This is a genomic window from Streptomyces sp. M2CJ-2 (genome assembly GCF_016757295.1).
GTDB lineage: Bacteria > Actinomycetota > Actinomycetes > Streptomycetales > Streptomycetaceae > Streptomyces.
Genome location: NZ_JAESIF010000022.1, coordinates 1 through 57,671, shown reverse-complemented (window position 1 = coordinate 57,671; position 57,671 = coordinate 1). Strand labels below are relative to the sequence as shown.

Genomic DNA, 57,671 nt, shown 5'->3' with positions numbered 1-57,671 from the left:
GGTGGAGATGGAGCGCCGCTCCCGCGAGCTCCTCGACACCCTGTCGATCCGCATCCCCAGCGTCCGGATCCCGATCGCCTCGCTCTCCGGCGGTCAGCGCCAGGTCGTGGCCATCGCCCGGTCCATGCTCGGTGAGCCCAAGCTGGTGATCCTCGACGAGCCCACCGCGGCCCTCGGCGTCGAGCAGACCGCGCAGGTCCTCGACCTGGTCGAGCGGCTGCGCGAGCGGGGCCACGCGGTCATCCTCATCAGCCACAACATGGCCGACGTCAAGGCCGTCGCGGACAAGGTCGCCGTGCTGCGCCTCGGGCGCAACAACGGCACCTTCGAGGTCAAGTCGACCTCTCAGGAAGAGATCATCTCCGCCATCACCGGAGCCACGGAGAACGCCGTGACCCGCCGTGCGGCGCGCACCAATGGGGAGGTCAGCAAGTGAGCACCGAAAAGACCTCGACGCCCACCGCCGACACGGTCGAGAACACCGAGGCGGCCGCCGCGGCGGTCACCGCCGTCGACCCCCGGCTGCTGGTCCGCGAACAGGGCTTCGCCGGCTACATCGGCGAGTTCAAGCGGAAGATGAAGGCCGGTGACCTCGGGTCCGTTCCCGTCATCATCGGCCTGGTGATCATCTGGGCCATCTTCACCGGCCTGAACTCCAACTTCCTCACCGCCGGCAACTTCTCCGACATGTCCGTCGCCATGGTCGGCACGGGCATGATCGCCGTCGGTATCGTCTTCGTCCTGCTGCTCGGCGAGATCGATCTGTCGGTCGGCTCGGTCAGCGGTGTCGCGGGCGCAGCCTTCGCGGTGCTGAGCGTCACCCACGGGATGAACGAGTGGCTGGCCCTGGTGCTGGCCATCCTCACCGGCACGGCGGCCGGCGCCATCCACGGCTTCGTCTTCGCCCGCATCGGCGTCCCCGCCTTCGCCGTGACGCTGGCCGGTCTGCTGTTCTGGCAGGGCTTCATGCTGCAGATACTCGGCAGCAACGGCACCATCAACCTGGACAGCGAAGGCATCGTCGGCAAGTTCACCAGCTACTACTTCACCGATGTCGCGGCCGCCTACGGCCTCGCCCTCGTGGCCGTCGTCGGGTACTTCCTCACCGCGTTCCTGGGCAACCGCCGCCGCGAGGCCGCCGGTATCCCCTCGCGCCCGCTGAACGACATCGTCGTGCGCACGGTGCTGCTGGCCGTCGTCTCCTTCGCCGTGGCGATCGTCTACAACCAGCACAAGGGCCTGCCGCTCGCCGTGGTGATCTTCCTCGCGGTGCTGGTGTTCACCGACTTCCTGCTCCGCCGCACCGCCTACGGCCGCAAGGTCTTCGCGCTCGGCGGCAGCGTCGAGGCGTCCCGCCGTGCCGGTATCAACGTGGAGATGGTCCGGATCTCGGTCTTCGCGATCGCCGGCACCTTCGCCGCGATCGGCGGCCTCTTCGTCGCCTCGAAGATCGCCTCCGCCAACCAGGGCGCGGGCACCGGTGAGTTCCTGATGAACGTCATCGCCGCGGCCGTGATCGGCGGTACGTCCCTCTTCGGCGGCCGTGGCCGCACCTGGAACGCGCTCCTCGGTGTCCTGGTGATCGTCTCCATCCAGTACGGCCTCGCCCTCGAGGGCATCGCCTCGCCGGTGCAGTACATGATCACCGGTGGCGTGCTGCTGGCGACCGTCGTCATCGACGCGATCACCCGCAAGACGCAGAAGACCGCGGGCCGCGCCTAGCTCTCGGGCCCACGGTTTCCACAGCGCCGTGCCCGGTACCCCAGGGGTACCGGGCACGGCCGTGTCCCACGGCCTGGCGCGGGGCGGTCCGGGCTCGGTCGGAGCCGGACCGCGTGAGGCATGACGCACGGCCCGGACGCCGACCGCCGGAGGGGAACATTAGACTCGTCGAGCCCGGCAACAGCTCGATCAGCTCTACTGCAAGGAGGCACGGGTGCCGCTGCTGACCCGTATCAGGGGACCGCGCGATCTGGACCGGCTCACCGCGGAGGAGCTGAGCCAGCTGGCCGAGGAGATCCGGACCTTCCTGGTCGACGCGGTCTCCAAGACCGGTGGCCACCTCGGTCCCAACCTGGGTGTGGTGGAGCTCACCATCGCTCTGCACCGCGTCTTCGAATCCCCCAGGGACAAGGTGCTCTGGGACACCGGCCACCAGTCCTACGTGCACAAACTGCTGACCGGCCGACAGGACTTCTCCCGGCTGAAGATGAAGGGCGGCCTCTCCGGCTACCCCTCGCAGGCCGAGTCCGAGCACGACGTCATCGAGAACAGCCACGCCTCCACCGTCCTCGGCTGGGCCGACGGCCTGGCCAAGGCCAACCAGCTCAGGCGGACCGGCGACCACGTCGTCGCCGTCATCGGGGACGGCGCGCTCACCGGCGGCATGGCCTGGGAGGCGCTGAACAACATCGCCGACGCCAAGGACCGGCCGCTCGTCATCGTCGTCAACGACAACGAGCGCTCCTACGCGCCCACCATCGGCGGCCTCGCCAACCACCTGGCGACCCTGCGCACCACCGACGGCTACGAGCGCTTCCTGGCCCGCACCAAGGAGGTCCTGGAGCGCACCCCGGTCGTCGGTCAGGCCCTCTACGACACCCTGCACGGCGCCAAGAAGGGTCTGAAGGACTTCATCGCCCCCCAGGGCATGTTCGAGGACCTCGGGCTGAAGTACGTCGGCCCCATCGACGGCCACGACATCGAGGCCCTGGAGTCCGCCCTCACCCGCGCCAAGCGCTTCGGCGGCCCGGTGATCGTGCACTGCCTCACCGAGAAGGGCCGCGGCTACCAGCCCGCCCTGGCGGACGAGGCCGACCGCTTCCACGCCGTCGGCAAGATCCACCCCGACACGGGCCTGCCCATCGCCAGCTCCGGTGCCGACTGGACGTCCGTCTTCGGCGAGGAGATGGTCAAGCTCGGCGAGGAGCGCGAGGACGTCGTCGCCATCACCGCGGCCATGCTCCAGCCGGTGGGCCTCGACCGGTTCGCCAAGCGGTTCCCGGACCGGGTCTACGACGTCGGCATCGCCGAGCAGCACGGCGCGGTCTCCGCGGCGGGCCTGGCCCACGGCGGGGTGCACCCCGTCTTCGCCGTGTACGCCACCTTCCTCAACCGCGCCTTCGACCAGGTGCTGATGGACGTGGCCCTGCACAAGTGCGGCGTCACCTTCGTCCTGGACCGGGCCGGCGTCACCGGCACCGACGGCGCCTCCCACAACGGCATGTGGGACATGTCGATCCTCCAGGTCGTCCCCGGGCTGCGGCTGGCCGCCCCGCGCGACGCCGACCAGGTCCGCGCCCAGCTGCGCGAGGCCGTCGAGGTCACCGACGCGCCGACCGTGGTCCGCTTCTCCAAGGGCGCGGTCGGACCCGCCGTACCGGCCGTGGGACGCGTCGGCGGCATGGACGTCCTGCGCGAGCCCGGCACCGACACCCCGGACGTGCTGCTGGTCTCCGTGGGCGCCCTCGCCCCGATGTGCCTGGAGATCGCCGGTCTGCTCGAGAAGCAGGGCATCTCCACCACCGTCGTCGACCCGCGCTGGGTCAAGCCCGTCGACGAGGCCATGGCGCCGCTCGCCGAGAAGCACCGGGTCGTCGTCACCGTCGAGGACAACTCCCGTGTCGGCGGAGTCGGCTCGACGATCGCACAGGCCCTGCGCGACGCCGGCGTCGACGTACCGCTGCGCGACTTCGGCATCCCGCCGCGCTTCCTCGACCACGCCTCCCGCGCCGAGGTCCTGGCGGAGATCGGGCTCACCGCTCCCGACATCGCCCGTCAGGTCACCGGCCTGGTGGCGAAGCTGGACGGCGGCCTCCCGCCCTCCCGGATCCGCTCGAACGGCACGCACGACGCGCACGACGCGAACTCAGCCGTACGCGCCGCACATGCCGCCGCCGACTCGGTGGAACCGGCCCGCGACTGATCCCTCCGCCGATGCGCCCGAACGGGTCGCCCGTGCCACTGTGAAGAGTGGTGAGGACGACCCGTTCGCGTGACGGCGCCCGCGCCGGGGCATACGAGGTACGCCCCCTCTCGATCATGTCGAGGACGACGCAGCGTGGGAGGTACCTGTGAGCAACACCCTCTTCCGGACGAAGAAGGTCGAGCAGTCCATCCGTGACACCGAGGAACCGGAGCACGCGCTCAAGAAGTCCCTCTCCGCGCTGGACCTGACCGTCTTCGGCGTCGGCGTCATCATCGGCACCGGCATCTTCGTGCTCACCGGCACGGTGGCCAAGAACAACGCCGGGCCCGCCGTGGCGCTGGCCTTCGTGGTGGCCGGCGTCGTCTGCGCGCTCGCCGCGCTCTGCTACGCCGAATTCGCCTCCACCGTCCCGGTGGCGGGCTCCGCCTACACCTTCTCGTACGCCTCCCTCGGCGAGCTGCCCGCGTGGATCATCGGCTGGGACCTGGTCCTGGAGTTCGCGCTCGGCACGGCGGTGGTGGCCGTCGGCTGGTCCGGCTACATCCACTCGCTGCTGGACAACGCGGGCTGGCAGCTGCCGGCGGCGCTCGGCACCCGGGACGGCGCCGAGGGCTTCGGCTTCGACATCCTCGCCGCCGTACTGGTGCTGGTCCTCACCGGCGTCCTCGTCCTCGGCATGAAGCTGTCCGCACGGGTCACCTCGGTCGTCGTCGCCATCAAGGTGACCGTCGTCCTCGTCGTCATCATCGCCGGTGCCTTCTTCGTGACCGCCGGCAACTACGACCCGTTCGTCCCGAAGGCGCAGGCCGTCCCAGCCGGTGAAGGTCTCCGTGCGCCGCTCATCCAGCTGATGATCGGCTGGGCACCGTCCAACTTCGGCGTGATGGGCATCTTCACGGCGGCCTCGGTGGTCTTCTTCGCCTTCATCGGCTTCGACGTCGTCGCCACGGCCGCCGAGGAGACCAGGAACCCGCAGCGGGACATGCCGCGCGGCATCCTCGGCTCCCTGTTCATCTGCACCGCGCTGTACGTCGCGGTGTCGATCGTCGTCACCGGAATGCAGCGCTACACCGACCTGTCCGTGGACGCCCCGCTCGCGGACGCGTTCAAGGCCACCGGCCATCCCTGGTTCGCGGGCTTCATCAGCTTCGGTGCCGCCATCGGCCTGACCACGGTCTGCCTGATCCTGCTGCTCGGCCAGACCCGGGTGTTCTTCGCGATGAGCAGGGACGGATTGCTGCCCCGCTTCTTCTCCCGCGTCCACCCCCGCTTCAAGACCCCGTACCGGCCGACCATCCTGCTCGGTGTGATCATCGCGATCGTCGCGGGCTTCACCCCGTTGTCGGAGCTCGCCGAGCTGGTGAACATCGGCACGCTGTTCGCCTTCGTGGTCGTCGCGCTCGGCGTGATCATCCTGCGCCGTACCCGCCCCGACCTGCCCCGGGCCTTCCGCACCCCGTGGGTGCCGTTCCTGCCGATCCTGTCGGTCGCCGCCTCGCTGTGGCTGATGCTGAACCTGCCCGCCGAGACCTGGCTCCGGTTCGGCCTCTGGATGGTGCTCGGCTTCATCTTCTACTTCCTCTACAGCCGGAGCCACAGCCGTCTGGGCCGGGAAGAGGAGGTCGGCAGCCGGCCCGGCAAGCCTCAGGGCCCGGCCTTCCGGTAACCCGCACGGCCCCCGGCCTCCGCTCCCGCCCCCTCCTGGCGGTGGCGGTCAGGGGTGGACGGCCCGGGGGCCGGTCACGGTGGCGCCCAGGGCGGTCACCCGGCGGCGCAGTTCGCGGTCGGCGGTGACGACCAGGACCGGGCGCTCACCCGCCTCGGCCACCAGGTCGACCATGCGGTCGTCGCCGCTGCCCGGTGCCGACTCCACCCGCACCCCGGGCACCGACTCCACACCCCGCGCCGCGCCCTCCACCACCAGGACGATCTCCACCGGCCCCGGACGGTCGGGCAGCCCCCGTGAGGCCAACCGGTCCCGCAGCCGCTCCGCGGCGCCCCGGCGGTCCCGCCACCACCCGTCGGGCACCGACCCGACGACGTTCGCGGAGTCGACGATCACGAGCAGGGCGGCGACGCTGGGGTCCATGCGGCCAGAATCCCACGAAACAGCACCCCGCCCGAGGCGCCCGCGGACCGGCTTGCCCAGGGTGGTGAAACGGTGAACGGCGACTGGCTCCTCCGCGGCCGCGACGGCCGCCTCAGCGTCTATCTGCCGTCGGACGACGCCGTCCTGTGCCGCGCGGAACTCGCCCCCGGCGGTCCCTGGCAGGCGCCCCGTACCGTCGGCGGCGACCAGAAGCTGCGTCCGGGAGCGGCGATCGGCCAGGGCGCCGACGGCTACGCCCATCTGGCCGCCTGGCGGCCTACCGGGCCCGGCCGGTCGGGCCTGGTGCACTCCACCCACTTCCGGCCCCGGCTCGCCGCCCTCGACTGGAACCCCGTCGGCCACCCCGACCAGCAGGGCGACCGCACCGGGACACCGGCCGTCGCGGTCGACGCCCAGGGACGCGCGCACGTCTTCGTCCGCAACCAGGGCGGCGGGGTGAGCATGCGGGCGCAGAGGGAGAAGGGCGGCTGGGACCCCTGGCACGACCTCGGCGGAGCCGACGTCCAGGGCGAACTCGCGGCCGTGACCGGCGAGTCGGGCCGGGTCGAGCTGTACGCGGCGACCCCGGACACCCTTCTGCACTGGCGTCAGGAGACACCGGGCGGGCAGCTTGTGCGGGCGGAGGAGACCGACGTCCCGGTCCGTCCGGACACCCTGTGCGCGCTCGCCACCTCCGCCGAGCACACCACCCTGTTCTGCACCGACACGTCCGGGCAACTGTGCGCCTGGCGTCCCGGCGGCACACCGGTGCCGCTGCTCCCCGCGGCCGGGCCCGGCCCGGTCCGCGCCATGCGCCGTGCCGCAGCGGGTCACGACTGCGCGGTGCTCGCCCAGCGCTCGGCGAGCGGCAGGATCGCCTTCACCGCGTACCCCACACAGACGGAACCGTCCGGCGCCCGGTGGACCGAGTCCGGCCCTCCGTCGCCGGCCGACGCGAAGGTGGCCCTCGCCCTCGACGAACACGAGGAGATCGTCGCCGCCACCGTCTCCCGCTCCACCGGCTCCCTCCGGCTCGCCCGCCGCGAGGACGGGCCGGGCCCGGCCCTGACGGCATAGAGCGAGGTGTGACCCGGGCGCCCACGCGGCCGGACCGTGCGGCGATCCGCTCGCTGATCCCGTGACGAAAACCCGTGATGACAACCCATGACGAACATGACGACAACCCATGACGAAAAGGGGCGGGCCGCACGGATCGTCACCGTGCGGCCCGCCCCCCTGTCAGGGCCGGCCGGTCACGCCGGGACGCTCGCCACGCCCGGGGCCAGGAACCTCTTGCCGTTGACGCGCTCGGAGACACCCTCGCGGTCCAGGTACGGCGTGATGCCGCCCAGGTGGAAGGGCCAGCCGGCACCCGTGATCAGGCACAGGTCGATGTCCTGCGCCTCGGCGACGACGCCCTCGTCGAGCATCAGCCCGATCTCCTGGGCCACCGCGTCCAGGACGCGGGCGCGGACCTGCTCCTCGGTGAGGACGGTGTCGCCCTGCTGGAGCAGCGCGGCGACCTCCGGGTCCAGCTCGGGCTTCCCGCTGTCGTAGACGTAGAAGCCGCGCTTGCCCGCCTCGACGACCTTCTTGAGGTTCGGGGAGACCGTGAAGCGCTCGGGGAAGGACCGGTTGAGCGTCTCGGACACGTGCAGCCCGATCGCCGGGCCGACCAGCTCCAGCAGCACCAGCGGGGACATCGGCAGACCGAGCGGCTCGACCGCCTTCTCGGCGACCTCGACCGGGGTGCCCTCGTCGATGACGTTCTGGATCTCGCCCATGAAGCGGGTCAGGATGCGGTTCACCACGAACGCCGGGGCGTCCTTGACCAGCACCGCGGTCTTCTTCAGCTTCTTGGCGACACCGAACGCCGTGGCCAGCGAGGCGTCGTCGGTCTGCTCGCCGCGGACGATCTCCAGCAGCGGCAGGATCGCGACCGGGTTGAAGAAGTGGAAGCCGACGACCCGCTCGGGGTGCTTCAGCTTCGACGCCATCTCCGTCACGGAGAGCGAGGAGGTGTTGGTGGCGAGGATCGCGTGCGCCGGGGCGACCGCCTCGACCTCGGCGAACACCTTCTGCTTGACGCCCATCTCCTCGAAGACCGCTTCGATGACGAAGTCGGCGTCCGCGAAGCCCTCGGCCTTGTCCAGCACACCGGAGACCAGCGCCTTGAGGCGGTTGGCCTTGTCCTGGTTGATCCGGCCCTTGCCGAGCAGCTTGTCGATCTCGGCGTGGACGTAGCCCACACCCTTGTCGACGCGCTCCTGGTCGATGTCGGTCAGCACGACCGGCACCTCCAGGCGGCGCAGGAACAGCAGCGCGAGCTGCGAGGCCATCAGACCGGCGCCGACGACACCGACCTTGGTGACCGGACGCGCCAGGTTCTTGTCCGGGGCGCCGGCCGGGCGCTTGCCGCGCTTCTGCACCAGGTTGAACGCGTAGAGGCCGGACCGCAGTTCACCGCCCATGATCAGGTCGGCGAGCGCCCGGTCCTCGGCGTCGTAGCCCTGCTGGAGGTCGCCGTTCTTGGCGGCGGCGATGATGTCCAGAGCGCGGTAGGCGGCCGGGGCCGCGCCGTGCACCTTGGAGTCGGCGATGAAGCGGCCCTTGGCGACGGCCTGGTCCCAGGCCTCGCCGCGGTCGATCACCGGACGGTCGACGACGATCTCGCCCTTGAGGACGGCCGCCGTCCAGATCAGCGACTGCTCCAGGAAGTCCGCACCCTCGAAGATCGCGTCCGCGATGCCGAGTTCGTAGACCTGCTTGCCCTTGAGCTGCTTGTTCTGGTTGAGGCTGTTCTCGATGATGACCGAGACGGCCTTGTCCGCGCCGATCAGGTTCGGCAGCAGCGCGCAGCCGCCCCAGCCGGGGACCAGGCCGAGGAAGACCTCGGGCAGGGAGAAGGCGGGGATGGCCGCGGACACCGTGCGGTAGGAGCAGTGCAGGCCGACTTCGACGCCGCCGCCCATGGCCGCGCCGTTGTAGTACGCGAAGGTGGGGACGGCGAGCTTCGACAGCCGCTTGAAGACGTCGTGGCCGCCCTTGCCGATGGCGAGCGCGTCCTCGTGCCGCTTGAGCAGCTCGACGCCCTTGAGGTCGGCGCCGACGGCGAAGATGAACGGCTTGCCGGTGATGCCGACGCCGACGATCTCGCCGTCCGCGGCCTCCTTCTCGACCTGGTCGACGGCGGCGTCCAGATTCGCCAGCGACTGGGGGCCGAAGGTGGTCGGCTTGGTGTGGTCCAGCCCGTTGTCGAGGGTGATGAGCGCGAAGCGGCCCGCACCCAGGGGCAGTTCGAAGTGGCGTACGTGGGAGGTCGTGACGACCTCGTCCGGGAACAGCGCGGCGGCGCCCTTCAACAGTTCTGCGGTGGTGCTCACTTGTCCCCCTCGAAGTGCGGGTTCTCCCAGATGACCGTCGCGCCCATGCCGAAGCCGACACACATGGTGGTCAGGCCGTAGCGGACGTGCGGCTGCTCCTCGAACTGGCGGGCCAGCTGCGTCATCAGCCGGACGCCGGAGGAGGCCAGCGGGTGGCCGAAGGCGATGGCGCCGCCGTACTGGTTGACGCGCGCGTCGTCGTCGGCGATGCCGTAGTGCTCCAGGAAGGCCAGCACCTGGACGGCGAAGGCCTCGTTGATCTCGAACAGGCCGATGTCGGAGATGGACAGCCCCGCCTGGGCGAGCGCCTTCTCCGTGGCCGGGATCGGACCGTAGCCCATGACCTCCGGCTCGACGCCCGCGAAGGAGTACGAGACCAGACGCATCTTCACCGGGAGGTCGTTCTCACGGGCGAAGTCCTCGGAGGCGATGAGCGAGGCGGTGGCGCCGTCGTTGAGACCGGCCGCGTTACCGGCGGTGACCCGGCCGTGGACGCGGAACGGCGTCTTCAGCCCGGCCAGGTTCTCCAGGGTGGTGCCGGGGCGCATCGGCTCGTCGGCGGTGACCAGGCCCCAGCCCGTCTCGCCGGCCTCTTCGTTGGTGCGGCGCACCGAGACCGGTACCAGGTCGGCCTGGATCTTGCCGTCGGCGTACGCCTTGGCGGCCTTCTCCTGCGAGCGGACCGCGTACTCGTCGGCGCGCTGCTTGGTGATCGTGGGGTAGCGGTCGTGCAGGTTCTCCGCGGTCATGCCCATGAACAGGGCGGACTCGTCGACCAGCTTCTCGGAGACGAACCGGGGGTTGGGGTCGACGCCCTCGCCCATCGGGTGGCGGCCCATGTGCTCGACACCGCCCGCGACGGCCACGTCGTACGCGCCGAAGGCGACGGAGCCGGCCACCGTGGTCACGGCGGTCAGGGCGCCCGCGCACATGCGGTCGATGGAGTAGCCCGGAACCGAGGTGGGCAGGCCCGCGAGGATGCCGGCGGTGCGGCCGATGGTCAGGCCCTGGTCGCCGATCTGCGTGGTCGCGGCGATGGCGACCTCGTCGATCTTCTTCGGGTCGAGTCCGGGGTTGCGGCGCAGCAGCTCCCGGATCGCCTTCACGACGAGGTCGTCGGCACGGGTCTCGTGGTAGATGCCCTTGGGGCCCGCCTTGCCGAACGGGGTGCGGACGCCGTCGACGAAGACGACGTCCCTGACGGTACGAGGCACGATGGCTCTCCTCCAGGGTGCGGGATGGCACTGCTGCGTTGCGCTGAGCGCGCGCTCAGAGCCTATGCTACTTGTGGGTAATGTAGCTGCCCAGCCCCACGGAACCGAGCGGCGAAGCTCACACTCCTGGCGGAGTCACCGCGTCACGCGGTGTCGGAACCGCGGTCGGTACGGACGTGAACCCGCTCTGAGGATCTTGGCGTGATCTCGACGTCGCTGTTCTGTTTTGAGGGCCCTTTCGGCGCGCACGGGAAACCGTCCCGGCAGGCGCGATCCCGGTCGTCCCCTCCCCGCACCCTCCCCGCACTCGTCCCGCGGCAGGCACCGCCGACGGCGCTCAGGCCCCTCCCGAACCGCCGGAGACCAGTGCGGCGACCAGCACCGGGGTCACCTGCTCCACCTGCCACGGCCGCGCCCCGTACCCGGCCAGCACCGCCGCGACGGACTCCCCGTCGGCGGGCTGCGGGGGCTCCCAGCACACCCTGCGCACCGTGTCCGGGGTGATCAGGTTCTCCTGCGGCATGTTCAGCCGCTCGGCGAGCGCGCTCACCCCCGCGCGGGCCGCGGAGAGCCGGGCGGCGGCCACCGGGTCCTTCTCCGCCCAGGCGCGCGGCGGCGGCGGGCCGGTCACCGGCTGACCGGGCTGCGGCAACAGCGACTCGGGCAGCGCCCTCGCCCGGTCGACGGCCGCCTGCCACTGCTCCAGCTGGCGCCGTCCCACCCGCGCCCCGAACCCGTTCAGTGCGGCCAGGGCGTGGGTGTTGGCCGGCACGGCGAGCGCGGCCTCGACGATGGCGGCGTCGGAGAGCACCTTGCCCGGGGAGACGTCCCGGCGCTGTGCGATCCGGTCCCGGACCTGCCACAGCTCCTTGACGACGGCCATCTGCCGGCGCCTGCGCACCTTGTGCATGCCGGAGGTGCGCCGCCAGGGGTCCTTGCGGGGCTCCGGCGGCGGTGCCGACGCGATCGCTTCGAACTCCTGCAGTGCCCACTCCAGCTTGCCCTGCCGGTCCAGCTCCTTCTCCAGGGCGTACCGCAGGTCGACCAGGAGCTCGACGTCCAGGGCGGCGTAGCGCAGCCAGGGCTCGGGCAGCGGGCGGGTGGACCAGTCGACGGCGGAGTGGCCCTTCTCCAGGACGAAGCCGAGCACGTTCTCGACCATCGCGCCGAGGCCGACCCGGGGGAAGCCGGCCAGGCGTCCGGCCAGTTCGGTGTCGAAGAGACGGCCGGGCAGCATCCCTATCTCGCGCAGGCAGGGCAGGTCCTGGGTGGCGGCGTGCAGCACCCACTCGGCATCGGACAGCGCCTCGCCCAGGCCGGACAGGTCCGGGCAGGCGACGGGGTCGATCAGTGCGGATCCGGCGCCCGCACGGCGCAGCTGGACGAGGTAGGCGCGCTGGCCGTAGCGGTAGCCGGAGGCGCGCTCGGCGTCGACGGCGACCGGTCCGGTGCCCGCGGCGAAGGCGGCGATCACCTCGGCGAGGGCCGCCTCGTCGGCGATCACGGGCGGGATGCCCTCACGCGGTTCGAGCAAGGGGGTCGGCGCCTCCGTAGCAGCTGATCCGTTGTCGTCCGGAGGGGCGCCTCCGGTGGTTCGCAGGGAACTGTCTGCTGCGGTGTCGTGGGCGTCGGTCACCTGTCAAGAGTAGCCATGCCGTGAAGGCGCCTGCCGACGGAACGTTCCGTCGGCAGGCGCCGGGGGGTCGTAAACCAGTCAGGTCGGTGAATGTTCGGCAGAGGGGGAGCGGAGCGAAGGGAACGGCAGGGGACTGCCGGGGAGCGCGGCGGGGCGGCGAGGTCAGTGGATGATGCCCGTGCGCAGGGCCACCGCCACCATCCCCGCGCGGTCGCCCGTACCGAGCTTGCGGGCGATGCGGGCGAGGTGGCTCTTGACGGTCAGCGCGGACAGGCCCATCGAGACGCCGATGGCCTTGTTGGACTGGCCCTCCGCCACCAGCCGCAGCACCTCGACCTCACGGCCGGACAGTTCGCGGTAGCCGCCCGGGTGGCTCGGAGCACCCGGGGGGCGGCGGTGCAGACGGGCGCCGGCGCCGATGGGAGCGGCTCCGGGGCGGGCGGGGAGCCCGAGGTTGGTGCGGGTGCCGGTGACGACGTAGCCCTTCACTCCGCCCGCGAGGGCGTTGCGCACGGCGCCGATGTCGTCGGCGGCGGACAGGGCGAGGCCGTTGGGCCAGCCCGCCGCTCGGGTCTCGGAGAGGAGGGTGAGGCCGGAACCGTCCGGCAGATGGACGTCGGCGACGCAGATGTCGCGGGGGTTGCCGATGCGGGGACGAGCCTCCGCGACGGACGAGGCCTCGATCACGTCGCGCACACCGAGCGCCCACAGATGGCGGGTGACGGTGGAACGGACGCGGGGGTCGGCCACGACCACCATGGCGGTCGGCTTGTTCGGGCGGTAGGCGACCAGGCTTGCGGGCTGCTCGAGGAGAACGGACACCAGGCCTCCTGGGGGGTGGCGGGGACGGGGCCGGCTCGTGGGGGTGAAGCCGGGCTCAACCGTGCTTTCAAGGTCACAGTCGTCTTCGGCACCAAACCCGGTCTCCTTTAGAGAGTGATCACGATCTGGTGAGTAACAATATGCGCAATTCGGACACGCGGTCGATCATTCGAAGATCGAACGGTTTCGGTCAGCGTCGCAACGCTTCCGAAAGTGGCCGTATCGACAAAGAGATCAGCATGTGTGATTGCCGGGGGCTCCGGAGGGGAAGCTCAGCGCGACTGCGGCCCCCTCCGCTGGGGGAGCGTCACCACCGACGCGTCTCCCGGAGCCGCCGGGGGCAGACCGGCGACCTGGGCCAGCAGATCGCACCAGGCGACCAGGTGGGTGGCGGTGTCCGGCACCCCGCCCGCGCCCTCCCGCGGCGTCCATGAAGCGCGGATCTCGATCTGCGAGGCGGCGGGGCGCTCGGACAGCCCGCCGAAGTAGTGCGAACTCGCCCGCGTGACCGTGCCGCTGGGCTCGCCGTACGCCAGGCCGCGCGCGGAGAGCGCACCGGTCAGCCAGGACCAGCACACCTCCGGCAGCAGGGGATCCGCCGCCATCTCCGGCTCCAGTTCCGCGCGCACCAGCGTCACCAGCCGAAAGGCGCCCCGCCAGGCGTCGTGCCCGGCCGGGTCGTGCAGCAGCACCAGCCGGCCGTCCGCCAGCTCCTGCTCGCCGTCCACGACCGCCGCCTCCAGCGCGTGCGCGTAGGGGGCGAGCCGGGTGGGCGCGGGCGTGGTCTCCACCTCGATCTGCGGTCGCAGCCGTGCGCCCCGCATCGCGTCGACGGCCGTCCGAAAGGGCAACGGGGGTGCCGCACCCTCCTGCCCGAGGTCCTCCCCGGTGTTCTTCGCCTCGTCCATACCGCCCTTGCCGTCCGACAATCGTCCTTGAGCCGCAGCCATGCGGGGAAGATTAAGGGGAACGCGGCCTCGGCGCGGGGAAGGACACCCACGGCGCAGCACGGTGTCCGGATCGTGTCGTCCCGGGCGCGGCGCACGGGCGCCGTGCGCCGGGTGGCCTGCGGTGCCAGGTCGCCGGCGGACCATGCGAGACTGGCCGGTGTGAGTGCCAATGTCAGCCCCCGGGGCAAGCAGCCGACCCAGACGTACGACAGTGCCTTCCTCAAGGCGTGCCGGCGTGAGCCGGTTCCGCACACTCCGGTGTGGTTCATGCGGCAGGCGGGCCGCTCACTGCCGGAGTACCGCAAGGTGCGCGAGGGCATCGCGATGCTCGACTCCTGCATGCGCCCCGACCTCGTCGCCGAGATCACGCTCCAGCCGGTCCGCCGGCACAACGTGGACGCGGCGATCTACTTCAGCGACATCGTCGTCCCCCTCAAGGCCATCGGCATCGACCTCGACATCAAGCCCGGCATCGGCCCCGTCGTCGAGGAGCCCTTCCGTACCCGCGCCGACCTCGCCCGGCTGCGCGACCTCACCCCGGAGGACGTCTCCTACGTCACCGAGGCGTACGGCCTGCTGACCGCCGAGCTGGGCTCCACCCCGCTGATCGGCTTCGCGGGCGCCCCGTTCACCCTCGCCAGCTACCTCGTCGAGGGCGGCCCGTCCCGCACCTACGAGAACGCCAAGGCGATGATGTACGGCGACCCGGAGCTCTGGGCCGACCTCCTCGACCGCCTCGCGGACATCACCGCCGCGTTCCTCACCGTGCAGATCGAGGCCGGCGCCTCCGCGGTCCAGCTCTTCGACTCCTGGGCCGGCGCGCTCGCCCCCGCCGACTACCGGCGCTCGGTGATGTCGGCCTCGGCCAAGGTCCTCGACGCGGTGTCCGGTTACGGCGTCCCCCGCATCCACTTCGGTGTCGGCACCGGCGAGCTCCTCGGCCTGATGGGCGAGGCCGGCGCGGACGTCGTGGGTGTCGACTGGCGCGTCCCCATGGACGAGGCCGCCCGCCGCGTCGGCCCCGGCAAGGCGCTCCAGGGCAACCTCGACCCGACCGTGCTGTTCGCCGGCACCGAGGCCGTCGAGGCGAAGACCCGCGAGGTCCTGGCCCAGGCGGAGGGCCTCGAGGGCCACATCTTCAACCTCGGCCACGGCGTCATGCCGAACACCGACCCGGACGCCCTGACCCGCCTGGTCGACCACGTCCACACCCTCACCACCCGCTGACCCGCCGCCCGCCGGCTCACCACGGGTCCCGGGGCCGCGTCCGCCTGCCGAACAGCGGGCCGGGCGGCTCCGGGGACGGGGGAGCGCCCGGTCTGAGGGGCCAGGCGATCGGCATGCCCATGCTCAGCCTGCTCCACAGCCGGCGGGCCGAGCGGCACGCGCTACTGCGGCCGCGTCCCCCGTGGCGAGACCTCACACAGGTCGCACCCTCCGTACGCCTTCACGCTCCATGCGTCGCCCGCCCTGCGGAAACGGGCCCAGCAGCACGCCGAAGCCCGCGGACTCTTCGGCCCGCGTTGATCGGCAGCCGCGCGGCGGCGCGGACCCGACCGACCGCGCTCGACATCCCGCACCCTCCGCGCACCGGCTCCGACCAGGGCGGATGAGGTTACCGGCAAGCGCAGAGCCGCCGTCGCAGCACCGCGTTCTCGTGCCGCGGAACCAGCGGTTCGGCGTCCTTGGCCGTGTCCCGGCGCGGCATCCCGGCCACCGCCGAGGGGGCGTGCGCGCGGGCTCCCGCCTGCGGCGACGACGTCACGAGCCCCGCAGGGGGCGTTCGCCGGGCAGCGGTGGCCCCGGACCGCTTCGGTCCGGGGCCACCGCGGACTTTTGCCGTGCTTGCCGGCTCAGTCCTCGTACATGGCGATGATGCGGCCGACGACCCCGCCCTTGCGGAGGCGCTCCAGCCCCTCGGGGATCCGGTCCGGCGTGATGCGGTTCAGCGGCGGGTTGAGGTCGCCCGACCGCATGAGGTCGTAGAGCTCCTCGAGATCCTGCTTCGTGCCCGACTTGGAGCCGAGCACCCGCAGCTGCTTCAGAATGATCGCGCCGGTGCTGATCGTGGACTCGAGGCGGCCCATGCCGACCTGCACCAGCGTGCCGAATTCGCCGAGCGTCTCGAGTGCCTCGGCGGTGGTGGTGCCGAAGCCCGCGTAGTCCACGATGAGCTCGAGGTCCTTGTCCGCGAACTCGGTGATCGACTCGGCGACGCCCGCCAGACCGACCTCGGCGGCGAGCTCCCGGGTGGCCGGGTTCACGTCGGCCGCGTACACCTCGGCGCCCTTGAGGACGGCGGTGCGGGCGCCGATGTAGCCGAGGCCGCCGAGGCCGATCACGCCGACCCGCATGCCTTTCTTCGCTCCGCCGAGCGTGACCATGGCGTGGTACGAGGTGAGGCCCGCGTCGGTCGCCATCGCGCCCAGCTCGAACGACACCTCGTCCGGCAGTCGCACCAGATTCGCGTCGGTCGCGCGCACCTTGGGTCCGTAGCCGCCGTCCCAGGCGCCGTAGCCGATGGCGTCGCCGTCCGGCATCATCGGGGAGAGGCCGACGCGGTCGCCGATCCTCCAGTGGTCCATGCCCTCGCCGACCTCGCTGATCACGCCGGCGTTCTCGTGCCCGAGCGTCATCGGAATCCGCGGGAACATCGACATCCAGCCCGCGTCGTCCATCGCGCTGACATCGGAGTGGCAGAGACCGGCGGCCTTGACGTCGACGACGACCTCGCCCGGTCCCGCGTGCGGCGCTGCCACCTCCTCCAAGGTGAGCGGCTGGTCGGTTCCGTGGAAGCGCCAAGATTTCATGGTGTCGCGTGTCCTTGCATACGTGCGTCGGGGGACGACGCCGGATGACGCCGTCCGTCCGGGCTGGATGGGCTTTCTCTTGTCTCTCGATCCGGACGGCGCTCGCTGGAGGCTCTCCGGACGGTTCGGACGGTGCCCCGAGGTGGTGGAGCACTGTCGAAACTACCTGGAGATCGTTGAAGAATAAACTTTCCATCGTGTGGGCTATTTCATCGATATCACCCCATGTGGAGAGGAATAATCCGGTCTCCCGCGGTCTTTGCTCGGCCGATCTCGGCCGCGCCGGCGGGTGTGGGGCGGCCGCCATCGGCTGGGACGGAGTGGCAGCCTGCCCTGTCGGCAGGGGCGCCGGTGTGCATGGACGGCCGTCACTCGAGTGCGTCGCCCCGCCCGTGGCCGCCGACGCGTCGCTCGTGGCGCCGTGCCCGGCCGACCGCGATTGACGCGATCCGCTCCCGTCGGACCGCGGTCCCATTCGTCCTGTGTGGTGACCATGCGGGGCACGTCCTTTCCGGTAGCCACGGACTCAAGGCGACAACGCGGAGGGGCTTGGCCGGGGCCGCCGTGGACACCCAGCCCCGGGGCTGGGTGTCCACGGCGGAGTTCACTCCTGGTGTGACGTCGTGGACGCGGGGCGGCTCGCGGCGGGAACGTCGCCCGTCCCGGCCTGTGCCGCCAGGTCTCGTGAGGCGATGCGGTGCAGGTGCCGTGCGAACACGGCCGGGGCGTGGGGGTTCATGCGCGTCAGGGCGACCATGCCGGTGACGATGACGTCGCACACCTCGGCCTCGACGTCGTCCCAGGTGTGGGAGTGCCCCTTGCGGGGGTTCTGCCCCATGGCCCCGATGACCGCCTCGGCGACCTCGCCCGCCTCCTCCTGGATCTTCAGGAGCTGGAGCAGGAGGCGTTGCTCGCGGGGGAGTGTGGAGTGGTCTTCCAGCCGGCCGGCCAGGAGGGCGATCGTCTGCCAGGTGTCGGTCACGTCGTGTGTCTCGCTTCTGTGAGGGGGCGGGAAGGTGGAGGGCAGTGAACGGCTGCGTACCGGTGTGGGTCAGCGGTCGTGTGCCAGGGCGACGAGTTCGGCGAACAGTCCGCCGGCGTCGACCAGGTCCTCGTACCGTCCGTGCTCGATGACCCGACCCTGGTCCATGACGAGGATGCGGTCGGCGAGGCGGGTGTTCTCGAGCTGGTGGGTGACGACGACGGTCATGCGTTCGGCGGCGATCTGCCTGATCTGAAGGAAGATGGCGTGCTCGCCGCGAGCGTCCATCTGGGAGGTCGGTTCGTCCAGGATCAGCAGTGGTGTCCGCCGGTACAGGGCGCGTCCGCACACCAGGCGCTGCCACTGTCCTCCGGACAGTTCGGCGCCGCCCCACAGCTCCTTGGCGAGGAGGGTGTCGAGCTGCCGGGGCAGCTTCTCGATCGCCTCGCGCATGCCGACGGCGTCGACGACCTCCCACACGGGCCCGTCGTCGAAGGTCTTCGGCTGCCCGAGTGTGATGTTCTCGCGGGCGCGCAGTGGCCAGCAGGCGAAGTTCTGCGGGACGAGAGCGGTCCGTTTCCACACGGCGTCGGGGTCGGCGTGGGCGAGGTCGATGCCGTCCCACAGGACGCGTCCTTTGTCGGGGAGGAGGATGCCGGTGACGAGCTTGGCGAGGGTGGACTTCCCCGAGCCGTTCTCGCCGACGATCGCGAGGATCTCGCCCCGGCGGAGCGTGAGCGACACCCCCGCGACGGCCGGTTCCTCCTTGCCCGGGTACTGGTAGACGACTTCGTCGAGGCGGATCTCGTCCACGCGCTCGGGAACGGTCAGCTCTCCGCGCTTCGGGGCGCGTTCGGCGGCCAGGTCGAGGAAGGCCCGCATGTCGGCCAGGTAGAGCGAGGTGTGGAACATCGCGGCGCCGTGGAGGACGAACTGGCCGAGCGCGGCGAGGGTGGTCTGCACGGCGACGACGGCGGTGGCGGCGACGGGCAGGGCGATGCGGCCGTCGGCGGCCAGCCAGGCGAGGGTGGCCCAGGTGCACAACAGGAAGGCCCCGCCCAGGGCGCTGGTGGCCAGGGTGATGCGCAGCATGCGCGGGGCCGCGGTGAGGGTGCGCCGGTCGATGCGGTCGGACAGGGCGCGGTACCAGTAGACGAGGTAGCCGGTCATGCCGTTGGCGCGCACCTCGTCGCCGTAACGGGAGTAGGTGGCCCACCAGCGCATCATGGAGCGCACGTTGCGGTCGCCGACGTTGAGGTAGTGGGTCTCGTAGTCGACGCGCGCGGACAGCACGGCGCCGGCGCCGGCCGGGAGGACGGCCAGCAGGAGCAGGGGCAGCAGCAGCGGATGCAGCGCCGTGACGACTCCGCTCGCGGCGATCATGCGGATCAGGGCCGACATGAACCGCTGGGCGTCCTGCACCATCAGCCGGGTGCGCGTCACGCCGACCTCGGCGGCTTCCTGCCGGTCGGCGAAGCCGTCCTCGCCGTAGGCGGAGGTCTCCACCCGGCACACGGCGGCGACCAGGGCGATGTCCGCCTCGGTCGTCAGCAGCGGGGTGATCCGGCCGTCGGCGTAGGAGGACACCGCGCCGCTGATCCGGCCGACGGCCGCGGCTGCCGTCACCACGATCAGGGCGGGCAGCGCGCCGTGCAGGCGTTCGGAGACGGTGCCGCTGCCGAGGATGTGTGTCATGGCCTGTGCGGTGAACGCGAGGACGACGGCAGCCGCGATGCCGGCGAGGAGCTGGCAGGCGAGGAGCAGCGCGACGCCGGGTCTGTCGACGGCCCACGCCATGCGCGCGGTGTGCCCGAGGACCGCGGGCAGGCGGCGGCACATCGCGGTGAAACCGGCGTCGGCCAGCGGGTTCTTACCGTGCTTCCCCTCGAAGGTGAGGGTCGCGGGGGGTGGAGGGGGCGGTGTCTTCTCGTCAGCGGTCGAGGCGTCGGTCACAGTCACCTGCGTCCCTCCTCAAGGTCGGTGCCGCACCTGGACGGCTCGGCGATGCATGGCATAACGACGCCGCGCCGGAATCGAACACGCTCGATTCCGGACGCGCTGAAACCCTTGCCGTGCAAGGGGCCGAAGGGGGCGGCTCGTTGCTGGGGCCGCCCCCGAGCGTGCGGGATTGGCCGAATCGCCGAGGCGTGAAACGCCTGTGACGCACGGGATCTCAGCTCCTGAAGCTCGTGATCACAGCAGGCCGCGGAGCGCGGCCTCTCCCGCGTTCACGGCCTGCGTGAACGCGTCCATGAGGTGCTGTGGCAGATGTCCTGCACCGAGTCCTGACGCGCTGACGGCGACGCCGAGCTTCTGCTGCTGCGCGCTGGTCAGCAAGGGGCAGGCGACAGGATGGTGCAGGACGTCGCGTGCGGCGTACGCGTCGAGAACGGCGGCGTCGGTGAGGGCGTCCGCCGGCGGGCGAACGTTCTTGCCGGCCCGATGGCGGGTCAGGTCGAGTGCGGCCGGTCCCGCTCTGGTCTGAACGCGGCGGTCGAGGGCTCGGGCTCTGCGATCAGGCCGGTGACCTCGCCCAGGTCGAGGTCGAGGTCGAGGTCGGGCTGCGGAACGTGCGAGTCCGCGGGACGACAGTGGACACGCAGGAGCGCCGGCGCCTTGGGACGGCGGACCAGGGGGATGCGGATGAGCTCGGTGTGACCCCTGCGGGGGGGCTTCTCGCCTGACGGGGTATCGGGCAAGTCGGCAATGGGTCAGCGTGAACCCTGCTGGAGGCTCGGAGGTCTGGCAGAACACGCAGGTGGTTGAAGTGTTCAACATCGACGGTCGGCCCGGGAATTCAAACGTCTCCTGTGCAAAGCGGTTCCGGGTTTCCTTGTGCTGCCCGGCCCCGGGCGTGCGGTTCCTACCAGTCCCGTCGTGCCTGTCGTCCGAAGAGGATGCCGTTCGGTTCGGGTGGTGGGGGAGTGCCCGGTTTGAGGGGCCAGGCGATCAGCATGCCGACGACGAAGCCGACCACGTGGGCCGCGTACGCCACCGTTCCGGCGCCGGTGATGCCCGCGCCGGAGGAGCAGAGCGCCTGCAGCAGGAACCACAGGCCCAGGACGCTCCAGGCCGGCAGGCGCAGGGGCAGGAAGATCAGGAAGGGGACGAGGACCCAGACGCGGGCCTTCGGGTAGAGGACCAGGTAGGCGCCCAGCACCCCGGCGATGGCGCCCGAGGCGCCGATCAGGGGGGTGGTGGCGTCGGGGTTCGTGAGGGCGAATCCGTATGCGGCCGCGTAGCCGCAGAGCAGGTAGAACAGCAGGTACCGCAGATGGCCCATGCGGTCCTCGATGTTGTTGCCGAAGATCCGGAGGGTGGGCATTAGCGCAGGTCAGGTGGATGTTGGGTGGACCCCAGGTCAGCAAGTGGCCAGCATGTGGCGAGTCGGAGATCTCCGCCGTGCTGACCGAGGGACGTGACAGCAGAGCCGGCCTTCGCTGGTTCGCTCGTCCCTTCGGAAGGTGTCACTCCTTGGCTCGTCAGCTCGCCCGCGGCATGGGTTCCTCCTTCAAGAACTGCTCCTGTGCCAAGCCCGGCCGCTGTCCGCACCTCTGCAAATGCCGCGGCCGGTGTGGCGGACGAGCGTTCGGCTGATGCGGCAAATGTCCTTGCTGAGGAAGGACTGGCCATGACAGCGCCGCACACGGAGAGCAACGATCCGCTGATCCTCCACGTCTGCCCTCACCCTTCCTGCGTTGCGCCAAGCCGTGGCCGCGGTCGTGCCTCCCCGCTTGTCGGAGTTCTTCGAGGACATGCAGAAGGCGTTCAGCAGAAGGCGTTCATACGGGCCGAGGAGGAAGGCGACGTGGTCCCGGTCCGGATGTTCTACCGCCAGTGGGCGGTGGTGGAGATCGAGCGGTATCCCCTGTGAGGGGTCCATGGTCTTCCTCCCGCAGGATCACCCGCTCGGGCCACCTCGCCTGCGCATCCAGGATCGCGGCACTCCGTAAAGCCGGGACACCCGGACAGGCCTTCGGCGGTCAGCTTCCGGGCCTGCCCGGAGGGTCTCGCGACCGTCGTCGTAGGCTGGGTGCGCCCGGCCGCGGTGCCGACACCCGAAGGACCAAGCAGGAGGCTGAAGCGTGGACAGGATCGGACTGCGCTGCGTGGCCGACGGCGCGGCGGTCCTGACGGTCGGCGCGGACGGACTCCCTGACTCCCTCCTGGTAGTGGTCGACCCCACCGACCTGGTGGCACCGGCACCGCGCTTGAGTCGGGGCCTCGCCGACGCCCGGGCCGAAATGCACGGCCGTGGCTGACCTCGGCGCTTGGGCCGCGTCGGGTGCGATGTGCCTCACCGGCCGACCCGACGGCCCGCCCATGGTCGCCCCCGGCGACCCGGCGGGCGCAGTACGGCGAGCACTGGCGCGCGTCGCCGCGGCCACCCGGCGGCGCACCGGAGTCCTCCCCACCCTGCCGGACGTCGGCCTGCTCGGGGAACGGGCGGCGATCGCCGGGCTGCGCCGCAACGGCCCGTGGTCCTGCGGCGGCGCCTTTCGCCTGCTGCCGACCGCGGACGGCTGGTGGGGGGTATCGCTGCCGCGTCCCGAGGACATCGAACTGGTACCGGCCCTCATCGAAGATGATGATCCGGGTGACCCCTGGGAGGCGGTCGTCCGCTGGGCACGCGGAACCGCCTCGGCGGACGCGGTGGCACGAGGCCGACTGCTCGGGCTGCCATGCTGCGACCCGAGGTCGGTCGACCGGTCCCGTCCCGGTGTCGTGGTCCGGCAAGGCGGCCGCCGCTTTCCGCGAGAGCGCCCGCGAGTGGTCGACCTGACCTCGCTGTGGGCCGGCCCTCTCTGCGCGAACCTGTTGGGGCTCGGCGGCGCGGAGGTCGTGAAGGTGGAAAGCCGGCACCGTCCCGACGGCAGCCGTCGTGGGCCACGCGCCTTCCTCGACCTGCTCCACGGCGGGCACGCGATGGTGGCCGTCGACTTCCACGACCCCGACGAGGTCGCCCGCCTGCGCGACCTCGTCGCCTCCGCCGACCTGGTGCTCGAGGCGTCCCGCCCCCGGGCGCTGGCGCGCCTCGGCCTGGACGCCGATGCGCTGGTCGATCAAGGGGTGTCCTGGCTGTCGATCACCGCGCGGGGCCGGGACCACGACGCGGTGGGGTTCGGAGACGACGTCGCGGCCGGGGCCGGCCTGGTGGTCGAGGACGGCGGGGAGTTGCTTCCCTGCGGTGACGCCCTCGCCGACCCGCTGACCGGCGTGACGGCAGCCGCGGCGGCCGCCGAAGCACTGCTCTTCGAGCGCGCCGCGCTCATCGACGTGTCGATGCACCATGTCTGCGCCGAGTTCTCGGGGCCGTCGGCCCCGCACGAAGTGGTCCGCCGCGCAGACCGCTGGTGGGTCACCTGGGACGGCGGCGAGGCCGTGGTCGCCGACCCGGCACCACGCGTACCGCTTCTGCCCACCGGTGAGTCGGGTGCGGACAACGAACGAGTCCTGGAGGGCCTGCGGTGAGCGTGCTCCTCCGCGACGTCGAGGTGGAGGGCTGTCGCTCGGACGTCCTCCTCACGGGTGGCCGGGTGGCAGCCATCGGAGCCGGGCTGCCCGCACCGGTCGGAGGCGAGGTGGTGGCCGGGGACGGTGGGGCGCTGCTGCCCGGATTGCACGACCACCACCTGCACCTGCTCTCGATGGCCGCCGCGCTCGACTCGGTCGACTGCGGCCCCGGGGTGGTCCGCGGCCCCGAGGCGCTCGCCGAGACGCTGCGCCGTGCCCCCGCTCACCCCGGCGGGTGGGTGCGCGGCACGGGTTACCACGAGGACGTCGCCGGTCCGCTGGACCGGTGCCTGCTCGACCGGTTGGTGCCCGACCGGCCGGTGCGGGTGCAGCACCGCAGTGGCGCCTTGTGGATGCTGAACTCACGTGGTCTCGACGAGGTTTCCCACGTCCTCGACCGGAGCCCCGACGTCGAGCGGGACGCGCACGGTCGGCCGACCGGACGGCTCTGGCGGTACGACGCCCGCCTTCGACCGGCGCTGGCCGATGCGCCGCCCGACCTCGCACGGGTGGGCAGCGCCCTGGCGGCCTACGGCATCACCGGCGCCACCGACGCCACACCGGACCTGAACTCGGCGGCAGTTGACCTGCTCGGCCGGGCGGTGGCCTCCGGTGACCTCCCGCAGCGGGTGGTGCTGCTCGGCGCGCCGACCGGCGCCGAGCTTCCGCCCGGCCTCACCGCAGGCCCCCGCAAACTCCTCCTGCGCGACCACGACCTGCCACCGTACGACGAGCTGGCCGCAGTGGTCGCCGCCGAGCACGCCGCAGGGAGGCCGGTTGCCGTGCACTGCGTGACCCGGCACTCGCTGCTGCTCACGCTCACCGTGCTGGACGAGGTGGGACCGCTGCCCGGGGACCGGGTCGAGCATGCGGCGGTGGTTCCCGAGGGGATCGCCGAGTGGATGGCCCGGCTCGGGGTCCGCGTCGTCACGCAGCCGGACTTCTTGCGCACCCGCGGCGCGGCGTACCGGCGCGATGTCGATCCCGACGACCTGCCCCATCTGTACCCGTACGCCGGCCTGCTCGGGACGGGCGTGCCGACCTGCGCCTCGAGCGACGCCCCCTTCGGCGTGGCCGACCCATGGCAGGTGATCGCCAGCGCGGTCGACCGCACCACCGCGGACGGCGACATCCTCGGGGCCGGGGAGCGGGTTCCGTCGGCCACCGCCCTCGCCGGCTACCTCTGCGCCCACGACGAGCCCGGAGGCCCGCCCCGCCGCGTCCTCAGAGGCGCACCGGCCGACCTGGTCCTGCTGAGAGTGCCCCTCGACCAGGCGCTCGCCGAGCCGGACGCCGGTGCCGTCGCCGCGGTGTGGCGCGACGGGCGGCGCCTCGATGCAGGGGACCCCGGGCTCGTCGGGCACCGGCCGTAACCCGGCCAGGGCAGGGCTGCGGCCGAGCCGAGAACCCCGCTCGCTCCGCCGGGTCCCGGTCAGCGGGCGACGGCACCGCTGACACCGGCCCGACCGACGTCCCGGCGCCCCGCTGTTCCCCTCCGAACGGAAGAACGCCGATGACTCCGTCCGCCGTGTCGGCGACGACGCCCTGCGCGACGGGCTGTCCGACGCGGCGAAGCTCCATTGGCCCGGCCGGCGACAAGCTCCCCCGCATGTCCTGCGGCACTTCTGTGCGTCCGAGCGCTACCTCGGCGGACTCGACCTGAGCGCGATCCAGGATGTCCTCGGACATTTCTGGATCGCCGTGACCATGCGAGACATCCACGTTCAGCAGACCCGGGTCGAGGACGCCTGGGTGCCCGGGCGGCAGCGGGCCGCGAACGGCTGGAAGGACTTCTGCGATGAAGTGAAACCTGCGGTTGAGCGCCGAGGACAAGGGCATCTGGAAAGCCTCCGAGCTCCAGCGGAGCCTGGCCGAGCACGGGCTGGTGATCTCGGCAGGAAGATGCCCGGGCTGGGAACCGGCCAGCCGGTCTCACTCGAGCTGGAGGACTGGACGTCAACTGCGCGGTCCTCGGCTGCGAGATCGGCGACCTGTTGATCCCCGAGCCTGAGAAGGTCCGCCGCCCGGGCCAGGCGGAGGAGACCGGACGGGCCGTGGTCGGCGCGGGAACCGCCGTACCAGAGGTGATTCCCGAGCGCCGGCATGGCCGGTCGCTGCCGCCGCGTCAACCCCCCGGCACCGAGCACCGCATCGAGGGCTACGGGGAGACCAGCGTTCCGCCGGGGCCTCGGGGGGTCCGGATGCCCAGTGAGCTGGCCCACAGCAGGGAGAGCTGTCGAGCAACCTTGTCCACCCCGCAGTCCGCTTCGCGCGCCAACCAGCGATACGCGAAGTTGCTCACCATTCCGCTGAGCGCCATCGCGGCGTACACCGGATCGACATCCGGGTCCGCGAGGCCCTTGTCCTGCCAGTGGCGAATACCTTTCTCGATCCGCTGTACGAACCGGTCACTGGCCTCGCGCCGCAGGTTCTCGACTCTCGCGTCCAAGGTGGCGACCTGTTCCCAGACGACCATGATCGCGAGATTCTCCCGGTACGCGGTCAGGTAGGCGTGGTTCGCCCGGAAGATCTGCTCGTACGGTTCCAGGCGGTTCGACCCGTCGTCGCCCTGCTGTACATCACGTGGGCCTGGGCTGCGAAGCTCCTCCTCCAACTCGCGCAGCAGCGCGACGAAGATCTCCTCCTTCGAGCCGAAGTAGGTGTAGAAGGAGCCGTGCGCCGCGTTCGCGGTGTCGGCGATGTCGGCGATCCGCGCATTCGCGAAGCCATCGCGCGCGAAGACCTCCCTGGCCGCGTCCAGCAGGCTCTGCCTGCGTCGCCGCCCCCGCGCGGTGGCGGGAAGCGGGCGCACGTCCGGACCAGCGTCGGTGAGGTCGCCGGTGTCGACCATGTTGCTCCCCATGCCATCATGACTTCGTCCATCGGAACCTCTACTGGTCCGTCACGTTACTCGACCTCGACGTCGGGTTCATACGACTGGTCCCGGGGGCTGCACCGAGCCCGAGCCGGCCCGGTCGTCGAGTCGGCTGCTCACCATGGAGGGTGTCGCGCGCTCCGCCCTCCCGGTCGCCCGCGTCGTGCGGCGGACCGCACTGCGCTCATGCGGCTCCTCCTCGACGACCGGTGAAGGACGCGAGGAGCACGGTGGCCTCCGGCCGGGTGGCCGCCTCAGCGATCACACGGGCTTCCTCCCGGCCGGTCTGCTCCCGCGAGTTCCGCCAGGAGGAGCGCAGCAGCTGCTTGGCCTGCCCGAGGGCGAACGCCGGCCCCGCGGCGAGCTGCTCACTGAGCCGGTGTGCCCGGTCACCGAACGAGACGTCGTCCACCACCTCGGTGATCAGGCCCCATGCGCGGCCCTCCTCGGCGGTGAGCGTGCGGCCCGTCAGGGCCAGCTCCAGGGCGCGGTGTCCCCCGATCGCACGCGGGAGGAGGTAGGACAGGCCGCAGTCGGGGGTCAGGCCGACACCGGCGTAGGCCAGCAGGAACTTCGTCGAGGCGGCCGAGATGATCACGTCGCAGCTGAGCATCAGGGACATTCCGGCCCCCGCCACAGAACCCTGAACCGCGGCGACGACCGGCTTGGGCAGCGCCGCGAGGCACTGCAGGGCGTCGTCGAAGGTGCCGGCGAGCTCCTCGAGATACGCCGCCCGGTCCGGCGCGGCGGCCATCGCCTCCACGTCGCCCCCGGCGCAGAACCGCTTGCCCTCCCCCCGGACAAGCACCGCTCGCACCTCGGTATCGGCCGCCGCCCGGTCCACCGCCGCGCCGAAGGCCCGCGCGGTCGGCAGGTCCACGGCGTTCGCCCTGGCTGATCTGGCCAAGGTGATCTGGGCCACCCCCGCTGCGCATTCGTAGCGGACGGGATTCTCTGCCATACGGTGCTCGCTTTCTGGTCGAGGTGGTCTCGGCGCGGTGGTCAGACGCGGCGGAAGAGCGCGGCCAGGGCCTGACCGCCGCCGATGCACATGGTGACCACGCCCAGCTCCAGGTCGCGCCGGATGAGGTCCTTGGCCACTCGCAGGGTCAGGATCGCGCCGGTCGCCCCGACCGGGTGCCCGAGCGCGATGGCCCCGCCGTACGGGTTGGTCTTCTCCGGGTCCAGATTCGCGTCCCGGATCACTGCGACCGCCTGGGCCGCGAAGGCCTCGTTCAGCTCGACGGTGTCGATGTCGGACGGGGAAGTGCCGGTCATCCGGAACAGTTTCTGCAACGCCGGTACCGGCGCGTACCCCATCAGTTCCGGCTCCATCGCCGCGGTCGCCACCGCCTCCAGTGACACCAGGCCGGACAACCCGCGCTCGGCAGCCACCGACTCCCGGGCCAACACCAGCGCCGCACCGCCGTCGTTGATCCCCGACGAGTTGCCGGCGGTCACCGTGCCCTCCGGCTGGAACGCCGGGCGCAGGCCGGCCAGCGTCTCCACCGTCGTGTGGGGCTTGGGGTGTTCGTCCACCTCGACAAGGCGAGGCTTGCGGCCGCCCGCCTCGACGGGCGTGATCTCCTCGGCGAAGGCCGCCCGGGCCGCTTCCGTGGCGGCCCGCCGCTGGGACTCCGCCGCGAACTCGTCCTGCTCCCGGCGTGAGACGCCGTACTTCGCGGCGACCTTCTCGGCGGTGAGACCCATGTGAATGCCGTGGAAGGGGTCGGTCAGCATCATCACGGTGCCGTCGACCAGCGTGCGGTCGCCGAGCCTGTAGCCGGACCGGGCGCCGAAGTCGTAGAACGGCATCCGCGTCATGTTCTCGTCGCCACCGGCCAGCGCGAGGTCCACGCCGCCCCAACGCATCTGCATCGCCGCCGACCAGACGGCCTGCAGGCCACTGCCGCACAGCCGGTTCACGGTGTAAGCCGATGTGCTCGTCGGCAGCCCGGCCGCGAAGGCGACCCGGCGCGCGTTGTAGGCATCCGCCCCCACCTGCCCGATGCAGCCCATGACCACCTCGTCGATGTCCTGCGGACCCACCCCAGCGCGTTCCAGCGCCGCCCGTGCCGCGACACCGCCGAGCTCATGCGCCGGCACGTCCTTGAACGCGCCGCCGAAACTGCCGATCGGAGTGCGCGCCCCCTCGACGACGAGGATCCTTTCCTGTGACCCCATGGCCATCCCTTCCGAAGATTGTGGTCTGAGTGCCGCGCCCACGGGCGCGGCGGGGGAGGACAGCGAGCTGAGTCCGCTGCGCAGGAGTGACGCCGACGGGCGCGGCCGGGGCGCACCAGGCGCTCAGCCGATCGGCGTCACTCGCCCGGGCGGGAACACCGGTCGCCTCAGGGCACCAGCACGCTGACGGTCTCGGCGACGCAGACCGGCCTGTCGGCGCCCTCGCGCTCGACAGTGACCCGGGAAACGGAGTTCACCCCGTTCGGTCCCGGGGCCAGCGAGACCAGTTCGACGCCGGCCCTGACCCGCGATCCGGCCGGCACCGGGGCGGGGAAGCGCACCTTGTTGCAGCCGTAGTTGACGCTCATGGCCAGGCCCTCGACCCGGTAGACCTGCCAGGCCAGCTTCGGCACCAGCGACAGGGTGAGGTAGCCGTGCGCGATGGTCGTGCCGAACGGTCCGGCCGCTGCCTTCTCGGGATCGATGTGGATCCACTGGTGGTCGTCGGTGGCGTCGGCGAACAGGTCGATCTGCTGCTGCGTGACGGTGTGCCAGGGGCTGCACCCGAGGTGCGTGCCGACCGCCTTCCCCAGTTCGCCGATGCCGTTGAAGACCTTCATGGGTACTCCTTTTCCTGGCGGGCTCGGTGAGGGTGGGGGCGCGCCCCGGTCAGTCGCACGGGCCGCCCGCGACATAGAGGACCTGGCCGGAGACGAAGCCGGCCCCTTCACCGGCGAAGAACGACACCGTGTGGGCGATGTCCTCGGGCCTGCCGGTGCGGCCGAGTGGGACCTGCGCGGCGACGGATGCCTTGAACTCCTCAAACGGCATGCCCATCCGCTCGGCGGCCGCGGCGGTCATGTCGGTCTCGATGAAGCCCGGGGCGACGGCGTTCGCGGTGATTCCGAACTTGCCGAGTTCGATGGCGAGGGTCTTGGTGAAGCCCTGCAGGCCCGCCTTGGCGGCGGAGTAGTTCGCCTGGCCCCGGTTGCCGAGCGCGGAGGTGCTGGACAGGTTGACGATGCGTCCCCACCTCTGCTCGGTCATGTGGCGCTGGACGGCACGGCTCATCAGGAATGCCCCGCGCAGGTGGACGTTCGTCACCGCGTCCCAGTCGTCGCTGGTCATCTTGAACAGCAGGTTGTCGCGGACGATGCCGGCGTTGTTGACCAGCACGGTGGGGGCGCCGAGCTCCTGAGCGACCCGGGCGACCGCCGCCTCGACGGCCGTCTCGTCGGAGACGTCGGCGCCGACCGCGAGCGCGTCGCCGCCCCCGGAACGGATGTCCTCGACGACCGGTTTGCAGGCCGCCTCGTCCAGGTCGAGCACGGCCACGGCGAAGCCGTCAGCGGCCAGTCGCTTCGCCACGGCGGCGCCGATACCGCGCGCGGCACCGGTCACGATCGCGGTACGTCGGGTGCTCATCTCTCTTCGTTCCTTTCGTCATTCCCCTTGGGGAGGCGTCATGTCGTCGCGGACGGCCGAAGGCGCCGCCCCGAGGCCGGGGCGTCCTGTTGCCGAGGGGTCCCGGTGCAGCTGCGGCAGCAGCCGCACCAGCGCGGCCCGCGTCGTCGCGGGGTCGGTGTGGAGCACGGCCCGCAGGCCCGCGGCACGGGCGCCGGCCACATTCGGCTCGGCGTCATCGACCAGGACCACCTGCGCCGCAGCCAGGCCCAACCGTTCCAAGGTGAGTTCGAAGACCGTCGGCAGCGGCTTGCGCAAGCCCACTTCGCCGGAGATCACCACCGGATCGAACAGTGACTCGAGCCGCTCGCGGGGATAGTCGTTGCCCCAGCTGTTCGACAGCAGCGCCACCCGCACACCGCACGCGCGCAGTTCCTCGGCGAGCGCATACATCCGTGGTTCAGGACGCAGGCCCGCGAAGAACCTGTCCAGCACACCGACGGGATCGACCGGTGTGCCGCTGAGGGTCACCAGCTCGGTGGCGAACAGGCGCTCGAACTCCGCCACCGGCAGCTCTCCGGTCTCCAACCGGTGGATGGGGGTGCCCTCCGGCGCTTGGCGCCCGAGCCAGGCCTTCAGTGTCCTGGAGAACGACGCCGGCTCAATTCCGTCGTGCTCCAGCCAGGCGGCGATCGACTGCCGTACCGGTGTGGTGAGCACTCCGCCGTAGTCGAACACCACAGCGGCCACAGGCGGGTTGTCGGCCATCACTCCGATCACCCCACCGTTCCGCCGACAGCCCGATGCGGGATGTCCTCGATCGCGGCCGCCGTTTCCTTCGATGCCTCGCGCCGGTGGGGGGCTTCACCCGGTCGGGCATCCGGGGCGACCAGTCGATCAGCGCTGCTACGGCCGGAGCCGGTCGAACCGCCGGACCTGCGAGACACGGCAACTCCTCGTCCTGGGGGTGGTCGGTCGGCGGCTCGGGCCGCAGTGCGCCGGGCGTGACTGCCCGTGGCGCTCGGACCTCGGCGCGGGCGCCGGTGGAGTTCACCGTGCCGACGGGGAACTGGGCAGGGTGGTGTCGCGCTGTCAGAACCCGTCCCGCACACCGCGGCGGCAGCGGTCGTTGCATCCCTGACAGCAAGCCGAGCTCCATGGATCCACCGCCATCCTGCTGCCACAGACCCTAACTTAAAGTTGACGTCAGATTCAACTGTTCTCTTCGCCGCATGCCCTCTCATTACGAGGAGGAGAGCGCTGCCGTGCGCATCGCGAACGTGGCTGCGTGGACCTGTCGTTCCCGGGCGCCCGGCACGCAGTGTGGAGTCGCGGGAGCTGTGTCGTCCGGGAGCGTGGAAAAGCTGGACCGGGTGATGATCCGGATCGCGTCGACCCGCCGCTCACGGTGACCCCGTGCCCGGACGGCTACCCGGACGACGGGGCCCCGAGAGCGTCGACCAGGCCCCAGGCGAGCGCGGTGGGGGAGTCCAGGACGCTGCCCGTGAGGGCGAGGTACAGGGTGCGCCAGCGTCCGATGCGCCGCGGGATGCTGACGGTGCCGCCGGCGCCGGGGATCAGGCCCATGCCGACCTCGGGGAGCCGGAAGGTGGTCTCCGGGGTGGCGAGGACGGTTCCGGCGAACGCCGGCAGTTCGATGCCGGAGCCCACACACGTGCCGTGCACCCGCGCCTGTATCCGGTCGCGCAACTCGTGGAGCAGCCGCCCGGCACCGGCGCGGGTCCGCACCAGATGGGCGCTGACCGGGTCGGGGGCCGTGCCGAACTCGTCGAGGTCTCCGCCTGAGCAGAACGCCGGGCCGGAGCCGGTGAGCACGACCCGGGAGATGGTGTCGTCGAGGGCGGCGAGGTGCAGGGCCTCGACCAGCGCGTCCCGCATGTGCCGGTCGTAGGCGTTTCGCCGCGTCGGCCGGTTGAGGACCACTTCCAGCTCGTCCCCGCTCCGGGCGACCAGCACGGGGTCCGGCACGGGGGGAGGCTGTGGGCGGGGTCCGCGTGCGGCCAGCCACCGACGGAACTCCGCACCGCCGAGCAGAGTGGAGTACGCCAGCGACTCCACATCCAGGGCGTCGCGCACCGGGAGCGTCTCGGTCGTGCGCAGGAGGCCGGCCAGCACGAGTGCGGTCCGGGGGTTCGCGGTCACCGCGGCTTCGACCTCGGCCAGTGCGGCGGTTGGATCGGGCACCGGGACGAACGGGCGGTCGTCGGCCTGCGAACCCTGATCGACCAGGGTCATGTCGAGTGCCGCCGCCAGCAGCCGGACCTCGGTCCGCACCCCCGCTCCCGCGGCGCCCATGACCCCGACGAGCAGCCGGTCGCACGCCTCGGCGCGGCGGACCGCGGCGCCGAGCACTGCGGGATCGGCGGGTTCGGCGAGGTCGACGCCCAGCACCGGGGCGACCGGCCGCGCGGTCGGATCGAGCAGCGGGGTGCCCGCCGCGCCGGCCGCCAGTTGCGCTGGACTGATCAGGGGAGAGGGGGACACGGAACAGCACGCTCCTCACGATCACAGCCGACGGATGCCAGTGTGTTGCCGGCCCGTCCCCGGCTCGCGGCGGGCCCGGGCCCCACCCTGGCAGGCCGAACGGCTGATCGGGTTGGCGGGGCAGGTCGCCGGGCAGGGCCGGGACGAAGTGGCAACCGGGGCCGGGTCTGTGACGGCGGGTCAGGTGAACGCACCGACACGGGATCGCCGACTGGGGTGGGAGGGGCTCCTCCACCGGGCCTGGAAGCGGCGATGTGCTCGCCCCGCCGCGGCGTGCCGAAGCCGCGCTGCTCGGCCGCCACCGCAAGTTCGGTGACATGGGTGCCGTTCGTGCCGTGTGCGCTTGGGTAGATGGGGTACCGCAGCGTCATTACTCGACGGTATAATCTCATGAGCAATTACGTCAACGACGTGGTGTTGGCCCTGCGAGGCCCGCGAGAAGCCGGGCCTCCTCTCTCCTGCCGTCGGCACTCGGCCACGCCTGCTGAAGATGCGGCCCCAAGGCAACGAGGAGATGTGGATGACCGACACGACCGCCGCGAAGGACTCCCCCGGCCGGCCCCGTGGCATCCCCATCGTCTACCGGCCGGGCACCGCCTATCGCACCGTCGCCCCGGGCAACGGACAGACCGCCTCACGCACGCCGAAGGCCTCCGAGGTCACCGCGGCCACGATCGTGCACGACATCGTCGCCGACAACCTCCAGGTCGGCGACCGGCTGCGTCCCGAGGCCGAGATGCTGGCGCACTACAACGTCAGCCGCGAGACGCTGCGGGAGGCGCTGCGTCTGCTCGAGGTGCAAGGACTGGTCTCGATCAAGCGCGGACCGGGTGGCGGACCGCTCGTCGAGCCGCTCAACGCCAGTTACCTCGCGCGCACCGCCACGCTGTACTTCCACCTCAGCGGAGCGACCTACAGCGAGCTCTTCGACACCTGGGAGATCCTCGAGCCGCCCCTCGCCGACCGGGTGGCGCAACTGCCGGATCGCAAGCTCAAGAGGCGGGCGTTCGCACCGTTCCTCGACTACCAGCCCGAGGAGCACGAGCACGACGAGGTCTTCGAGGACCTCAACAACTTCCACGCGGTGATCGCGGCACTGAGTGGAAACCGGGTTCTCACCCTCCTGACCCAGGCGGTGACCCACATCGCCACCGACCACGTGCTGGAGAGCATCGACCCGATCGCGGAGAGTGCTCACATGCTGCACTCGCACACCGACATAGCCGAGGCGATCATCGCCGGCCGTGCGAAGCGCGCGGCCACGCTGATGCGGGAGCACATCGTGGCGGTGACGGCGAGTTACCGGGAGCGGTGGCCGGAGCGGCTGCAGCAAGCGATCGAGTGGCGCTGAGCGCCCAGGTCTGGAGCGGGAGCCATCGCCCCGCTCCAGACCTGTCAGACACCCAGTTCGGTGAGGAGCCGCTCTTGGTGCTCCACGCGGTCGCCGAAGAGCACGGCACTCGTGGCGGCCCGCCGGAAGTGCAGGTGCGCTGGGTGTTCCCAGGTGAAGCCAATGCCACCGTGGACCTGGATGTTCTCGGCGGCGACGTACCGGTAGGCGCTGCCGCAGCGCAGGGCGGCCGTCATGGCCGCCAAGGGGAGTTCGCCGGACGCCTCGGCGGCGGCTGCGGTGGCCCAGGCGCCGGCGGAGCGAGCCGCCTCGACGTGCAGGGCCATGTCGGCGCAGCGGTGTTTGATCGCCTGGAAGGAGCCGATGGGCCGGCCGAACTGGATGCGGTCGCGGGCGTAGGCGACGGCGGAGTCCAGTGCCGCGGCGGCGCCGCCGAGTTGTTCGGCGGCCAGGGCGGCGACGGCCCGGTCGAGCACCTTGGCAAGGATCGGCATCGCACCGCCGGGCGTTGCGACGGCGCGGGCCGGCGTGGCCGCCAGGTCGATCCTGGCGAGCTGGCGGCCCGGGTCCATCGCCCGCATGGGCGTGCGGACCAGACCGGGCGCGTCGGCGTCGACGGCGTAGATCCCCGGTCCCTCCGGGGCGCGGGCGACGACCAGCAGCAGGTCGGCCGTCGCCCCCTCGACGACCAGGATCTTGCTGCCGGTCAGTCGCCACCCGTCGCCGTCGGGGGTCGCGGTGGTGGCGAGGCGGTCGGGGGCCCAGCCCCGCGGGTCCTCCCGGTAGGCCAGCGTTGCGGTCACCTCACCGGAAGCGAGCCCGGGCAGGAGGTCGGCCCGCGCGGCGCTGTCGTCGGTGTGCAGCAGCACTCCGACGCCCAGCACGGCGGTGGAGAACCAGGGAAGTCGGACCAGGGACCGGCCCAACTCCTCGGCCACGACCGCGACCTCGCGGAAGCTCGCCCCCGCTCCGCCGAGCGTCTCGGGCACGTCGAGGCCGGCCGTCCCGAGTTCACCGGCGAACCGGTTCCAGGTGGCCGGGTCCCAGCCCTGCTCACCGGCCGGCTCGCGGAAGACCGCTTCGAGGTCGGCGTGTTTGCCGAGGAAAGCGCGTACGGTCTCCCGCAGCTCTTCGGCATCTGTGTCAGGTGTCAGGCGCATCAGATCGTCGCTCCCTCTCACGACAGGCTCGTCAGCAGTTCGGCGCGCAGTACGCGGCGCAGCGGCTTGCCGGTGTCGGTGTGCGGCAGTGCGTCACGCACCAGCACGCGGGCCGGGGTCTTCGCCGAGCGCAGCCGGGCGCGGACGAAGTCCCGCAGATCGGTCTCCACGGCGGGAGCACGGAGCACCACCGCGGCCACGGGCACCTCGCCCCACTCGACGTCCGGGGTGCCGAAGACGATCGCGTCGGCCACGGCGGGGTGCGCCAGCAGGGCGTCCTCGATCTCGCCCGGCGACAGGTTCTCCCCGCCCCGCACGATGACGTCGTCGGCCCGGCCGTCGAGGAAGAGATAGCCCTCGGCGTCGAGCCACCCGCGGTCGCGGGTGGGGAACCAGCCCTCGCCGTCGGTGGCGGTGTGCGTGAGGTACTCGCCGGACACCTGTTCGCCGCGCACGTAGATCTCCCCCGGCTCGCCGGGAGGGAGCCCCCGCCCCTCCTCGTCGCGGATCTGCAGTTCCACACTGGGCAGGGGCCTGCCGACGGAGCCGAGCCGTGCCCGGACGGCGGGGTCGGGGGAGGCGAGGGCGTCGCGGTGGTCCTGCGGGCCGAGCACGGCGATCGTGGAGCTGGTCTCGGTGAGCCCGTAGGCGTTGACCAGGTCGACGTGTGGCAGCAGTCGCAGAGCCCGCTCCACGACCGGCATGGGCATCCGGCCGCCTCCGTACGACAGGTGCCGCAGTGCGGGCAGCGTGCGGCCCTCGGCCTCCAGCACGTCGAGGATCCGGCCGAGCATCGTCGGCACGACCATCGCGTGCGTCACCGCCTCCTTGTCCGCCAGATCCACCCAGGCCGCCGGATCGAACGAGGGCAGCATCAGGAGCCGGCGTCCGGCGAACACCGAGGTCAGCATCGAGGAGATGCCGGCGATGTGGTAGGGAGGCACGCTGACCAGCAGCGCCTCGTCCTCGCCGGCGGACAGGAGGTCCACCGTGGACAGCACGTAGGAGACGAGGTGGGCCGGGCGCAGCACGGCCGCCTTGGGCTCCCCGCTGGTGCCGGAGGTGAACAGCAGCGCGCTGATCTCCCCGGGGCCGGACCGGCCGGGAGCGCCCGTCGGCAGCTGTGGCGCCGTCAGCACGGTGATGCCGTCGATGCCCACGCACCGGTCCCGCTGCTCCTCGCCCACCACCACCACGGCCGGGGCGGTCCTGGCCAGCGCCGCGTGCAGCGCGTCGTCGGCGAGCCGGTAGTTCAGCGGCACGAACGGCAGACCCGCCAGCGCCGCACCGTAGAACAGCTGGGGAACCGTCTCGGAGTTCACATCCACCAGGGCGACGTGGTCCACGCCCAGGCCGCTCAGCCCCCCGGCCAGCGTCTCGGCGCGCGAGAGCAGCTCGGCGTAGGTCAGCCCGGAGCGTGCCGACCCGAGCGCAACACGCTCGGGCGCGGCGTCGGCGACCATTCTCAAAAGGATCGAGGCATCCATCGTTCAGTCCGATGCCGGCAGCGGGCGGGTGCCCATCAACTGGAGGGGACGGCCGTCGACCGCGAGCTCGCCGGCCCCGCCACGGGTGCACATGACTTGCAGACCGCTGTCCTCGTCGGCGTAGCGCTTGCCGATCAGCGGGCCCTCGGCCTCAGCGGTGACTGCCGCCGTCCCCGGCTCCTGTTCGACCATCGGGACGCCCCCGCAGGTCAGCGTCACCTCCCCGGCGGCAGGTCGGACGACGACGACCGACACCGGACTCACCGTGCTCCAGAACCGCGTTCCCGGTTTCATGCTCACTGTGCTCCTTTCGCTGAACGTGTGGTGGGCAGGCCGAGCCGGCTCATGCCTCGCTCGGCCAGCACCGAGATGTGGTCACCGCGGCGGGCCATCCGTTCGTCGGTGGTCTCGCCGCGCAGGTGGCGGGCGTACAGCTGCTGCAGGATGACCAGCGTCTTGAAACAGCCGTAGGCCTCGTACCAGTCGACGTCGCGGACGCTGCGTCCCGACCGCGCGGCATAACGGTCGACGACCTCCTGGCGGGAGGGCAGGCCGAGTCGCGACAGGCGCAGCTCCGCCAGCGCGCCCGCGTCGCCGAACTCCGGGTCGGGCCAGTAGTTCAGCAGGGTGCCGAGGTCGGCCAGGGGGTCGCCGAGGGTGGCCATGTCCCAGTCGAATACGGACGTGACCGTGTCGGGGTCGCCCGGTGCGAACTGACAGTTGTCGATCTTGAAATCGTTGTGCAGCACGGCGGGCGACCCCGAATCCGGCAGGCTCGCCGCCAGCCGTTCGCCGAGCTCGGCTGCGACGGGGTCGCTGTCCGCAGTGGCGGCCAGGTCCCACCGCTTGCGCCAGCCGGTGACCTGGCGGGCCAGGAAGCCGTCCGGACGGCCCAGATCGTCGAGGCCGCATGCGGCGGGATCCACCCGGTGCAGGTCCGCCAGCGCGTCGATCACCGCGAGCCCGATCCGGTGGCCGGCGTCGGGGAAGGCGGCCATCGACTCCGGCGTCGCGTCCCAGACGACGACCCCGGGGCGGTACTCCATCACCAGGAAGTCGGCCCCGGCGACGGAGTGGTCGTCGCAGAACAGCAGCGCGCGCGGCGCCCGCGGGTAGGCCCGCCACAGCCGTGAGAGTGCCTTGTACTCACGCCGCATGTCGTGCGCGCCCGGCGCCAGCTTCCCGAACGGCGGGCGGCGCAGGACCAGCGGGGTCGCGCCGAAGCGAATCCGGTACGTGAGGTTGGCCGAGCCGTGGGGGAACTGCAGCACCGAGAACTCCCCGGTCAGCTCGGGCAGTTCCGCGCGCAGGCAGGCCTCCACCCGCGGCCAGTCCAGGTCCTCCCCGGGACGGACGGGAGCGGTCTCGGCGTCGTACGCCGTCATCTCCTCACTCATCGGCGTCCCATTCGGCGATGACGTCGGCGTAGCGCTGGTGCGCCTGCTCGGCCAGGGTGGGCAGGATGTAAGGCGGGAACAGGCCCTCGTCGGGCTCCGTTTGGCGCAGCAGCGCCTTGGCGAGGTTGGCCTTGTGCACCTCGGTGGCACCGTCGGCCAGCCCCATGTGGAAGGACTCCATGACCCACTTGCCGAACGGCAGCTCCTTGGAGATGCCGAGCGAGCCGTGGACCTGGATGGCCCGTGACGCGACGTCGAGCAGCACCTTGGGCATCGCCGCCTTGACCGCGGCGATGTCGGCCCGCACCTCGCGGTAGTCGTTGTACTTGTCGATCTTCCAGGCGGTGCGCAGCACGAACAGCCGGAACTGCTCGAGCTGGATCCAGGAGTCGGCAATCATCTCCTGGACCAACTGCTTGTCGGCGAGCCGCTCACCCTTCGTCGTCCGGGACACCGCGCGCCGCTTCATGAGCTCGAACGCCTGGCTGACCAGCCCGACGGTGCGCATCGCATGGTGGATCCGGCCGCCGCCGAGCCGGGTCTGCGCGACGGCGAACCCCTCGCCACGCTCACCCAGCAAGTTCTCCGCGGGTACCCGGACATCGTTGTAGCGCAGGTACTGGTGGGTGCCGACGCGCTCCTCGTGCCCCCACACGCTCACGTCCCGGACCCGTTCGATGCCCGGGGTGTCGGCCGGCACGACGAACATCGACATGCTCCGGTGCCCGGGCGCCTCCGGCTCGGTGACCGCCATGACGATCAAGAACTCGGCGAACAGCGCGTGCGAGGAGAACCACTTCTCCCCGTTGATCACCCACTCGTCACCGTCGAGCACGGCGGTGGTGCGGAAGCCGGTCGGATCCGAGCCGCCGTGCGGCTCGGTCATCGAGAAGCACGAGACGATCTCGTTCTCCAGCAGCGGCTCGAGGTAGGTCTTCTTCAGGAAGTCGCTGCCGTAGTGGGCGAGGATCTCGGCGTTGCCGGAGTCGGGGGCCTGGCAGCCGAAGACGACCGGACCGGAGTGGGTGCGGCCGAGTTTCTCGTTGAGCAGGGCCAGCTTCAGCTGTCCGTAGCCCGGGCCGCCCAGCTCGGGGCCGAGGTGGCAGGCCCACAACCTGCGCTCACGGACCTTCCGCTGCAGCGGTTTGATCAGCTCGTTGCGCAGCGGGTCGCGGGTGTTCCAGGCGTGCTCGATCACCTGGTCGACCGGTTCGACCTCGGTCCGGACGAACTCCTCGACCCACTCCAGCTCCTGCTGGAATTCCGGGTCGGTCTCAAAGTCCCAAGCCATGGGAACGTTCCTTCCTTGTGATCAGCGGGTGAGTACCGTGCACGCGCTGATGCCGGGTGCTCCGTAGACATGGGTGAAGCCGACCCGGGGCCCGCCGGGGACCTGGTGCGCGCCGGCGTCGCCGCGCAGTTGCAGCACGGTCTCGTAGACCTGCCGCAGCCCCGATGCGCCGATCGGCTCGCCGTTGGCGATGCAGCCGCCGTCGGTGTTGACCGGCAGCCGGCCGCCGATCTCGGTGGCTCCTTCGGCGAGGGCCTTCTCCTGCTCGCCGTGGGCGCACAGCCCGGACTCGGCCATGTGCATCAGCTCCGCGCCGGCCTCGGTGTCCTGAAGCTGCGCCAGGTCCACCTCGTCCGGTGCGACGCCGGCCTGTTCGAAGGCCGCCCGCGCCGCCTCCACCGTCGGCGCATCCGCCCGCTCCAGCGCCAGCCACGGGCTGAACACCTCGAACGATCCGTACCGCCGCGACCGCAGCGTCGCCCCGCGCAGGAACACCGGCCGGCCGGTGTAGCGGTGAGCGAGGTCCGCACGGCACAGCACCAGCGCCACCGCGCCCTCGGCGGGCGAGCAGTACATGTACTGGGTCAGCGGATGCGAGATCATCGGCGCCGCCGCGATCTCCGCCTCGCTCAGCGAGGTGCGCCGCCAGGCGTTGGGGTTCAGCGCGCCATTGCGGAACGCCTTGGCCGCGATCTTCGCCAGCACGCCGACGTCGATCCCGGTCTGGTGCAGATACCGCTGGATCTTCATGCCGAAGAACTGTGTGGTGAGCATCAGCCCGGTCTCCCCGTACCAGGCACCGATCCCGTGTTCGGCCGGGTCGGTGTTGAACGCCCCACGCTCGTGCTTGTCGAACCCGATCACGATGCCGAGGTCGTGCAGCCCCGACTTGATCGCCGCGTGCGCGCTGATCAGCGCGCTGCCGCCGGTGGCGCACCCGTTGGCCACGTTGATGAACGGCAGGCCGCTCAGGCCCAGTTCTGACACCAGCGTGTCGGCGTCGCCCGCCGAGTGGCTGCCCCCGAACGCGAACTGCATGTCCGCGAAGCCCGTGCCCGCGTCGGCCAGCGCCGCCCGAGCCGCGGCCACCGCCTGCCGTCGGCCCGAGACCCCGGGGGTGCGGCCGAACGGGTGGATGCCGATCCCGACGATCGCCACGTCCGTGCTCATCGCCGGACCTCCCGGGCGGGGGCGAACGCGAACGTCAGCACCGGTGTGCCGGCGTCATCGGTGCGGAAGGGCACCAGCTCCAGCATCATCGGCATCCCGATCCGCAACCGATCGGGGTCGTTCTCGGTCAGTCGCGCTTCCACGATCACCTGTCCCGGTAGCTCCACATAACCCACTCCGTACGGCTCGAACTCCCGCGGTCCCGCGTACGGCTGCTTGGGCCGGAACCCCTGCACCGTGAAGGACCACAACGTGCCCGTCCGCGAGAGCGGCACGTCCTGCATCGACGTCCCCGTGCACCGCGGGCAGCCGTCCTGCCGGGGGAAGGTGTGCGCGCCGCAGTCGGCGCACCGGCTGCCCACCAGCGCCACTCCGTCCGGGGTGTCGGTGAACAGCGAATCGTCCACGGTGCGTGTCACGCCTCCACCTCCCAGTTGGGGACGGTGGTTCCGTCCGGCGCCCGGTCGAAGCGCACCCGCATCGGCTGCCCGACCTCCAGCTCGGCCTCGCCGGGAACGCTCCCGACGAGCCGGGCGTCGACCTCGTCGAGGTCGACCAGCACGACCGTGTACGGCGTCGGGAACGCCGGGTGCACCTGATGGGTGACGGTGGTCCAGGCGTGGACGCGCCCGCGGCCGGGCACGGCGCGCCATTCGCTCCGGACGTCCCCGCAGGAGAAGCAGACCTGCCGGGGCAGGTGCAGCAACTGCCCGCACGCGCTGCAGTAACGCAGCGCCAGTTCGCCCCTGCGGGCGGCGGCGAAGAACCCGCCGGTGTCATGGTCGTCCTCGGTCGGCAGCAGCGGCAGCACGGCGACCTCGTGGAACACCTCCTCGGACATCCCGCTCACCCCCTCACCAGCAGCAGCGCGCTCGTGCCGGGCGGTGGGGCCGAGGTGACCAGGCTGACCTCGGCTCCGGCGATCTGCGAGGTGGACGTGCCGCGGATCTGGCGGACGCCCTCCAGCACATGGTTCATCCCGTGCACGTAACCCTCCGACAGGTTCCCCCCGGCGGTGTTGACCGGCAGGGCGCCGCCCTGGCGCAGCGCCCCGCTTTCGGCGAAGGCACCGCCCTCGCCCTTGGCGCAGAAGCCGTAGTCCTCCAGCTGGAGCAGAAGCGTGATCGTGAAGCAGTCGTAGATCTGTGCCACGTCCACGTCGGAGGGGCCCAGGCCGGCACGGGAGAACAAGGTCCGCGCCGCGGTCTTGGAGGGCGTGACCGTGATGTCGGGACGCATCAGCATCGGGTACATCACCCCGGGCTGCACCCGCGGACCCGTCGACTGCGCGACCGCGCGGATCAGCGCCGGCGGCTGTGCGCAATCCGCCGCGCGCTCGGCGGTGGTGACGACGACGGCGCAGGCGCCGTCCGTCTCCAGGCAGAAGTCGAACAGCCGCAGCGGCAGGGAGATCGGCCGAGCCGTCAGGCAGTCCTCCAGGGTCAGCTCGCGCTCGTGCATCTGCGCCGCGGGGTTGCGGTTGGCGGCCGCCCGGCAGGCCAGCGCGATCTCCGCGAGCGCCTCCGGGCGGGTGCCGTAGGTGCTCATGTGGCGCTGGGTGAGGAGCGCGAAGAACTGGCCGGGCGTCACCAGTCCATAGGGACCGAAGAACTCCTCGTAGTTGCCCCGGCCGCCGACGCGGGCGTCGAAATCCACGGTGCCCAGCCCGTACCGGCGTCCGGATCGCCCGTTGAGGGCGCGGTAGACCAGGACGGTGGTCGCCTGTCCGGACAGGATCGCGGCGACCGCCTGACCGACCATGGCGCAGGGGCCTGACCCGCCCGGCCCGGTCTGCCCCCAGTAGGTCAGGTCGTCGATGCCCAGGGCGTCGGCGATCGCGCTGTAGGAGACCAGGTCGTAATCGCAGGACACGACACCGTCCACGTCGGCCATGGTGAGTCCGGCGTCTTCGAGCGCGGACCGGCAGGCCTGCGCGGCCAGCGTCAGCTCGCTGCGGCCGCTGTCCTTGGAGAACTCGGTGGCGCCGATGCCCGCGATGGCACAGCGGTCACGGTGGGAAGCGGAATCAGGCACTTTCGAGCACCTCCCTGGTGTGCTCCCCGAGCCGAGGAGCACGGCGTGGTCCGGGAAGGCCGAACGCGCTGAAACGGTAGGGGGTGCCGGGCTGCTTGACGGACTGCGCACCGTCCTGCTCCACATCGACGAAGAAGCCGCGTGCTCGCAGGTGCTCGTCGTCGAACAGCTCCTCCGGAGCCCTGGCGACTCCGATCGGCAGTCCGCGCCGCTGGCCCTCGTGGTAGGCGGTCTCGGCGTCGAGGAGCAGGAAGAACACCTCGACCAGCTCCTGGATGTGCGCGAAGTTCTCCTGGCGGTGTGCCAGGTCGTCATAGGCGGGGTCGGTGAGGTCGGCGGCCAGCCCCATGTCGTCCATCCACTTCACCAGGGCCTGCCAGGGTTTCTGGTCGGCGAGGATGAGTGCGAAGTACACGTAGTGGTCATCACCGCACCGGAACAGGGCCGGCTGCGTCGGGGAGGGCTGGGCGTGCCGACTGGTCTGCCGCTTGACGACCGCCTTCGGGTAGAACCAGAAGGGGTTGCTCAGTTCGCCGCTGACCGCGCAGGCCGCATGAACGGAGACGTCCACGACCTGGCCCCGCCCGGTCCGCCTCCGCTCCAGCAGGGCGAGCAGCAGACCGGTGTGGGCGAAGCTCGCCGCCGTCGTGTAGGCGTGGTCGCCGCCGGGGCGGATCGGCGGGATGGAGTGGTCGTCGTAGCCACAGGAATGGAGCATCCCGCCGGCCGCGAGCCCCACCAGGTCGCTGCCGCGGTAGGCGGACCACGGCCCGTCGAGGCCGAACGGGGTGACCGCCACCACGATCAGCCGCGGGTGCCGGGCGACCAGCTCGGCAGGGACGAGGCCGCGCGCGGCAGCCTGCGCGGGCTCCAGCGAGATGAGCAGCACGTCGGCACCGGTGATCAGTTCGGCGAGCGCGGTCCGCCCGGCGTCGCCGGTGTCGTCGATCGTGACGCTGCGCTTGCCGGCGTTGTACCAGCGGAAGGAGAGGCTGGCCTCGGGGTCGGTGCGGTCGCCGGGGAACGGCCCGATCCGCCGGCCGGCCGCCCCGGAGGGGGGCTCCACCTTGATGACGTCGGCGCCGGAGCCGGCCAGCAGCTTGCCGGTGAACTCGCCGCCGGGATCATCGGCGATCTCCACGACCCGCAGGCCGCTGTAGGGAGTGGCGGTCACAGGATCCCCTCCTTGGTGAGCTCGGCGATCTCCTCATGTGGCATGCCGAGCAGGGTGGTGAACACGTGCTCGTTGTCCTCACCGAGCAGCGGAGCCGAGCGCCAGTTGTCCGGCTCGATGCCGGAGAAGAGCACCGGGCTGCCCTCGAACCGCGCCTCGCCGATGACCGGGTGGTCGAGTTCGAAGAAGGTGCCCCGGTGCGCGAGCTGGGGGTCGTGCTCGTTGAGGTCGCCGGCGTGCTGCACCGCCGCCGCCGCGACGCCCGCGGCCTGCAGCCGGTGCATGATCTCGTGCGGGTCGCGCTCGCGCGTCCACGCCGACAGGTACTCGTCGAGGACGTCTTGGTGGGCGAACCGGTCCGCCTGCGTGGCGAAACGCGGATCAGCGGTCCACGCGGGCGCGCCCACCTCGGTGACCAGCGCCTTCCAGTCGGCGTCGTCGAAGACCGCGATCGCGACCCAGCGGTCCTCGCCGGCCGCCGGGTACACGCCGTGCGGCGCCGCCTGCGGATGCTCCAGCCGGTTGCCCGTGGGGAAGTCCGGGCCCCGGGTCGACCGGCCGTTCACGGCGACGTCCAGCAGTACCGGGCCGAGCAGGTTGATCCCGACCTCCACCGCGGAGACGTCGACCTCGGTGCCCTGCCCGGTGATCTCCCGCTGCAGCACCGCCATCAGGACGGCCGCGGAGTTGTAGTACGCCGCCTGGTTGTCCATGTGTGAGAAGCCCCACCCCGAAGGCTCGCGTCCGGGAAGGCCGCTGATGTGGGTCAGTCCGCTGACGGCTTGGACGACCGGGCCGTAGCTGCGGTACTCGCTGTGCGGCCCGTCGTGGCCGTATCCGCTCATCCGGGCGTAGATCACGTCCAGTCGCAGCTCACGGAGCCGTTCGTAGGTCAGTCCCCACCGCTCCATCACGCCGGGTGCGAAGTTCTCGGTCACCACCGAGGCCTTCGAGATCAGCTGCTCGGCGATCAGCCTGCCGCGCTCGGTCCGCATGTTGATCGTGACGCCGAGCTTGTTGCGGTTGTAGTTGTTGAACAGCCCGCCCTTGTTCGGGTCCGGCTGGGGGTCCTCCTCGCCGTAGGTGCGGACCTCGCCCTTGTAGAAGGGCAGACGTCGGGGCATGTCCAGGCGCGTCCGGTCCTCGATCTTGATGACGTCGGCGCCGAAGTCGGCGAGCAGGCGGGTCGCGACCGCGCCCACGCCCATCCAGCAGAAGTCGGCAACGATGAGCCCGGCGAGCGGGCCTCGTCGCTTCCTGGGACGGCGGTTCATGGCTGTCGACACCGACACTCCTTCCAAAATTTGTCATGAGGTTTTCATCGGCGCAGGCTTCGCCCTTCAACGGAGGCTCCGCCTTCGTGGGGACTGTGGGGACGGTGTGTCAGGGCGCCGCGAGGCGCCCCCCGTCCACGGCGAGCAGAGCGCCGGTGGTGAAGCCGGCCGACGGCCCGCACAGGTACAGTGCCGCACCCACGATCTCGTCCGGGCTGCCGCCGCGGTGCAGTGGCCAGGATTCGGCCATCTCGTTGAACGCCTCCAGGTCCCATGCCTGGCTGATGTCGGTGAAGAACGGGCCGGCCAGGATCGTGTTCACCCGTACCGACGGGCCGTACTCCTGGGCGAAGCCCGCGGTGAGGGTGTTCAACGCCGCCTTGGCCGCGGCGTAGGGCAGGTCCGCGGCGGTGGGACGCTCCGACGCGATCGAGCTGATGTTGAGGATCACCCCGCCGCCCGCGGCGGCCATCCGCTTGCCGGCCGCCGCCATCAACCGGAAGGGGCCCTTCAGATTGACCCCGATGACCTTGTCGAACAGCTCCTCGCTGACTTCGTCGAGGCTGGGATACAGCGGGGCGATGCCTGCGTTGTTGACCAGGATGTCGACGGTGCCGAGGGTCTCCTCGACCTCGTCGAGCAGGTCGGTCAGCCGGTTCCAGTCCGCGACGTGGGCGGCGTGCGCACTCACCCGGCGGCCTGTGGCGGCCGCCAGTTCCTCGGCGAGCGCGACGCAGTTGTCCTTCTTGCGGCTGGCCACCGCGACGTCCGCACCGGCCGCCGCGAACGCGACGGCGATCTCCCGGCCCAGCCCGCGGCTGCCGCCGGTCACCAGGGCGGTTCGCCCGGCGAGCGGCTGCTCCACTGCCCGTGCCGCGGCCACGGCCTCGGCCACCGAACGAGCATCGACGCGATCCGTTGTCGTCATCGGGGAACCTCCCGCCAGGGCATGTCACGATCCGTCCGCGGCTCCTGCGGAAGGCTGAGCAGGCGCTCGCCGATGATGGTGCGCTGCACTTCGTCCGAGCCGCCGGCGATGCGGTAACCGGGAGCGCCGAGGACATGCCCGGTCCACTGGAAGGTTTCGTCCTCCGTGTCGGCCACCAGCCTCGGTCCGAGGATGCTCGCCGCTGCCTCGCTCACCAGCGTCAGTCCCTGGCTCCAGGCGAGTTTGCGCAGCGATCCGACCGGCCCCGGCTCGATCCCGGCCAGCCGCGTCTCCCGGTCGCGCTGCGCCGCGATCTGGGCGACCCGCTCGTGCACCCACACCTCGGCCAGCAGGCGCCGCACCTCTGGATCGCCGGTACGGCCCAGCCTGCGGGCCAGTGCGACGAGCTGTGTGTAGCCGCCGCCGACGGAGCTGGTCCGTCCGCTGTGACCGCGCTCGAAACCGAGCGTGGCCAGGGCGACCCGCCACCCCTCGCCGACACCGCCCAGGCGCAGCGAATCGGGGATCCGCACCTCCTCGAGGAACACCTCGCAGAACGACGATCCGCCCGACATCTGGCGCAGCGGTCGCACCTCGACACCCGGACTGTCCATGGGCAGCAGAAACGCCGTCATGCCCTTGTGCTTGGGCACGTCCGGGTCGGTCCGCACGATGAGCTCGCCCCATCCGGCGAACTGCGCGCCGGAGCTCCACACCTTCTGCCCGGTGACGACCCAGTCGTCCCCGTCGCGGACGGCGCGGGTGCTCAGCCCCGCCAGGTCCGATCCCGCCGACGGCTCGGAGAACAGCTGGCAGGCCAGCTCGTCGCCGCGCAGCAGGGGCCGCGCCAGCCGTTCCCGCTGCTCCGGCGTCCCGAACAGGCGCACCGTCGGCGCGATCAGGTGCAGGCTCACCGAGGCCAGCTCATGGGACCCCGGCGTGTCGAACTCCGCCTCGACCTCGGCGAACGCCTCCTCGAACAGGGGGTCGAGGCCGGCGCCGCCGTACTCGGACGGCCACGTCAGTGCGCCGTAACCCGCGTCGAACTTGACGCGCTGCCATGTGCAGATGCGCTCCAGGAGCGCTTTCTCCTCATCGAACGGCAGGTCGTGGAAGACCGCGACGCTGTCGGCCGCCTCGTCCTGGTCCTGCCGGGGCCGGGCATGGCGTGCCAGCCACTCGCGGGCCCGCCGAACGAACTCAGCGGGCTCGGGCGCGTCCGCCCTCGGCGGGGCTCCGTCCACCTGCTCCGCCGTCACCACAAGGACTCGCCTCCGTCCACCACGAGATTGGTGCCGGTCACGAACGAGGCGGCGGGGTTGCACAGGTAAAGTGCGCCCTCGGCGATGTCGGAGGGCATACCGGCCCGGTTCAAGGGAGTCAGCTCGGCGCCGAGTTCGGCGGCCTTGGGGTTGTTCGACAGCGACATCGGAGTCACCACGAGTCCGGGGGACAGCGCGTTCACCCGGATGCCGAGCGGGGCGAGCTCGTAGGCCGCCACCCGGACCAACTGGTTCAGTCCGGCCTTCGTCGTCGAGTAGGGCAGGGTGCCCGGCCGCGTGCCCTCCGCCCGGATCGAGGAGACCACCACGATCGCGCGGTTGTCGGCGGGACGGTCGCGCATGAGACGTGCGGCGGCCTGCGTGCAGCGGAAGGTCCCGGTGAGGTTCGTGGAGATGATCCCGTCCCACTCCTCGTCGGTCACCTCCAGGAATGGATGGAAGATCCCGTAGCCGACATTCGCCACGAAGATGTTCAGCGCCGGCAGCTCATCGGTGAGGCGAGCGAACAGCTCGTCCACACCGGCGCGTCCGCTGAGGTCGGCGGCCAGCGACTCGATCCGCTGGCCGTCCCCGGCCCCCGTGCGCAGTTGTTCGGCCGCGTCGTCAAGAGCGACCTTGTCGCGAGCGACGATGACGACGTTCGCACCCTCGCTGACGAAGCGTTCCGCGATCGCGAACCCGATGCCCTTGCTCCCGCCGGTCACCACGGCCCATTGGTCGCGGAGCAGCCCGGTCGCCGCCGCGCTGCTGCGGTCCTCTGCTGTTGCCAAGTCACTCCTCCGTCTGTGTGCTTGTCTCTCCCGCCCATGACCAGCGGGTTCTGACCGCACTGAGGCTGTCCGCTCCGGACGATGTCGAGGCCGGCCGCGTCTTCGGGTGCCGCCGCTTCCAGGGCCCCTCTGACTCCGCAGTGTGGCGGACGCAACATAAAACATCATGAGGAAATAACGCAAGGGTCTCGGTGAGGGGTGCCCGGTGGCGTGATGATCCTCATGAGAAATAAAGATGAACCTTATGATGAATATTGACCGCCGCGTTGGACGGCTGTAGCGTCCTGGCCACTCGAGCGAGGAAGATCACACAAACCTGCTGCAAGGCTGTGCAGAGAGTGGAGTTGAGGACACATGGGGCGGGTAGAAGGCCAGGTCGCGTTGATCACCGGTGCGGCCCGTGGTCAGGGGCGCGCTCACGCCGTGCGGCTGGCGCAGGAGGGTGCCGACATCGTCGCCATCGACCTGTGCCGCGACCAGCCCGAGCTGCAGTACGGTCAGGGCACACCCGAGGACCTGGCCGAGACCGTGGCGCTGGTCGAGAAGGAAGGTCGCAGGATCATCGCCCGCGCCGGCGATGTGCGTGACCAGGCAGCGCTGGACGGCATCGTGGCTGAGGCGCTGGAGCAGTTCGGCAAGATCGACATCCTGGTCTCCAACGCGGGGATCTCCAACCAGGGACTGGCGCACGAGCTCACCGACAAGCAGTGGGCCGACATCCTCGAGACCAACCTGATCGGCGCCTGGCACGCAGCCAAGGCAGTGATCCCGTCCATGATCGAGCGTCAGTCGGGGTCGATCGTTTTCGTCAGTTCCACCACCGGGCTGCGCGGGGTGCCGGGCCAGGTCCACTACGGGGCGTCCAAGCACGGAGTGCAGGGGCTGATGGGTGGCCTCGCCAACGAGCTCGGCGGGTACGGAATCCGGGTCAATTCGGTGAACCCCGGCACGGTGAACACGCCGATGGCGCTGAACGAGCGCCTGCTGAAGAACTACCTGCCGCACATCGAGAACCCCACCCTGGACGACGCTGCCGAGGCGTTCAAGCCGCTCACCCTGCTGCCCGCCCCCTGGGTGGAGCCGGAGGACGTCGCCAACGCCGTGCTGTGGCTCGCCTCCGACGAGGCCCGCTTCGTCTCCGGTGTCGCGATTCCCGTGGACTGCGGCCTGCTGGCCAAGTTCTGACTTATCAGCTTCGAAAACAAGGGAGTTTTCATGCTCGCCAAGTTGGAAATCGACGTGCCCATGTGTCAGGGCCACGGCCGCTGTTACGAGATAGCACCGGATGTGCTCGACGCCGACGGGGACGGCATCGCCGTCCTCAAGAGCGACGAGCCGATCGACCTGGAACGGGCCCGCGCGATCGCTGCCACCTGTCCGGAGTTCGCGATCCTCGTCAAGGAGGTCTGATGACCGTCAACGACACCCAGAAGCGGGGCCTGTGCCCGGTCAACCTCTGGTCCGAGGAGTTCAACGAGAACTTCTGGGAGACCGTCGGCTCGCTGCAGCAGAACGCCTCGCTCGGCGTGCACAGACAGGGTAGCACTCCGTGCTACTACGCCACCCGGTACCGGGATGTCTTCAACGTGCTGCGGGACGCCGCCACTTACTCCTCCGAGGGGGGAGTTGCGATCCTGGGTGGTGACAACCGCTCCGAACCGCCGAAGAACGAGGGCCGGTTCCTGCCCGAGGACCTCGACGCGCCGGTGCACACCGAGTGGCGCAAGGTGATCGACCCGTTCCTCACCGCAAAGCGGGTCGAGGCCTACGAGCCCACGATCCTTGAGACCATCGACGAGCTGCTCGACGCCGTGCTGCCGAACGGCCGGTTCAAGTTGCTGGCCGACTTCCTGCGGCCGCTCCAGCTGAAGATCATCTTCGCCGATCTCCTGCACCTGCCGGGTGAGGAGATCGAGGACTGGATGCACTGGAGCCACGACCTGTTCGTCGGCGAGACCCCCGAGATCGCGGCGCAGGCGTTCGTGAGCATCAACAAGGCAGCCGAGGAACTGGTCCTGCGGCGGATGGCCGACCCGATTCCGGACGACCTGGTCAGCGCCGTCTGCACGGTCAAGGAGATCGGCGGCCGCGAGCCGACCCTGGCCGAGCGCACCGCGGTGGTCGTGCCGCTGGCGATCGCCGGCACCGAGTCGGTGGGGACCATCCTCAGCGGCATCGTCCACCACCTGGCCACCCACCCCGACGACCTCGCCGAGCTGGTCGCCGACCCCGGCCTCGTCCCCGCCGCCGTGGAGGAGGGGCTGCGGATGTTCGCCAACGTGACGGCGCTTCAGCGAACGGTGACACGTGACACCGAGCTCGGCGGGGCCCCGCTCGAGGCCGGCGCGAAGGTCTGGACGAGCTACAACGGCGCCAACCGCGACCCGGAGCAGTTCCCCGACCCGCACACCTGGAACCTGCACCGCGACGAGGTGCGTCATGTGGCGTTCGGCGTGGGCCCTCACCGGTGCCTCGGATCCAACCACGCCCGCCTCATGATCCGGTCGGTGCTCACCCGTCTGCTCGAGCGAGTGCCCCGCTTCACCCTCGCACCCGACCAGACGATCTCCCACTTCTCCATGCCGACCCGCGGCATCCACGAAGTCATCATCGACGTCCCCACCCAGGGCTGACAGACGGGAACACCGACGTGTCCGAAGACAACAAGCAGGAACTGTTCGACCGCGCGCTCGCCGTGGTCGACGCCTGGAACCGCCTCGACTTCGACGCGCTGCGCGAACTCGTGCACGAGGACGTCGAGGTGGTGCACCAGAACCGGGGGGTCGCGGCCCGGGGCCGGGACCTGATGTTCGAGACCATCGAGGCGATGAGCAAGGCGTTCCCCGATCGGTCGATCGGTGAGACCACCCGCTGGGCGGTCAGCGGGAACACGGTCTTCCGGGAGACCGTGTGGCAGGGGACCGCCGCGGTGGACGTGCCCGGCTTCGGCAAGGCCGGTGAGCACTGCAAGCTCGACGTCCTGTCGCTGATGACGTTCGAAGAAGGTCGCCTCGTGGAGTGGTGCGACTACGGCTGACGGCTGGGGAAGGGGCGGATGCGAACCGCACCCGCCCCTTCCCAGCTCGCTGGTTGAGTTCCGGGACGAACCCGGGGCCGGACAAGGAGTTCGTATGACAGGCCAGCCACAGCACGTCGTGGTGGTCGGCGCCGGGCTGGGCGGGATTCGGACCGCCGAGCAGCTGCGCGCCTCAGGTTTCCAGGGAAAGATCAGTCTGGTGGGGGCCGAGCAGCACCTGCCCTACGACCGTCCCCCGTTGTCCAAGCAGGTGCTCACCGGGGAGTGGGATCCCGAGCGGATCGTGCTGTGCGACAAGGCCCGGCTGGACGAACTCGGCATCTGCGCCCGGTTCGGCGAGCCGGCGGTGGCACTGCACGACGGTGCCGTCGAACTCGCCGACGGCACCAGGCTGCAGGGCGACGCGATCGTCGTCGCGACCGGTGTGGCGGCGCGGCGGCTTCCCGACCAGCCGGACACCGCGCACACGCTGCGCACCCTGGACGACACGCTCGCGCTGCAGAACGCACTGGCGACCGCACGGTCCCTGTTGGTCGTCGGCGCCGGCTTCGTCGGCGCCGAGGTCGCCGGGGCCGCACGGGCCCGCGGCATCGACGTGACCGTCCTCGAGGCCATGCCCGTGCCGTTCGCCCGGGCCCTCAGCCCCGAAATCGGCGCTGCCTGCGCCCGGTTGCTCACCGAAGGCGGGGTCGATCTGCGTACGGACGCCCGCCTGGAACGCTTCACAGGAGGGTCCTCCGTCGAGCTGACCGACGGCACGCGCCTGAACGCCGATGTCATGCTCGTCGGAGTCGGCGGGGTTCCCGAGCTCGGCTGGCTCGCGGGCACCGGCATCGACACCTCCAACGGGGTGCCGTGTGACGCCCGTGGCCGCGTCGAAGGCGTTGCCGGCATGTGGGCGGTCGGCGACATCGCCGCTTGGACGGACCCGGTCCGAGGCGGCCGGCGCCGCAGCGAACACTGGACCAACGCCACCGATCAAGCTGCTGTCGTGGCCCGCGACATCGTCGGCGCCGATGCGCCGCCTCTCTCGACGCCGTACTTCTGGTCGGATCAGTTCGGATTGAAGATCCAACTGGTCGGGCGGCCCGACCTAGCCGACACCGTGCTCCCCCTGCACGGGACCGGTCTCGACGGTGGCCCCGTCAAGGGCACGGTTGCGGCCTACTTCGACGGTGCGCGCCTGGTCGGCGTCGTCGGATTCGGCGCGGCGCGGCTCATCGCCCGCTACCGCGGGCTCGTCGGCCGCGAGGCCGACCGCGCCGAGGTGCTTGCCCTGGCCACCTCGGATTGAACGAGTCCTCCAGGTAGAGCATTCCTCATGCTGTTGCCGAGTGGTCGTAGTCGCTGATGCTGTGACCGGGTAGCACCGTCGATCACGGATGAGAGTCCACAGGACGTCGACGCGTCGGCGGGTAAGTGCGAGCTTTCCCCGCCGACCGCCCCGTCCAACTGGCTCCGGCCGTACGGACCGCGGCCCTGGGCCTGCCCCGCGTCCTCCGCGCAGGCACTCGACCCCGGCAGGGATGCCCCTTCCCGTCAGCCGCCGCCGTCACCCGGAAACGTGGTGTTCGCCGCCCTGTGCTGGTGATCACAGCACCAGCGCCTCTCGCAATTTACTAGGACGTCCTAGCATCTCTTTCGATCCGCCTCCCGCTACCTGTTGTGAGGGCACCCCATGAGCGATCTGCACCGTCCCCTGCACCCGGTCCGCCTGGTCACCGCCTCGGCCCTGTTCGACGGGCATGATGCGTCGATCAACATCATGCGGCGGATCTTCCAAGCGCAGGGCGCCGAGGTGATCCACCTCGGGCACAACCGGTCGGTGCAGGAGGTCGTGGACGCGGCGCTGGAGGAGGACGCACACGGTGTGGCGGTCTCGTCCTACCAGGGCGGGCACGTGGAGTACTTCGAGTACCTGGTCGCCTCGCTGCGCGAGCGGGGAGCGGAGCACATCCGCGTGGTGGGCGGCGGCGGGGGCGTGATCGTGCCCGAGGAGATCACCCGGCTGCGCAGCAGCGGGGTGACCATCTTCTCCCCGGAGGACGGCCAGCGGATGGGCCTCGCCGGGATGGTCAACTCGGTGTTGAAGAACTGCGACTTCGACCTCTGGGAGAGCAAGCCGGCCGACGCGGCCGCCGTGCTCGCCGGCGACTGGTCCGCTGTCGCGCGCGCCATCACCGGCGCCGAACTCGGCAAACTGCCCACGGACTTCCTGGCACAGCTGCGTTCCGCGGCAGCGGCACGGGTCACGCCGGTTCTCGGCATCACCGGTACGGGCGGCTCCGGGAAGTCGTCCCTGACCGACGAACTGGTGCGCCGGTTCCGTGTCGACCAGCAGGACAAACTGCGGATCGCGGTGATCGCGGTCGACCCGACCCGCCGCCGCGGCGGCGGCGCACTGCTCGGTGACCGGATCCGCATGAACTCCCTCGACGGAGACCGGGTCTTCTTCCGCAGTCTCGCCACCCGCGGCAGTCACGAGCTGCCCGAGCACCTTTCCGATGTGATCGACGTGGTCAAGGCCGCCGGGTTCGACCTGGTGATCGTGGAGACGCCGGGCATAGGCCAGGGCGACGCGGCGATCGTGCCGTTCGTCGGCACCTCTATGTACGTGATGACGCCGGAGTTCGGCGCCGCCTCGCAGCTGGAGAAGATCGACATGCTCGACTTCGCCGACGTCGTGACGATCAACAAGTTCGAGCGGCGCGGCGCCAAGGACGCGCTGCGCGACGTCAGCCGCCAACTGATCCGCAACCGTGAGGCGTTCGACAAGAAGCCCGAGGACATGCCGGTGTTCGGCACCTCGGCGGCGACCTTCAACGACGACGGGGTCACCGCGCTTTACCAGTATCTGAGGAGCACTCTGGCCGAGAAGGGGCTGGAGCTGTCCGAGGGCACGCTGGCACCGGTCGACGTGCGCCACTCCTCCGGCACCCGCCAGGTGGTGCCCGCGGGCCAGGTGCGCTACCTGGCCGAGATCACCGAGACGCTCCGCAGGTACCACGCCGAGACCGAACGCCTCGCCGAGGAGGCCCGGCGGGTGCAGCGCCTGGACGCCGTCAAGGGCGAACTCGCTCGGGTCGGCTCCGACGCCGGGAACGTGGCCTCGCTGCTCGCAGACGCCCGTAAGCAGCTCCCGCACGACGTCACGGAACAGATCGAGAACTGGCCCGCCGTCGTGGCGTCCTACTCCGGCGACGAGCAGGTCGTGAAGGTCAGGGACAAGGAGATCCGCACCAAGCTGACCCGTGAGTCCCTGTCGGGCAACGTGGTCCCCCGCGTGGCGCTGCCGAGGTTCACCGACCATGGGGAGCTGGTGCGGTTCTGGCGCCGGGAGAACCTGCCCGGCTACTTCCCGTTCACCGCCGGGGTGTTCCCGTTCAAGCGCGACGGTGAGGACCCGGCGCGGATGTTCGCCGGAGAGGGCGACCCGTTCCGCACCAACCGGCGGTTCAAGCTGCTGTCCGAGGACCAGCCGGCCACCCGGCTGTCCACCGCGTTCGACTCGGTGACGCTCTACGGCCGTGACCCTGGCGAACGTCCCGACATCTACGGCAAGGTCGGCACCTCCGGCGTGTCGGTGGCCACGCTCGACGACATGAAAACCCTCTACGACGGCTTCGACCTGGTCGCGCCGACGACCTCGGTGTCGATGACGATCAACGGTCCGGCACCCACCGTGCTGGCGTTCTTCCTCAACACCGTCATCGACCAGCAGATCGACAAGTTCCGCGCCGCCGAGGGCCGCGACCCCTCCGACGAAGAGGCGGCCGGGCTGCGCGCGCACGCGCTGGCGACCGTGCGCGGCACGGTGCAGGCCGACATCCTGAAGGAGGACCAGGGTCAGAACACCTGCCTGTTCTCCACCGAGTTCTCCCTGCGGATGATGGCCGACATCCAGGAGTGGTTCATCCATCAGCGCGTCCGCAACTTCTACTCCGTCTCGATCTCCGGCTACCACATCGCCGAGGCCGGCGCGAACCCGATCAGCCAGCTCGCGTTCACCCTCGCCAACGGCTTCACCTACGTCGAGGCCTACCTGGCCCGGGGCATGCACATCGACGACTTCGCGCCGAACCTGTCGTTCTTCTTCTCCAACGGCATGGACCCGGAGTACTCCGTCCTGGGCCGGGTGGCCCGCCGGATCTGGGCCGTCGCGATGCGGGAGAAGTACGGCGCCAACGAACGCTCCCAGAAGCTGAAGTACCACGTCCAGACCTCCGGACGCTCCCTTCACGCCCAGGAGATGGACTTCAACGACATCCGCACCACCCTGCAGGCACTCATCGCCATCTACGACAACGCCAACTCGCTGCACACCAACGCCTACGACGAGGCCGTCACCACCCCGTCGGAGGAGTCGGTGCGCCGGGCGCTGGCGATCCAGCTCATCATCAACCGGGAGTGGGGCCTGGCGATGAACGAGAACCCGCTGCAAGGCTCGTTCATCATCGACCAGCTCACCGACCTGGTCGAGGAAGCGGTGCTTGCCGAGTTCGACCGGATCAACGAACGCGGTGGCGTGCTCGGCGCGATGGAGACCGGCTACCAGCGTGGCCGCATCCAGGACGAGTCGATGCTGTACGAGCAGCGCAAGCACGACGGCAGCCTGCCGATCATCGGCGTGAACACCTTCCGCAACCCCCACGCGGACACCGCCGAGACCGGCGTCCTCGAACTGGCGCGCGCCACCGCGGAGGAGAAGAAGTCCCAGCTGCAGCGCGTTCTCGACTTCCAGGAGCGCCACCGCGACCCGGCCCGGGCCGCCCTCGCCGACCTCAAGGACGCCGCGGTCAGCGGCCGCAACGTCTTCGAAGTCCTCATGGACGCCGCCCGGGTCTGTTCCCTCCAGCAGATCACCGAGGCCTTCTTCGAGGTCGGCGGACAGTACCGCCGCAATGTCTGACCCCGACCCCAGCAACGACCCCGCCGCTCCTCACCAGTTGGGAATTCACATGGACCCCGTTACCCGTCTCGGCGTCGTCGGCTGCGGCCTGATGGGCTCCGGCATCGCCGAAGTCGCCGCCCGTAGTGGCCTCGACGTCCTTGTCGCCGAGGCCACACACGACGCCGCCGAAGCGGGCCGCCGTCGTCTCACCGCCTCCCTCGACCAAGGCGTACGGCGCGGAAAGCTCAGTGAGGAGCAGCGCGATCAGGCCCTCGCCAGGCTGTCCTTCACCCACGACCTCGGCGACATGGCCGACCGCCAGTTCGTCATCGAGGCCGTCGCCGAGAACCGCGACATCAAGACCGACGTCATCCAAGCCCTGGACAAGGCAGTCGAAGACCCCGCGGCGATCCTGGCCACCAACACCTCCTCGATCCCCATCATCGACCTCGCTGTCGCCACCGAACGCCCCGCGCAGATCATCGGCATGCACTTCTTCAACCCCGTGCCCGTGCAGCAGCTGGTCGAGCTCATCCCCGCGCTCACCACCGCGGAAGAGACCATGGCGCGCACCCGCCACCTCACCCAGCAGCTGGGCAAGCAGGCCATCCAGGCGTCCGACCGCTCCGGCTTCGTGGTCAACGCCCTGCTGGTCCCCTACCTGCTCAGCGCGGTACGGATGGTGGAGGCAGGCTCCGCAGTTCCGGACGACATCGACCGGGGCATGGAACTCGGCTGCGCCCACCCCATGGGGCCGCTGCGCCTGCTCGACCTCATCGGTCTCGACACCGCTCAGGCGGTGGCCGAGTCCATGTACGAGGAGTTCAAGGAGCCGCTGTACGCGCCGCCCGCCCTGCTGCGCCGCATGGTCGCCGCCGGCCACCTCGGACGCAAGAGCGGCCGCGGCTTCTACACCTACGACGCTTGAGTAAGAGAGGTGTCCAGCAGACCTGACCCGCCCGGCACCGTCGTCGCGTCAACGTCCTCTGGCTCCTTCTCCGTGACGGACGGGCCTACGAAGCCGTGCCTCCCACTGCCCTCACGGCTTGACGGACAGCATGAGGAGTCACTGACTGGGGGGCCACGATCAGTATTACCGGACAGGGCCAGCGGCCGAGGGGCGTACGGATCCGGTGCCGCAGTCGGTCACAGCAGACATGGCCGGCTCGGGACAGCGGGCCAGGTGCGGGGCGAGTTTGCCCGTGCTCATCCGGGCGAGACGGCCGAAGACCTGGGCGAGCGGCGGCGGGCATGACCCACTCGCCTCGAAGGAACTGGGAGATCTGCTCGTCGAGCGTGAACTCGTCGTTGCCGATGGCCGCCTTCGAACCAATCCGTCGCGGCGCGGACTCGGACGGTCGACCACCTGCAGTGACCCGTTATGAGGCAGCCGGTCCCGGTCACCGTCCACGGCGGCGCGGGTGCGACAAGCGGAGGCAGAGCGTGCAACCGGGGCGCTCGAAGCACCCGTCGCTGATCCCTGAATCCCTTGCAAAGGAGGGAAATCGGTGAGGCGTTGCGTTACGGCGTTTCAGCAACGCTGTTCCGTGACGCCTGCCGCTCGGGGCAGGTTCGGAACCGGCAGCGGTCCGGACAGTACACCGCCCGCTCCACCCCCACCGTCCACGACTGGCCCCACACCGGACACTCCCCTGCTCGCCCTGCTGCACCCAGGGTGAGCGCGGGGTGATACGGACTTGTCGCGATGGGATCCCGATGAGCTCGAGGCCGTTGCTCTCGCACTCAACAGCAGGCCCCGCAAGACCCTCGGGTGGAAGACACCCGCCGAAGCCCTGAACGATCATCCACCATCGATTCAGGAAGCCGGTGTTGCGACAACCGGTTGAGTCTGTGCTGGGCTCCCCTGCCGGTATGGAAGCCCGGGCCGCGCACGTCACCGCCACGTGTGGCCACGGCCATCTCGGTCGCGTCCCAGGCTGTTGCGCGCACATACCTCAGCAGTTACGGAGTCCATCAGTTCGCCGCTCACCACGCCGACCTTGCCCATGGCGCGATCGTTTCGTGTCCATCGAGTGCCTCCCTGAGGTCCAGTGTCACGGCAGGTTGCGCGCCATCACGATCCGCTGGACCTGGTTCGTGCCCTCGTAGATCTGCGTGATCTTCGCGT

General features: G+C 70.8%; 49 protein-coding genes and 2 pseudogenes (1 of these 51 running past the window's edge). 18 read left to right on the top strand and 33 right to left on the bottom strand.

Annotated elements, in window-relative coordinates; translation table 11 throughout:
* The 4 genes from JL475_RS18700 to JL475_RS18685 all read left to right on the top strand — a co-directional run.
* Window positions 1-436: the 3' portion of an ATP-binding cassette domain-containing protein gene (locus JL475_RS18700; protein WP_181383847.1), read on the top strand. 356 nt of this gene lie to the left of the window's left edge; 436 of the gene's 792 nt are visible here — the last part of the coding sequence; its start codon lies off the left edge, out of view; it ends in the stop codon at window positions 434-436.
* Window positions 433-1,722, top strand: a complete 1,290-nt coding sequence (locus JL475_RS18695; RefSeq protein WP_202278874.1) for a sugar ABC transporter permease — start codon at window positions 433-435, stop codon at window positions 1,720-1,722. The genes JL475_RS18700 and JL475_RS18695 overlap by 4 nt, the downstream gene beginning before the upstream one ends.
* A gap of 214 nt (window positions 1,723-1,936) precedes the next feature.
* Window positions 1,937-3,925, top strand: a complete 1,989-nt coding sequence (gene dxs, locus JL475_RS18690; RefSeq protein ID WP_202278873.1) for a 1-deoxy-D-xylulose-5-phosphate synthase — start codon at window positions 1,937-1,939, stop codon at window positions 3,923-3,925.
* A gap of 148 nt (window positions 3,926-4,073) precedes the next feature.
* Entirely contained in the window at window positions 4,074-5,594 is a 1,521-nt protein-coding gene (locus JL475_RS18685) for an amino acid permease (RefSeq protein WP_202278872.1), read from the top strand.
* Window positions 5,595-5,642: 48 nt separating this feature from the next.
* Here JL475_RS18685 and JL475_RS18680 read toward each other — a convergent pair whose 3' ends face one another.
* A complete protein-coding gene (locus tag JL475_RS18680; protein ID WP_202278871.1) occupies window positions 5,643-6,017 on the bottom strand; it encodes an NTP pyrophosphohydrolase in 375 nt (124 codons plus the stop codon).
* Between the two features lie 72 nt (window positions 6,018-6,089).
* On the opposite strand from JL475_RS18680, the gene JL475_RS18675 reads away from it, so the two are divergent.
* On the top strand, window positions 6,090-7,094 hold the full coding sequence (locus JL475_RS18675) for a hypothetical protein (RefSeq protein ID WP_202278870.1): 1,005 nt from the start codon (window positions 6,090-6,092) through the stop codon (window positions 7,092-7,094).
* Between the two features lie 176 nt (window positions 7,095-7,270).
* Here JL475_RS18675 and JL475_RS18670 read toward each other — a convergent pair whose 3' ends face one another.
* The 5 genes from JL475_RS18670 to JL475_RS18650 all read right to left on the bottom strand — a co-directional run bounded on the left by JL475_RS18670 (window position 7,271) and on the right by JL475_RS18650 (window position 14,022).
* Complete coding sequence (locus tag JL475_RS18670) at window positions 7,271-9,400, bottom strand: 3-hydroxyacyl-CoA dehydrogenase NAD-binding domain-containing protein (RefSeq protein WP_202278869.1); 2,130 nt, start codon at window positions 9,398-9,400, stop codon at window positions 7,271-7,273.
* Window positions 9,397-10,614: an acetyl-CoA C-acyltransferase gene (locus tag JL475_RS18665; protein ID WP_202278868.1), complete on the bottom strand. Its 1,218-nt coding sequence runs from the start codon at window positions 10,612-10,614 to the stop codon at window positions 9,397-9,399. The genes JL475_RS18670 and JL475_RS18665 overlap by 4 nt, the downstream gene beginning before the upstream one ends.
* A 337-nt stretch (window positions 10,615-10,951) precedes the next feature.
* Window positions 10,952-12,250 (bottom strand): ribonuclease D, encoded by a 1,299-nt coding sequence (locus JL475_RS18660; protein ID WP_202278867.1) that lies wholly within the window; start codon window positions 12,248-12,250, stop codon window positions 10,952-10,954.
* 162 nt (window positions 12,251-12,412) lie between these two features.
* Entirely contained in the window at window positions 12,413-13,072 is a 660-nt protein-coding gene (locus JL475_RS18655) for a response regulator transcription factor (RefSeq protein ID WP_202278866.1), read from the bottom strand.
* Between the two features lie 272 nt (window positions 13,073-13,344).
* Entirely contained in the window at window positions 13,345-14,022 is a 678-nt protein-coding gene (locus JL475_RS18650) for a DUF3000 domain-containing protein (RefSeq protein WP_202278865.1), read from the bottom strand.
* A 159-nt stretch (window positions 14,023-14,181) separates the two neighbouring features.
* On the opposite strand from JL475_RS18650, the gene hemE reads away from it, so the two are divergent.
* Window positions 14,182-15,249, top strand: a complete 1,068-nt coding sequence (gene hemE / locus JL475_RS18645) for a uroporphyrinogen decarboxylase (RefSeq protein WP_202278864.1) — start codon at window positions 14,182-14,184, stop codon at window positions 15,247-15,249.
* A gap of 626 nt (window positions 15,250-15,875) precedes the next feature.
* Here the strand turns inward: hemE and JL475_RS18640 are convergent.
* The 6 genes and pseudogenes from JL475_RS18640 to JL475_RS18615 all read right to left on the bottom strand — a co-directional run.
* Window positions 15,876-16,832, bottom strand: coding sequence for a zinc-binding dehydrogenase (locus JL475_RS18640; protein WP_202278863.1), 957 nt, complete (start codon window positions 16,830-16,832; stop codon window positions 15,876-15,878).
* A gap of 604 nt (window positions 16,833-17,436) precedes the next feature.
* The gene (locus tag JL475_RS18635) at window positions 17,437-17,814 is read right to left on the bottom strand and encodes a MazG-like family protein (RefSeq protein ID WP_307825096.1); all 378 of its coding nucleotides are present in this window, start codon (window positions 17,812-17,814) and stop codon (window positions 17,437-17,439) included.
* Between the two features lie 69 nt (window positions 17,815-17,883).
* Complete coding sequence (locus JL475_RS18630) at window positions 17,884-19,767, bottom strand: ATP-binding cassette domain-containing protein (protein WP_202278908.1); 1,884 nt, start codon at window positions 19,765-19,767, stop codon at window positions 17,884-17,886.
* 240 nt (window positions 19,768-20,007) lie between these two features.
* Window positions 20,008-20,151 carry a hypothetical protein gene (locus tag JL475_RS18625; protein WP_202278862.1) on the bottom strand — a complete coding sequence of 48 codons (144 nt, stop codon included), beginning with the start codon at window positions 20,149-20,151 and terminating at the stop codon, window positions 20,008-20,010.
* Between the two features lie 113 nt (window positions 20,152-20,264).
* Window positions 20,265-20,513, bottom strand: coding sequence for a hypothetical protein (locus tag JL475_RS18620; protein WP_202278861.1), 249 nt, complete (start codon window positions 20,511-20,513; stop codon window positions 20,265-20,267).
* Window positions 20,514-20,677: 164 nt separating this feature from the next.
* Window positions 20,678-21,124: pseudogene (locus JL475_RS18615) on the bottom strand (rhomboid family intramembrane serine protease); the annotation flags it as partial.
* Window positions 21,125-21,899: 775 nt separating this feature from the next.
* Between JL475_RS18615 and JL475_RS18610 the strand changes: the two are divergent.
* From JL475_RS18610 to JL475_RS18600, 3 genes are read left to right on the top strand one after another with little or no spacing between them, the layout of a single operon-like run.
* Entirely contained in the window at window positions 21,900-22,076 is a 177-nt protein-coding gene (locus tag JL475_RS18610) for a hypothetical protein (protein WP_202278860.1), read from the top strand.
* The gene (locus JL475_RS18605) at window positions 22,069-23,286 is read left to right on the top strand and encodes a CoA transferase (protein WP_202278859.1); all 1,218 of its coding nucleotides are present in this window, start codon (window positions 22,069-22,071) and stop codon (window positions 23,284-23,286) included. Before JL475_RS18610 ends, JL475_RS18605 begins: the two co-directional genes overlap by 8 nt.
* Window positions 23,283-24,701, top strand: a complete 1,419-nt coding sequence (locus JL475_RS18600) for an amidohydrolase family protein (protein WP_202278858.1) — start codon at window positions 23,283-23,285, stop codon at window positions 24,699-24,701. Before JL475_RS18605 ends, JL475_RS18600 begins: the two co-directional genes overlap by 4 nt.
* Window positions 24,702-25,486: 785 nt before the next feature.
* Here JL475_RS18600 and JL475_RS18595 read toward each other — a convergent pair.
* From JL475_RS18595 to JL475_RS18565, 7 genes are all read right to left on the bottom strand, one after another.
* On the bottom strand, window positions 25,487-26,179 hold the full coding sequence (locus JL475_RS18595; protein WP_237407554.1) for a TetR/AcrR family transcriptional regulator: 693 nt from the start codon (window positions 26,177-26,179) through the stop codon (window positions 25,487-25,489).
* Window positions 26,180-26,387: 208 nt separating this feature from the next.
* Window positions 26,388-27,164 carry an enoyl-CoA hydratase/isomerase family protein gene (locus JL475_RS18590; RefSeq protein WP_202278856.1) on the bottom strand — a complete coding sequence of 259 codons (777 nt, stop codon included), beginning with the start codon at window positions 27,162-27,164 and terminating at the stop codon, window positions 26,388-26,390.
* Window positions 27,165-27,205: 41 nt separating this feature from the next.
* A complete protein-coding gene (locus JL475_RS18585) occupies window positions 27,206-28,387 on the bottom strand; it encodes a thiolase family protein (RefSeq protein WP_202278855.1) in 1,182 nt (393 codons plus the stop codon).
* A 167-nt stretch (window positions 28,388-28,554) separates the two neighbouring features.
* Window positions 28,555-29,007: a MaoC family dehydratase gene (locus JL475_RS18580; RefSeq protein ID WP_202278854.1), complete on the bottom strand. Its 453-nt coding sequence runs from the start codon at window positions 29,005-29,007 to the stop codon at window positions 28,555-28,557.
* Between the two features lie 49 nt (window positions 29,008-29,056).
* Window positions 29,057-29,812 (bottom strand): 3-oxoacyl-ACP reductase FabG, encoded by a 756-nt coding sequence (gene fabG, locus JL475_RS18575; RefSeq protein WP_202278853.1) that lies wholly within the window; start codon window positions 29,810-29,812, stop codon window positions 29,057-29,059.
* Window positions 29,813-29,830: 18 nt separating this feature from the next.
* Complete coding sequence (locus tag JL475_RS18570; RefSeq protein ID WP_202278852.1) at window positions 29,831-30,559, bottom strand: HAD family phosphatase; 729 nt, start codon at window positions 30,557-30,559, stop codon at window positions 29,831-29,833.
* Window positions 30,560-31,219: 660 nt separating this feature from the next.
* On the bottom strand, window positions 31,220-32,296 hold the full coding sequence (locus tag JL475_RS18565; protein WP_307825095.1) for an enoyl-CoA hydratase/isomerase family protein: 1,077 nt from the start codon (window positions 32,294-32,296) through the stop codon (window positions 31,220-31,222).
* A 520-nt stretch (window positions 32,297-32,816) separates the two neighbouring features.
* On the opposite strand from JL475_RS18565, the gene JL475_RS18560 reads away from it, so the two are divergent.
* On the top strand, window positions 32,817-33,647 hold the full coding sequence (locus JL475_RS18560; protein ID WP_237407552.1) for a FadR/GntR family transcriptional regulator: 831 nt from the start codon (window positions 32,817-32,819) through the stop codon (window positions 33,645-33,647).
* A 44-nt stretch (window positions 33,648-33,691) separates the two neighbouring features.
* Here the strand turns inward: JL475_RS18560 and JL475_RS18555 are convergent, their stop codons facing one another.
* The 14 genes from JL475_RS18555 to JL475_RS18490 all read right to left on the bottom strand — a co-directional run bounded on the left by JL475_RS18555 (window position 33,692) and on the right by JL475_RS18490 (window position 47,615).
* Entirely contained in the window at window positions 33,692-34,807 is a 1,116-nt protein-coding gene (locus JL475_RS18555; RefSeq protein WP_202278851.1) for an acyl-CoA dehydrogenase family protein, read from the bottom strand.
* A 17-nt stretch (window positions 34,808-34,824) separates the two neighbouring features.
* Window positions 34,825-36,270, bottom strand: a complete 1,446-nt coding sequence (locus JL475_RS18550) for a class I adenylate-forming enzyme family protein (protein ID WP_237407550.1) — start codon at window positions 36,268-36,270, stop codon at window positions 34,825-34,827.
* A gap of 27 nt (window positions 36,271-36,297) precedes the next feature.
* On the bottom strand, window positions 36,298-36,588 hold the full coding sequence (locus tag JL475_RS18545) for a hypothetical protein (RefSeq protein ID WP_202278849.1): 291 nt from the start codon (window positions 36,586-36,588) through the stop codon (window positions 36,298-36,300).
* Between the two features lie 2 nt (window positions 36,589-36,590).
* Window positions 36,591-37,691, bottom strand: coding sequence for a phosphotransferase family protein (locus tag JL475_RS18540; protein WP_202278848.1), 1,101 nt, complete (start codon window positions 37,689-37,691; stop codon window positions 36,591-36,593).
* A complete protein-coding gene (locus tag JL475_RS18535) occupies window positions 37,684-38,982 on the bottom strand; it encodes an acyl-CoA dehydrogenase family protein (protein WP_202278847.1) in 1,299 nt (432 codons plus the stop codon). Before JL475_RS18535 ends, JL475_RS18540 begins: the two co-directional genes overlap by 8 nt.
* Before the next feature lie 21 nt (window positions 38,983-39,003).
* The gene (locus JL475_RS18530) at window positions 39,004-40,152 is read right to left on the bottom strand and encodes a thiolase family protein (protein ID WP_202278846.1); all 1,149 of its coding nucleotides are present in this window, start codon (window positions 40,150-40,152) and stop codon (window positions 39,004-39,006) included.
* Window positions 40,149-40,571, bottom strand: a complete 423-nt coding sequence (locus tag JL475_RS18525) for an OB-fold domain-containing protein (protein ID WP_307825094.1) — start codon at window positions 40,569-40,571, stop codon at window positions 40,149-40,151. Before JL475_RS18525 ends, JL475_RS18530 begins: the two co-directional genes overlap by 4 nt.
* Complete coding sequence (locus JL475_RS18520; protein ID WP_202278845.1) at window positions 40,568-40,993, bottom strand: Zn-ribbon domain-containing OB-fold protein; 426 nt, start codon at window positions 40,991-40,993, stop codon at window positions 40,568-40,570. Before JL475_RS18520 ends, JL475_RS18525 begins: the two co-directional genes overlap by 4 nt.
* 5 nt (window positions 40,994-40,998) lie before the next feature.
* Window positions 40,999-42,186 (bottom strand): lipid-transfer protein, encoded by a 1,188-nt coding sequence (locus JL475_RS18515; RefSeq protein ID WP_202278844.1) that lies wholly within the window; start codon window positions 42,184-42,186, stop codon window positions 40,999-41,001.
* Window positions 42,179-43,360 (bottom strand): CaiB/BaiF CoA-transferase family protein, encoded by a 1,182-nt coding sequence (locus tag JL475_RS18510; protein ID WP_202278843.1) that lies wholly within the window; start codon window positions 43,358-43,360, stop codon window positions 42,179-42,181. The genes JL475_RS18515 and JL475_RS18510 overlap by 8 nt, the downstream gene beginning before the upstream one ends.
* On the bottom strand, window positions 43,357-44,646 hold the full coding sequence (locus tag JL475_RS18505) for a CoA transferase (RefSeq protein WP_307825093.1): 1,290 nt from the start codon (window positions 44,644-44,646) through the stop codon (window positions 43,357-43,359). Before JL475_RS18505 ends, JL475_RS18510 begins: the two co-directional genes overlap by 4 nt.
* Window positions 44,647-44,743: 97 nt before the next feature.
* Window positions 44,744-45,562 carry an SDR family NAD(P)-dependent oxidoreductase gene (locus JL475_RS18500; protein ID WP_202278842.1) on the bottom strand — a complete coding sequence of 273 codons (819 nt, stop codon included), beginning with the start codon at window positions 45,560-45,562 and terminating at the stop codon, window positions 44,744-44,746.
* The gene (locus JL475_RS41495; RefSeq protein ID WP_307825092.1) at window positions 45,559-46,821 is read right to left on the bottom strand and encodes an acyl-CoA dehydrogenase family protein; all 1,263 of its coding nucleotides are present in this window, start codon (window positions 46,819-46,821) and stop codon (window positions 45,559-45,561) included. The genes JL475_RS18500 and JL475_RS41495 overlap by 4 nt, the downstream gene beginning before the upstream one ends.
* Entirely contained in the window at window positions 46,818-47,615 is a 798-nt protein-coding gene (locus JL475_RS18490; RefSeq protein ID WP_202278840.1) for an SDR family NAD(P)-dependent oxidoreductase, read from the bottom strand. Before JL475_RS18490 ends, JL475_RS41495 begins: the two co-directional genes overlap by 4 nt.
* Window positions 47,616-47,969: 354 nt before the next feature.
* On the opposite strand from JL475_RS18490, the gene JL475_RS18485 reads away from it, so the two are divergent.
* From JL475_RS18485 to JL475_RS40085, 8 genes and pseudogenes are all read left to right on the top strand, one after another.
* Window positions 47,970-48,800, top strand: a complete 831-nt coding sequence (locus tag JL475_RS18485; RefSeq protein ID WP_202278839.1) for a mycofactocin-coupled SDR family oxidoreductase — start codon at window positions 47,970-47,972, stop codon at window positions 48,798-48,800.
* A 30-nt stretch (window positions 48,801-48,830) separates the two neighbouring features.
* The gene (locus JL475_RS18480; protein WP_202278838.1) at window positions 48,831-49,025 is read left to right on the top strand and encodes a ferredoxin; all 195 of its coding nucleotides are present in this window, start codon (window positions 48,831-48,833) and stop codon (window positions 49,023-49,025) included.
* Window positions 49,025-50,248 carry a cytochrome P450 gene (locus JL475_RS18475; protein WP_202278837.1) on the top strand — a complete coding sequence of 408 codons (1,224 nt, stop codon included), beginning with the start codon at window positions 49,025-49,027 and terminating at the stop codon, window positions 50,246-50,248. Before JL475_RS18480 ends, JL475_RS18475 begins: the two co-directional genes overlap by 1 nt.
* A 17-nt stretch (window positions 50,249-50,265) precedes the next feature.
* Window positions 50,266-50,652, top strand: coding sequence for a nuclear transport factor 2 family protein (locus tag JL475_RS18470; protein WP_202278836.1), 387 nt, complete (start codon window positions 50,266-50,268; stop codon window positions 50,650-50,652).
* Between the two features lie 94 nt (window positions 50,653-50,746).
* Window positions 50,747-51,946 carry an NAD(P)/FAD-dependent oxidoreductase gene (locus JL475_RS18465; RefSeq protein WP_202278835.1) on the top strand — a complete coding sequence of 400 codons (1,200 nt, stop codon included), beginning with the start codon at window positions 50,747-50,749 and terminating at the stop codon, window positions 51,944-51,946.
* A 384-nt stretch (window positions 51,947-52,330) separates the two neighbouring features.
* Complete coding sequence (icmF, locus tag JL475_RS18460) at window positions 52,331-55,561, top strand: fused isobutyryl-CoA mutase/GTPase IcmF (protein WP_202278834.1); 3,231 nt, start codon at window positions 52,331-52,333, stop codon at window positions 55,559-55,561.
* Between the two features lie 49 nt (window positions 55,562-55,610).
* The gene (locus JL475_RS18455; RefSeq protein WP_202278833.1) at window positions 55,611-56,471 is read left to right on the top strand and encodes a 3-hydroxybutyryl-CoA dehydrogenase; all 861 of its coding nucleotides are present in this window, start codon (window positions 55,611-55,613) and stop codon (window positions 56,469-56,471) included.
* Window positions 56,472-57,225: 754 nt separating this feature from the next.
* A pseudogene (locus tag JL475_RS40085) lies at window positions 57,226-57,390 on the top strand (IS30 family transposase); the annotation flags it as partial.
* Window positions 57,391-57,671 lie beyond the last annotated feature (281 nt).

What these genes read in the sequence shown, in the direction of transcription:
- JL475_RS18680 (WP_202278871.1), bottom strand. Translation starts at nt 6,017, where the DNA reads ATGGACCCCAGCGTCGCCGCCCTGCTCGTGATCGTCGACTCCGCGAAC.
- JL475_RS18650 (WP_202278865.1), bottom strand. Translation starts at nt 14,022, where the DNA reads ATGGCTGCGGCTCAAGGACGATTGTCGGACGGCAAGGGCGGTATGGAC.
- JL475_RS18640 (WP_202278863.1), bottom strand. Translation starts at nt 16,832, where the DNA reads ATGAAATCTTGGCGCTTCCACGGAACCGACCAGCCGCTCACCTTGGAG.
- JL475_RS18595 (WP_237407554.1), bottom strand. Translation starts at nt 26,179, where the DNA reads ATGGTCGACACCGGCGACCTCACCGACGCTGGTCCGGACGTGCGCCCG.
- JL475_RS18590 (WP_202278856.1), bottom strand. Translation starts at nt 27,164, where the DNA reads ATGGCAGAGAATCCCGTCCGCTACGAATGCGCAGCGGGGGTGGCCCAG.
- JL475_RS18585 (WP_202278855.1), bottom strand. Translation starts at nt 28,387, where the DNA reads ATGGGGTCACAGGAAAGGATCCTCGTCGTCGAGGGGGCGCGCACTCCG.
- JL475_RS18580 (WP_202278854.1), bottom strand. Translation starts at nt 29,007, where the DNA reads ATGAAGGTCTTCAACGGCATCGGCGAACTGGGGAAGGCGGTCGGCACG.
- fabG (WP_202278853.1), bottom strand. Translation starts at nt 29,812, where the DNA reads ATGAGCACCCGACGTACCGCGATCGTGACCGGTGCCGCGCGCGGTATC.
- JL475_RS18570 (WP_202278852.1), bottom strand. Translation starts at nt 30,559, where the DNA reads ATGGCCGACAACCCGCCTGTGGCCGCTGTGGTGTTCGACTACGGCGGA.
- JL475_RS18560 (WP_237407552.1), top strand. Translation starts at nt 32,817, where the DNA reads ATGACCGACACGACCGCCGCGAAGGACTCCCCCGGCCGGCCCCGTGGC.
- JL475_RS18555 (WP_202278851.1), bottom strand. Translation starts at nt 34,807, where the DNA reads ATGCGCCTGACACCTGACACAGATGCCGAAGAGCTGCGGGAGACCGTA.
- JL475_RS18550 (WP_237407550.1), bottom strand. Translation starts at nt 36,270, where the DNA reads ATGGTCGCCGACGCCGCGCCCGAGCGTGTTGCGCTCGGGTCGGCACGC.
- JL475_RS18545 (WP_202278849.1), bottom strand. Translation starts at nt 36,588, where the DNA reads ATGAAACCGGGAACGCGGTTCTGGAGCACGGTGAGTCCGGTGTCGGTC.
- JL475_RS18540 (WP_202278848.1), bottom strand. Translation starts at nt 37,691, where the DNA reads ATGAGTGAGGAGATGACGGCGTACGACGCCGAGACCGCTCCCGTCCGT.
- JL475_RS18535 (WP_202278847.1), bottom strand. Translation starts at nt 38,982, where the DNA reads ATGGCTTGGGACTTTGAGACCGACCCGGAATTCCAGCAGGAGCTGGAG.
- JL475_RS18530 (WP_202278846.1), bottom strand. Translation starts at nt 40,152, where the DNA reads ATGAGCACGGACGTGGCGATCGTCGGGATCGGCATCCACCCGTTCGGC.
- JL475_RS18520 (WP_202278845.1), bottom strand. Translation starts at nt 40,993, where the DNA reads ATGTCCGAGGAGGTGTTCCACGAGGTCGCCGTGCTGCCGCTGCTGCCG.
- JL475_RS18500 (WP_202278842.1), bottom strand. Translation starts at nt 45,562, where the DNA reads ATGACGACAACGGATCGCGTCGATGCTCGTTCGGTGGCCGAGGCCGTG.
- JL475_RS18485 (WP_202278839.1), top strand. Translation starts at nt 47,970, where the DNA reads ATGGGGCGGGTAGAAGGCCAGGTCGCGTTGATCACCGGTGCGGCCCGT.
- JL475_RS18480 (WP_202278838.1), top strand. Translation starts at nt 48,831, where the DNA reads ATGCTCGCCAAGTTGGAAATCGACGTGCCCATGTGTCAGGGCCACGGC.
- JL475_RS18475 (WP_202278837.1), top strand. Translation starts at nt 49,025, where the DNA reads ATGACCGTCAACGACACCCAGAAGCGGGGCCTGTGCCCGGTCAACCTC.
- JL475_RS18465 (WP_202278835.1), top strand. Translation starts at nt 50,747, where the DNA reads ATGACAGGCCAGCCACAGCACGTCGTGGTGGTCGGCGCCGGGCTGGGC.
- icmF (WP_202278834.1), top strand. Translation starts at nt 52,331, where the DNA reads ATGAGCGATCTGCACCGTCCCCTGCACCCGGTCCGCCTGGTCACCGCC.
- JL475_RS18455 (WP_202278833.1), top strand. Translation starts at nt 55,611, where the DNA reads ATGGACCCCGTTACCCGTCTCGGCGTCGTCGGCTGCGGCCTGATGGGC.